Source organism: Dictyoglomus sp. SSW (assembly GCF_055181335.1).
In genome coordinates, this window is the sequence record NZ_CM143705.1 from 1,441,598 (window position 1) to 1,499,268 (window position 57,671).

The 57,671-nt window shown below is 32.4% G+C and carries 61 protein-coding genes, 6 tRNA genes and 1 other RNA gene (2 of these 68 running past the window's edge); 12 read left to right on the top strand and 56 right to left on the bottom strand.

Annotated features, from left to right (window positions below):
* From ACY3JM_RS07085 to rpsF, 33 genes are all read right to left on the bottom strand, one after another.
* Window positions 1-523 carry the 5' portion of an RsmE family RNA methyltransferase gene (locus ACY3JM_RS07085; RefSeq protein ID WP_463081903.1) on the bottom strand. The gene continues 218 nt to the left of window position 1, outside the view, so only the first 523 of its 741 coding nucleotides appear in the window; the start codon lies at window positions 521-523; the stop codon falls past the left edge of the window.
* A gap of 8 nt (window positions 524-531) precedes the next feature.
* Window positions 532-1,569 carry a heat-inducible transcriptional repressor HrcA gene (hrcA, locus tag ACY3JM_RS07090; RefSeq protein WP_463081902.1) on the bottom strand — a complete coding sequence of 346 codons (1,038 nt, stop codon included), beginning with the start codon at window positions 1,567-1,569 and terminating at the stop codon, window positions 532-534.
* Between the two features lie 97 nt (window positions 1,570-1,666).
* Entirely contained in the window at window positions 1,667-2,509 is an 843-nt protein-coding gene (locus ACY3JM_RS07095) for an SDH family Clp fold serine proteinase (RefSeq protein WP_463081901.1), read from the bottom strand.
* Window positions 2,510-2,524: 15 nt separating this feature from the next.
* Complete coding sequence (locus ACY3JM_RS07100; RefSeq protein WP_463081900.1) at window positions 2,525-3,202, bottom strand: rhomboid family intramembrane serine protease; 678 nt, start codon at window positions 3,200-3,202, stop codon at window positions 2,525-2,527.
* A 26-nt stretch (window positions 3,203-3,228) separates the two neighbouring features.
* On the bottom strand, window positions 3,229-3,606 hold the full coding sequence (locus ACY3JM_RS07105; protein WP_463081899.1) for a RidA family protein: 378 nt from the start codon (window positions 3,604-3,606) through the stop codon (window positions 3,229-3,231).
* A 3-nt stretch (window positions 3,607-3,609) separates the two neighbouring features.
* The gene (gene rdgB, locus ACY3JM_RS07110) at window positions 3,610-4,212 is read right to left on the bottom strand and encodes an RdgB/HAM1 family non-canonical purine NTP pyrophosphatase (RefSeq protein WP_463091377.1); all 603 of its coding nucleotides are present in this window, start codon (window positions 4,210-4,212) and stop codon (window positions 3,610-3,612) included.
* Complete coding sequence (gene rph / locus ACY3JM_RS07115; protein ID WP_463081897.1) at window positions 4,209-4,931, bottom strand: ribonuclease PH; 723 nt, start codon at window positions 4,929-4,931, stop codon at window positions 4,209-4,211. The genes rdgB and rph overlap by 4 nt, the downstream gene beginning before the upstream one ends.
* 2 nt (window positions 4,932-4,933) lie before the next feature.
* Window positions 4,934-5,854, bottom strand: a complete 921-nt coding sequence (locus ACY3JM_RS07120; RefSeq protein WP_463081896.1) for an alanine-tRNA synthetase second additional domain-containing protein — start codon at window positions 5,852-5,854, stop codon at window positions 4,934-4,936.
* Window positions 5,855-5,860: 6 nt separating this feature from the next.
* Window positions 5,861-6,388 (bottom strand): FumA C-terminus/TtdB family hydratase beta subunit, encoded by a 528-nt coding sequence (locus tag ACY3JM_RS07125; protein WP_463081895.1) that lies wholly within the window; start codon window positions 6,386-6,388, stop codon window positions 5,861-5,863.
* On the bottom strand, window positions 6,385-7,227 hold the full coding sequence (locus tag ACY3JM_RS07130; RefSeq protein WP_463081894.1) for a fumarate hydratase: 843 nt from the start codon (window positions 7,225-7,227) through the stop codon (window positions 6,385-6,387). The genes ACY3JM_RS07125 and ACY3JM_RS07130 overlap by 4 nt, the downstream gene beginning before the upstream one ends.
* Complete coding sequence (locus ACY3JM_RS07135; RefSeq protein WP_463081893.1) at window positions 7,220-7,534, bottom strand: DUF4387 domain-containing protein; 315 nt, start codon at window positions 7,532-7,534, stop codon at window positions 7,220-7,222. The genes ACY3JM_RS07130 and ACY3JM_RS07135 overlap by 8 nt, the downstream gene beginning before the upstream one ends.
* Window positions 7,535-7,539: 5 nt before the next feature.
* A complete protein-coding gene (locus ACY3JM_RS07140; RefSeq protein ID WP_463081892.1) occupies window positions 7,540-8,880 on the bottom strand; it encodes an acyclic terpene utilization AtuA family protein in 1,341 nt (446 codons plus the stop codon).
* Window positions 8,873-10,123 (bottom strand): methylaspartate ammonia-lyase, encoded by a 1,251-nt coding sequence (locus tag ACY3JM_RS07145; protein ID WP_463111198.1) that lies wholly within the window; start codon window positions 10,121-10,123, stop codon window positions 8,873-8,875. Before ACY3JM_RS07145 ends, ACY3JM_RS07140 begins: the two co-directional genes overlap by 8 nt.
* 4 nt (window positions 10,124-10,127) lie before the next feature.
* Complete coding sequence (locus tag ACY3JM_RS07150; RefSeq protein ID WP_463081890.1) at window positions 10,128-11,579, bottom strand: methylaspartate mutase subunit E; 1,452 nt, start codon at window positions 11,577-11,579, stop codon at window positions 10,128-10,130.
* 12 nt (window positions 11,580-11,591) lie between these two features.
* A complete protein-coding gene (gene glmL / locus ACY3JM_RS07155; RefSeq protein WP_463081889.1) occupies window positions 11,592-12,959 on the bottom strand; it encodes a methylaspartate mutase accessory protein GlmL in 1,368 nt (455 codons plus the stop codon).
* Between the two features lie 2 nt (window positions 12,960-12,961).
* Entirely contained in the window at window positions 12,962-13,378 is a 417-nt protein-coding gene (gene glmS / locus ACY3JM_RS07160; RefSeq protein WP_463081888.1) for a methylaspartate mutase subunit S, read from the bottom strand.
* Window positions 13,379-13,383: 5 nt separating this feature from the next.
* Window positions 13,384-14,481, bottom strand: coding sequence for a M20/M25/M40 family metallo-hydrolase (locus tag ACY3JM_RS07165; protein ID WP_463111199.1), 1,098 nt, complete (start codon window positions 14,479-14,481; stop codon window positions 13,384-13,386).
* Complete coding sequence (murI, locus tag ACY3JM_RS07170) at window positions 14,471-15,271, bottom strand: glutamate racemase (protein ID WP_463111200.1); 801 nt, start codon at window positions 15,269-15,271, stop codon at window positions 14,471-14,473. The genes ACY3JM_RS07165 and murI overlap by 11 nt, the downstream gene beginning before the upstream one ends.
* Window positions 15,264-16,946 carry an N-acetylmuramoyl-L-alanine amidase gene (locus ACY3JM_RS07175; protein ID WP_463111201.1) on the bottom strand — a complete coding sequence of 561 codons (1,683 nt, stop codon included), beginning with the start codon at window positions 16,944-16,946 and terminating at the stop codon, window positions 15,264-15,266. Before ACY3JM_RS07175 ends, murI begins: the two co-directional genes overlap by 8 nt.
* 42 nt (window positions 16,947-16,988) lie before the next feature.
* Window positions 16,989-17,340: a transfer-messenger RNA gene (gene ssrA / locus ACY3JM_RS07180) on the bottom strand.
* A 1-nt stretch (window position 17,341) separates the two neighbouring features.
* Entirely contained in the window at window positions 17,342-17,803 is a 462-nt protein-coding gene (gene smpB / locus ACY3JM_RS07185; protein WP_463081884.1) for an SsrA-binding protein SmpB, read from the bottom strand.
* 24 nt (window positions 17,804-17,827) lie between these two features.
* Window positions 17,828-18,817 carry a UDP-glucose 4-epimerase GalE gene (gene galE, locus ACY3JM_RS07190; protein WP_463081883.1) on the bottom strand — a complete coding sequence of 330 codons (990 nt, stop codon included), beginning with the start codon at window positions 18,815-18,817 and terminating at the stop codon, window positions 17,828-17,830.
* A 15-nt stretch (window positions 18,818-18,832) separates the two neighbouring features.
* Window positions 18,833-19,936, bottom strand: coding sequence for a DegT/DnrJ/EryC1/StrS family aminotransferase (locus tag ACY3JM_RS07195; protein WP_463081882.1), 1,104 nt, complete (start codon window positions 19,934-19,936; stop codon window positions 18,833-18,835).
* Window positions 19,936-21,327 (bottom strand): GumC family protein, encoded by a 1,392-nt coding sequence (locus ACY3JM_RS07200; protein ID WP_463081881.1) that lies wholly within the window; start codon window positions 21,325-21,327, stop codon window positions 19,936-19,938. The genes ACY3JM_RS07195 and ACY3JM_RS07200 overlap by 1 nt, the downstream gene beginning before the upstream one ends.
* Before the next feature lie 18 nt (window positions 21,328-21,345).
* The gene (argB, locus tag ACY3JM_RS07205) at window positions 21,346-22,119 is read right to left on the bottom strand and encodes an acetylglutamate kinase (RefSeq protein ID WP_463081880.1); all 774 of its coding nucleotides are present in this window, start codon (window positions 22,117-22,119) and stop codon (window positions 21,346-21,348) included.
* Window positions 22,112-22,699, bottom strand: coding sequence for a GTP-binding protein (locus tag ACY3JM_RS07210; RefSeq protein ID WP_463081879.1), 588 nt, complete (start codon window positions 22,697-22,699; stop codon window positions 22,112-22,114). The genes argB and ACY3JM_RS07210 overlap by 8 nt, the downstream gene beginning before the upstream one ends.
* Before the next feature lie 25 nt (window positions 22,700-22,724).
* On the bottom strand, window positions 22,725-23,207 hold the full coding sequence (locus ACY3JM_RS07215; RefSeq protein ID WP_148807469.1) for a roadblock/LC7 domain-containing protein: 483 nt from the start codon (window positions 23,205-23,207) through the stop codon (window positions 22,725-22,727).
* 75 nt (window positions 23,208-23,282) lie between these two features.
* Window positions 23,283-24,644 carry a replicative DNA helicase gene (gene dnaB, locus ACY3JM_RS07220; RefSeq protein ID WP_463081878.1) on the bottom strand — a complete coding sequence of 454 codons (1,362 nt, stop codon included), beginning with the start codon at window positions 24,642-24,644 and terminating at the stop codon, window positions 23,283-23,285.
* On the bottom strand, window positions 24,645-25,103 hold the full coding sequence (rplI, locus tag ACY3JM_RS07225) for a 50S ribosomal protein L9 (RefSeq protein WP_463081877.1): 459 nt from the start codon (window positions 25,101-25,103) through the stop codon (window positions 24,645-24,647).
* Window positions 25,104-25,107: 4 nt separating this feature from the next.
* Window positions 25,108-26,055 carry a DUF2232 domain-containing protein gene (locus tag ACY3JM_RS07230; protein WP_463081876.1) on the bottom strand — a complete coding sequence of 316 codons (948 nt, stop codon included), beginning with the start codon at window positions 26,053-26,055 and terminating at the stop codon, window positions 25,108-25,110.
* A gap of 49 nt (window positions 26,056-26,104) precedes the next feature.
* The gene (rpsR, locus tag ACY3JM_RS07235) at window positions 26,105-26,362 is read right to left on the bottom strand and encodes a 30S ribosomal protein S18 (protein WP_463081875.1); all 258 of its coding nucleotides are present in this window, start codon (window positions 26,360-26,362) and stop codon (window positions 26,105-26,107) included.
* Window positions 26,359-26,796, bottom strand: a complete 438-nt coding sequence (locus ACY3JM_RS07240) for a single-stranded DNA-binding protein (RefSeq protein ID WP_463091396.1) — start codon at window positions 26,794-26,796, stop codon at window positions 26,359-26,361. The genes rpsR and ACY3JM_RS07240 overlap by 4 nt, the downstream gene beginning before the upstream one ends.
* A gap of 6 nt (window positions 26,797-26,802) precedes the next feature.
* Window positions 26,803-27,096 (bottom strand): 30S ribosomal protein S6, encoded by a 294-nt coding sequence (gene rpsF, locus ACY3JM_RS07245; protein WP_463081873.1) that lies wholly within the window; start codon window positions 27,094-27,096, stop codon window positions 26,803-26,805.
* Window positions 27,097-27,255: 159 nt separating this feature from the next.
* Here rpsF and ilvE point away from each other — a divergent pair, with 159 nt between their 5' ends.
* Genes ilvE through ACY3JM_RS07280 form a run of 7 tightly spaced genes read left to right on the top strand, consistent with a single transcriptional unit; the run spans window position 27,256 to window position 34,872 of the window.
* A complete protein-coding gene (gene ilvE / locus ACY3JM_RS07250; RefSeq protein ID WP_463111202.1) occupies window positions 27,256-28,143 on the top strand; it encodes a branched-chain-amino-acid transaminase in 888 nt (295 codons plus the stop codon).
* Entirely contained in the window at window positions 28,133-29,410 is a 1,278-nt protein-coding gene (lysA, locus tag ACY3JM_RS07255; RefSeq protein WP_463111203.1) for a diaminopimelate decarboxylase, read from the top strand. Before ilvE ends, lysA begins: the two co-directional genes overlap by 11 nt.
* Window positions 29,407-30,681 carry a homoserine dehydrogenase gene (locus tag ACY3JM_RS07260; protein ID WP_463111204.1) on the top strand — a complete coding sequence of 425 codons (1,275 nt, stop codon included), beginning with the start codon at window positions 29,407-29,409 and terminating at the stop codon, window positions 30,679-30,681. The genes lysA and ACY3JM_RS07260 overlap by 4 nt, the downstream gene beginning before the upstream one ends.
* 2 nt (window positions 30,682-30,683) lie before the next feature.
* Window positions 30,684-31,724: a threonine synthase gene (thrC, locus tag ACY3JM_RS07265; protein ID WP_463081869.1), complete on the top strand. Its 1,041-nt coding sequence runs from the start codon at window positions 30,684-30,686 to the stop codon at window positions 31,722-31,724.
* Window positions 31,721-32,614: a homoserine kinase gene (thrB, locus tag ACY3JM_RS07270; protein ID WP_463111205.1), complete on the top strand. Its 894-nt coding sequence runs from the start codon at window positions 31,721-31,723 to the stop codon at window positions 32,612-32,614. The genes thrC and thrB overlap by 4 nt, the downstream gene beginning before the upstream one ends.
* A 17-nt stretch (window positions 32,615-32,631) precedes the next feature.
* The gene (locus tag ACY3JM_RS07275) at window positions 32,632-33,630 is read left to right on the top strand and encodes an aspartate-semialdehyde dehydrogenase (protein ID WP_463111206.1); all 999 of its coding nucleotides are present in this window, start codon (window positions 32,632-32,634) and stop codon (window positions 33,628-33,630) included.
* 18 nt (window positions 33,631-33,648) lie between these two features.
* Window positions 33,649-34,872, top strand: coding sequence for an aspartate kinase (locus ACY3JM_RS07280; RefSeq protein WP_463111207.1), 1,224 nt, complete (start codon window positions 33,649-33,651; stop codon window positions 34,870-34,872).
* A gap of 20 nt (window positions 34,873-34,892) precedes the next feature.
* Here the strand turns inward: ACY3JM_RS07280 and rplL are convergent, their stop codons facing one another.
* From rplL to ACY3JM_RS07345, 13 genes are all read right to left on the bottom strand, one after another.
* Complete coding sequence (gene rplL, locus ACY3JM_RS07285) at window positions 34,893-35,273, bottom strand: 50S ribosomal protein L7/L12 (protein ID WP_463083626.1); 381 nt, start codon at window positions 35,271-35,273, stop codon at window positions 34,893-34,895.
* 17 nt (window positions 35,274-35,290) lie between these two features.
* A complete protein-coding gene (gene rplJ / locus ACY3JM_RS07290) occupies window positions 35,291-35,827 on the bottom strand; it encodes a 50S ribosomal protein L10 (RefSeq protein WP_463111208.1) in 537 nt (178 codons plus the stop codon).
* Window positions 35,828-35,999: 172 nt separating this feature from the next.
* Complete coding sequence (gene rplA, locus ACY3JM_RS07295; protein ID WP_463111209.1) at window positions 36,000-36,728, bottom strand: 50S ribosomal protein L1; 729 nt, start codon at window positions 36,726-36,728, stop codon at window positions 36,000-36,002.
* 62 nt (window positions 36,729-36,790) lie between these two features.
* A complete protein-coding gene (gene rplK / locus ACY3JM_RS07300) occupies window positions 36,791-37,219 on the bottom strand; it encodes a 50S ribosomal protein L11 (RefSeq protein ID WP_463081863.1) in 429 nt (142 codons plus the stop codon).
* Between the two features lie 15 nt (window positions 37,220-37,234).
* Window positions 37,235-37,771, bottom strand: a complete 537-nt coding sequence (gene nusG / locus ACY3JM_RS07305) for a transcription termination/antitermination protein NusG (protein WP_463081862.1) — start codon at window positions 37,769-37,771, stop codon at window positions 37,235-37,237.
* 10 nt (window positions 37,772-37,781) lie between these two features.
* Window positions 37,782-37,994, bottom strand: a complete 213-nt coding sequence (gene secE, locus ACY3JM_RS07310; protein WP_463081861.1) for a preprotein translocase subunit SecE — start codon at window positions 37,992-37,994, stop codon at window positions 37,782-37,784.
* A 32-nt stretch (window positions 37,995-38,026) separates the two neighbouring features.
* Window positions 38,027-38,103, bottom strand: a tRNA-Trp gene (locus ACY3JM_RS07315).
* Window positions 38,102-38,251, bottom strand: coding sequence for a 50S ribosomal protein L33 (gene rpmG, locus ACY3JM_RS07320; RefSeq protein ID WP_463081860.1), 150 nt, complete (start codon window positions 38,249-38,251; stop codon window positions 38,102-38,104). Before rpmG ends, ACY3JM_RS07315 begins: the two co-directional genes overlap by 2 nt.
* Before the next feature lie 23 nt (window positions 38,252-38,274).
* Complete coding sequence (gene tuf / locus ACY3JM_RS07325; protein WP_463081859.1) at window positions 38,275-39,492, bottom strand: elongation factor Tu; 1,218 nt, start codon at window positions 39,490-39,492, stop codon at window positions 38,275-38,277.
* A 73-nt stretch (window positions 39,493-39,565) separates the two neighbouring features.
* Window positions 39,566-39,641 (bottom strand) — tRNA-Thr (locus ACY3JM_RS07330).
* Between the two features lie 18 nt (window positions 39,642-39,659).
* Window positions 39,660-39,736, bottom strand: a tRNA-Met gene (locus ACY3JM_RS07335).
* A gap of 8 nt (window positions 39,737-39,744) precedes the next feature.
* Window positions 39,745-39,830: transfer RNA gene (locus tag ACY3JM_RS07340), tRNA-Tyr, on the bottom strand.
* Window positions 39,831-39,846: 16 nt separating this feature from the next.
* A tRNA-Thr gene (locus ACY3JM_RS07345) sits at window positions 39,847-39,921 on the bottom strand.
* Window positions 39,922-40,086: 165 nt separating this feature from the next.
* Between ACY3JM_RS07345 and ACY3JM_RS07350 the strand changes: the two genes are divergently transcribed.
* Window positions 40,087-41,736 (top strand): S1 RNA-binding domain-containing protein, encoded by a 1,650-nt coding sequence (locus ACY3JM_RS07350; protein ID WP_463081858.1) that lies wholly within the window; start codon window positions 40,087-40,089, stop codon window positions 41,734-41,736.
* Between the two features lie 52 nt (window positions 41,737-41,788).
* Here the strand turns inward: ACY3JM_RS07350 and ACY3JM_RS07355 are convergent, their stop codons facing one another.
* Window positions 41,789-42,142 carry a hypothetical protein gene (locus ACY3JM_RS07355; RefSeq protein WP_463081857.1) on the bottom strand — a complete coding sequence of 118 codons (354 nt, stop codon included), beginning with the start codon at window positions 42,140-42,142 and terminating at the stop codon, window positions 41,789-41,791.
* A 93-nt stretch (window positions 42,143-42,235) separates the two neighbouring features.
* Between ACY3JM_RS07355 and ACY3JM_RS07360 the strand changes: the two genes are divergently transcribed.
* Together ACY3JM_RS07360 and serS are read left to right on the top strand one after the other, a co-directional pair.
* Window positions 42,236-42,934 (top strand): metal-dependent hydrolase, encoded by a 699-nt coding sequence (locus ACY3JM_RS07360; RefSeq protein ID WP_463081856.1) that lies wholly within the window; start codon window positions 42,236-42,238, stop codon window positions 42,932-42,934.
* A gap of 10 nt (window positions 42,935-42,944) precedes the next feature.
* Window positions 42,945-44,225, top strand: coding sequence for a serine--tRNA ligase (serS, locus tag ACY3JM_RS07365; protein ID WP_463111210.1), 1,281 nt, complete (start codon window positions 42,945-42,947; stop codon window positions 44,223-44,225).
* A 31-nt stretch (window positions 44,226-44,256) separates the two neighbouring features.
* Here serS and ACY3JM_RS07370 read toward each other — a convergent pair whose 3' ends face one another.
* Together ACY3JM_RS07370 and ACY3JM_RS07375 are read right to left on the bottom strand one after the other, a co-directional pair.
* Window positions 44,257-46,506 carry a vitamin B12-dependent ribonucleotide reductase gene (locus ACY3JM_RS07370; protein ID WP_463081854.1) on the bottom strand — a complete coding sequence of 750 codons (2,250 nt, stop codon included), beginning with the start codon at window positions 46,504-46,506 and terminating at the stop codon, window positions 44,257-44,259.
* Window positions 46,507-46,508: 2 nt separating this feature from the next.
* Window positions 46,509-49,124, bottom strand: coding sequence for a tetratricopeptide repeat protein (locus tag ACY3JM_RS07375; RefSeq protein ID WP_463081853.1), 2,616 nt, complete (start codon window positions 49,122-49,124; stop codon window positions 46,509-46,511).
* A gap of 133 nt (window positions 49,125-49,257) precedes the next feature.
* On the opposite strand from ACY3JM_RS07375, the gene ACY3JM_RS07380 reads away from it, so the two are divergent.
* Window positions 49,258-50,298 carry a 6-phosphofructokinase gene (locus tag ACY3JM_RS07380; RefSeq protein WP_463081852.1) on the top strand — a complete coding sequence of 347 codons (1,041 nt, stop codon included), beginning with the start codon at window positions 49,258-49,260 and terminating at the stop codon, window positions 50,296-50,298.
* Between the two features lie 13 nt (window positions 50,299-50,311).
* On the opposite strand, the gene ACY3JM_RS07385 is transcribed toward ACY3JM_RS07380, so the two are convergent.
* Entirely contained in the window at window positions 50,312-50,764 is a 453-nt protein-coding gene (locus ACY3JM_RS07385; RefSeq protein WP_463111211.1) for a DUF2062 domain-containing protein, read from the bottom strand.
* On the bottom strand, window positions 50,745-51,248 hold the full coding sequence (locus ACY3JM_RS07390; RefSeq protein ID WP_463081850.1) for an HIT family protein: 504 nt from the start codon (window positions 51,246-51,248) through the stop codon (window positions 50,745-50,747). The genes ACY3JM_RS07385 and ACY3JM_RS07390 overlap by 20 nt, the downstream gene beginning before the upstream one ends.
* A gap of 63 nt (window positions 51,249-51,311) precedes the next feature.
* On the opposite strand from ACY3JM_RS07390, the gene ACY3JM_RS07395 reads away from it, so the two are divergent.
* Window positions 51,312-51,401: transfer RNA gene (locus tag ACY3JM_RS07395), tRNA-Leu, on the top strand.
* Window positions 51,402-51,412: 11 nt separating this feature from the next.
* Here ACY3JM_RS07395 and pfkA read toward each other — a convergent pair.
* The 5 genes in view from pfkA to ACY3JM_RS07420 are tightly spaced (at most 59 nt apart) and all read right to left on the bottom strand, a layout consistent with a single transcriptional unit that may run on beyond the window.
* Window positions 51,413-52,366: a 6-phosphofructokinase gene (pfkA, locus tag ACY3JM_RS07400; protein ID WP_463081849.1), complete on the bottom strand. Its 954-nt coding sequence runs from the start codon at window positions 52,364-52,366 to the stop codon at window positions 51,413-51,415.
* Window positions 52,363-53,184, bottom strand: a complete 822-nt coding sequence (locus ACY3JM_RS07405) for an acetyl-CoA carboxylase carboxyltransferase subunit alpha (protein ID WP_463081848.1) — start codon at window positions 53,182-53,184, stop codon at window positions 52,363-52,365. Before ACY3JM_RS07405 ends, pfkA begins: the two co-directional genes overlap by 4 nt.
* Window positions 53,169-54,023, bottom strand: a complete 855-nt coding sequence (gene accD / locus ACY3JM_RS07410) for an acetyl-CoA carboxylase, carboxyltransferase subunit beta (protein WP_463081847.1) — start codon at window positions 54,021-54,023, stop codon at window positions 53,169-53,171. The genes ACY3JM_RS07405 and accD overlap by 16 nt, the downstream gene beginning before the upstream one ends.
* A gap of 59 nt (window positions 54,024-54,082) precedes the next feature.
* Entirely contained in the window at window positions 54,083-57,466 is a 3,384-nt protein-coding gene (locus ACY3JM_RS07415; protein ID WP_463111212.1) for a DNA polymerase III subunit alpha, read from the bottom strand.
* A gap of 37 nt (window positions 57,467-57,503) precedes the next feature.
* A protein-coding gene (locus ACY3JM_RS07420) for a hypothetical protein (protein ID WP_463081845.1) crosses the window boundary here: on the bottom strand, window positions 57,504-57,671 show its 3' portion. Its footprint extends 135 nt past the window's final position; the window shows 168 of its 303 coding nt (coding positions 136-303); the start codon falls outside the window, past its right edge; its stop codon occupies window positions 57,504-57,506.

The window sequence follows — 57,671 nt, forward strand, 5'->3', positions numbered from 1 at the left end:
TAGCCCCTTCCCATGCTACCAATATATCTGCCTTTTCTTCTTTAGCCAACCTAAGACATTCTTCCAAATTCAATACGTTAAAAAGATTTGGTACAAAATTCCTTCCACACTGTTTAACTGTTTCTCTTATTATTTTATTCCACCTAACATACTTTTTCTCAAATTCCTCTTTTGTTAAGTTTACAATACTTCTTTGGGTTTGTAAAGGAATAAAAGCAAAAACTCCTAACTCGGTACATTTTTCCAAAATTAGCTCCCACTTATCTTTCTTTGGTAAACTTTGACAAAGATAAATATTTACCTTGCTTTCTTTGTCTCCAATCTCAGAAACAATTTTGCAAGTTATTTCTTTGTCATTTACTTTTTCAACTAATGTTAGATACAATTTAGAATCATAATTTACCTGTAGTTGATCTCCCTTTTCTATTCTCAACACCTTAGAAATATGGTAAACATCATTTTTATCATCAATTATCAAATAGTCTGGAGGTTTCAGTTTTGAGGCAAAGAAAGTTGGAGACATAAATAATATTAATCTCCTAAAAGTTGGGTTAACCTTTCTGATAAAGTTTTACCTATAAGTTCTACAAAGGCTAAAGATCTTTCATATTTCATTCTCTTTGGACCTATCATACCAATAGACCCTATAGTATTTTCTCCTAAAGAATATACAGTTGTAATAATACTACAATCGATTAGTTCAGGAATACTAATCTCTCCTCCAATAAGTATTGTTAAACCCTTTCTAAGATAGGAAGTAAAAAGCAAAGAGGAGATAGTTTTTTCCTCCTCTAAGACATCTAATAAGGTTTTTACTTTATTTATATTCTGAAACTCTAAATACTGTAATATCTTTGAAACACCAGCTACAATTACGCCCTCTTCCCTTTCTGTATATAATAAGTCTTGTAAAATATCTAAAACTCCAGTTTTTATTTCTATCGGCATTTTAAAATCTAGTTTTTCCTTAGATAATGTCCAATAAATCTCCTGAAGCTCCTTATTTTCAAACCTTGTATTAAGTTTCACCCTCAAATCATTAAATTCCTCTTCAGACATAGAGTTAGACAATCTTACTATCTTTTCCTTAACAACACCTGTAGAAGTAGTAACAATTATAACAACAGCATCTTCTTTCAAGTCTATAAACTCAATCTTTTTCAAAGTAGTTTTATCAAGTTGGGGGAATAGAACCACACCAATAAATGCAGTTCTCTCAGAAATTAACTCAGCAACTCTTCTAAGAAGCCCTTCCCAATTAATTGAAGAAAAAATTATACTATTAGCTACCTCTATGTCCTCATTATATAATTCGTAATTATCTAAAAGAAAATCCACATAGAAACGATAACCTCTATCAGATGGAATCCTACCAGCCGAAGTATGAGGTTGTATTAGATAACCTTCTTCCTCTAAATCTGCCATCTCATTTCTAATAGTAGCAGGACTCCATCCCAGTAAATATTTTTTAGCTAATATTCTTGAACTTACCGGCTGAGCAGACTCTATATAATCCTTTACTGTAATTTTTAGTATGATCTTTTTTCTATCGTCTAACAACCTTAGCACTCTCCCTTTAAGACTGCTAATTTTTCCTTTAACATAATAGCACTAATTTTAATTTTATGTCAAGTTTTAAAAAAAGATTAAAGGGTTTAATTTGTTATTATTTTTCATTACCTTTATGCACTCCTTTATATGGTTGATAGGGAACTGGTATATACTGAACAGAAGGTCTTGTTCCTGGATTTTGAGGATAAAGGTTCATAAGGGCATATATCTCTTTCGGTAATCCTACCTTAACAGGTAAACCTAATTTTATGGCCTCCTCAACAGTTATAGGATAATCATGAGTCCATGTACCTGTAGCAAGGATCTCTGCAAGTTCTTTAGCTTTTTCTTCTGACATTTTGTCTTTTAACAGTTCATAAACCGATTCTTTTACTTGTTTAATAGCCTTTTCTGCCACATCTCCTAATATAAGAGTTTTATCCTCAACCTTATCTGCACCTTTTCTATTTATTGCATTTAATATGGAAGCTGCAGGATATTCACCAAGTTGTGGATCTACTGGACCAAGAACCGCATTTTCATCCATAATGATCTCGTCTGCTGACAAAGCTATAAATGTACCACCAGACATAGCATAATGGGGAACAAAAACTGTTACTTTCCCCTTATGATTTTTCAAAGCATGAGCTATTTGTTCTGCTGCAAGTACAAGTCCACCAGGAGTATGTAAAATAAGATCAATAGGCATATCTTCCGGTGTCAATCTTATTGCTCTTAAAACTTCTTCTGAATCCTCAATATTTATATACCTTGCTATGGGAATACCAAAAAGATTCATTGTTTCTTGTCTGTGAATCAGGGTTATAACTCTTGATCCTCTTTTTCTCTCTATAAGCTGTATTAACCTAAATCTTTCAGCCTCAATAACCCTTTGTCTTACTATGGGAGACAAACTACTTAATATAAAGACTATCCAAAATATATCCCAAAAACCCATAAAATCACCTCCTATTTAAAAATAATAGTAATACCAATATCTTTTTCTAAAATATTTAGAAATCATAAACCCAAAAACAAAGCCACCTATATGAGCCCACCATGCTATTCCACCGCTTAAGTCTAAAAATATCAATGAGAAAAAACCAGAAAATAATTGCAAAATAAACCATAAACCCAAATAAATAAAGGCAGGAACATAAATAAAATCAATAAAAAAACCCCAAAAAGCTATAGTTAAAATTCTTGCCCCTGGATAGAATCTGATATAAGCTCCTAAGACTCCCGCTATAGCACCACTTGCTCCAATAGCAGGTATATATGGATTTACACTAAATAGGACTTGGACTAAACCAGCAACAATTCCAGAAAAAAGATAAAAAAGTAAATATCTAAAATGTCCCATAGCATCTTCCACATTATCCCCAAATATATAAAGATATATCATGTTACCAATAATATGAGACCATCCCCCATGAAGAAACATGGATGTAAAAAGAGATAAAATCGCAGAGGATAACAAATTTGGATTATAGAAACGATAAGGCAAAATACCAAACTTAAAGAAGATATTTTCCCTAATATATGATGGTAATGTAATTTCCCATAAAAAAACGGCTATATTAATAAATATAAGTAAGGTATTAACAAAAGGATATTTTTTTGAAGGAATATCATCTCTTAGAGGGATCATTCTATTAACCTTCTTAATAATATATTTTATAGTATAGCTATTGCTTCTATCTCAATTTTTGCACCACGAGGTAATGCTGATACTTGTATAGTGGATCTTGCTGGAGGTTTTTCTGGAAAATAGTCTTTATAAACTTCATTCATTAGAGAAAACTCAGATAAGTCTATCATGAATACTGTAGTTTTCACCACATTTGCTAAACTTGCTCCTACAGCCTCTAAAATACCTTTTATATTCTCTAATACCCTTTTAGTTTGCTCCTTTATATCTCCATCCACCATATTTCCAGAAGAAGGATCAATAGGAATTTGTCCTGATATAAAGATTAAGTTTCCTACCTTTACAGCTTGAGAGTAGGGACCAATAGCAGAAGGAGCTTTTGAAGTTGATATAATCTCCTTCATAAATTAACCTCCTTTAATTAAAATTGGAAAAAACTCTTTTAATTTTTTAAATGCTATAGTTCTATGACTTATCTCATTCTTTTCCTGTTCTTTCAATTCTCCAAAAGTTTTCCCGAGGGGAGGATAATAAAAAATTGGATCATAACCAAATCCAGAATCTCCCCTTATTTCATAAGCTATATAACCTTCCACAACTCCTCCTGTCACTATTTTTATATCATTTTTATGATCATAGTATACTACTTTACAAATAAACCTTGCTGTCCTTTTTTCCCAAGGCACATCTCTTAATTTTTCAAGTATAATATTCATTCTTTCCTTATAACTTAAATCCTCTTCAAACCTTGAGGAGTAAACTCCCAATATACCCTTTAACATATTTATCTCTAATCCAGAATCTTCACCTATAGCTGGTAGATTTAATTTTTCAGAAATAAATTTTGCTTTTAGAAAAGCATTTTCTTCGTAAGTTTTTCCTATTTCTTCCGGTAAAGATATCTCTATAAATTCATCCAAGGTTTTTAAATAATCTTTATATTCTTTTAAAATCTCATAAATTTCTTTTATTTTTCCTTTATTTTTGGTAGCTAATACTATATACCTCATAATAAACCTAATGTCTTTTTTTGGATTTCTATTAGTTTTAGAATACCCTGTTTAGCCAAACTTAACATCTGTTCTAATTGTTCATGAGTAAAAGGTACCTTTTCAGCAGTCCCCTGGATCTCAACAAATCTTCCACTCTCTGTCATTACAACGTTGAGATCAACCTCTGCCCTCATATCCTCGTTTGATGAAAGATCCAACAAAATCTCACCATCTACAATTCCAACACTTATAGCAGCAACAAACTCCTTTATAGGTATCTCCTTTATAAGTCCTTCCCTTCTTAATTTTTCTAATGCATCGTATAAAGCAACAAAAGCTCCAGTAATTGCAGCTGTCCTTGTTCCCCCATCAGCCTGAATAACATCAGCATCAATCCAGAGAGTTCTTTCACCTAACTTAGAAAAATCTATAACAGCTCTCAAAGAACGTCCTATCAGTCTTTGTATCTCTTGAGATCTTCCGTTTATTGCCCCTTTTACTATATCTCTTACTTTTCTTTCTGGTGTAGATCCAGGAAGCATTCCGTATTCTGCAGTAAGCCATCCTTGGTTAGTTCCTTTCAAAAATGGTGGTACTTTATCCTCCATGGATACAGTACATATTACTCTAGTTTCGCCCATCTCAATAAGAACTGAACCAAGAGGATATTTTAAATATCTCCTTGTAATTTTAACTGGCCTAAGATCTGTGTTTGATCTTTTATCAATCCTGATCATTGTCACCTTCCTCTTTCTTTAAGTTTATTAACCATTTTATCATACTCCTCTTTATTCACAAAACCTACAAGCAAGTATTCTTGTCCTTCTGAAAAAATAAGTTCTGGATATAAATAAAATTCCTTTATCTCTTTAGTATTCTTAACATGAAGTCTTGGCCCTGTACAATGTATTACTTTGTCTCCTATTTTAATATGTTGTTTATCCCAATAAGAAACTTCTAAACTCATATCAATATATTCTTTAACTTTTTCTTCTATTCCTTTGATATCTATATTAGGTTTTTCTTTTAACTTAATAACAAATCCATGTTTGATATCACTATGCCCTTCAATATATCGATATAAGCCATATTCTTCTAACACCATACCTGTTAAGTCCTCAGCAGTATGAGCTTGTAATCTATATGTCAAAGAAGGAAATACTATATTTACTATTTCCTGAGGTAAAGGACCAAATACATTAGGTCTCGTTACTATAACTTCCTCTCCAATCCCTATCAAAAGATCTGCGTTTCTTTTTAAATAAGGATAAATAAGTTCAAAATGCTCACAAACAACTTTTTTTTCATTTTCCAAGGCTTTTAGAATAGATTCTGCCAATATATATATGGGATAGAAAGCTAATTCAAACCTAACATCCACATGATAAATAAAATCATAAAACATACTTCTTTGAAAATCTTCTATTATAGGCGCTGGACGTCTATATATACCTTCATCATCATTAGTTAAACTTAACCCTGGAAACAATCCTCTTATAAGTAAGGATTTTCCTGAACCAGAATCTCCAATTACTCCAATAAGTTTATCATCAGAAAGTAAAAAATTCTGAGAAATTACAGATCCAAGAAGCATAAGTCTTGCTTCTCCACGAGGGGCATAATAAATAGCTTCCTTTAGAAGCACTTTTGTATGAATCATTTTTTATTATTTCCAAAAAGAATTACCCTCAGAATCTATGGCAACCATAGCAGGAAAATCTTCTACCTCAAGATAATAGATAGCTTCTGGTCCTAATTCATGAAAAGCAAAAACTTCCATTTTCTTTATCTTATCTCCCAAATAGGCTCCTGCACCCCCTACTGTTACAAGATAAACTCCCTTATACTTTTTAAAATACATTTCTGTTTCTTTATCTCTTTTCCCTTTTCCTATAAAACCGACTATTCCTTGAGAAAGTAGCCATGGCACAAAAGGATCCATTCTTTTACTTGTTGTAGGGCCAGCTGATCCTGAAGCTTTTCCAGGAGGTGCGGGTGATGGCCCCATATGATAAATAAGACTATTTTTTAGTTCTAAAGGTATATCTTTCCTTTCTTTTATTAGATCAACAAGAAGTTTACATGCTTGGTCTCGAGCAGAATATATAGGACCATCTAATAATAACCATTCACCTACTTTTAAAGATTTAAGTTCATTTATCTCATTTGGAAGATTAATCTTTTTAAATTTCATATTTCAAACCACCCATGTCTTATAGCAGAACATTGCATATTTATGGCCAAAGTAAAACCAGCAATGTGAACAGGAAATACCTCAATATGTACTCCTAATGCAGTAGTCTTACCCCCTAAACCTCCTGGACCTATATTTAACTCATTAATCTCCTTTAACAATTTTTCCTCCATTTTGGCCCAATACGGATCATTATTCTTTTCTTTCAGAGGTCTTAAAGTAGCTTTTTTGGACAATAAAGCAGCCTTTTCTAAAGTTCCTCCTATACCTATTCCAACAAGTAATGGAGGACATGCATTTGGACCATGGTTTTTTACATGATTGACTATCTCACTAATAAGCTCATCCTCAGTTATTGTTGGTATAAGGCTTTTAACAATGCTGGCATTTTCACTCCCAAAACCTTTTATCAATATATAAAACCTTAATTTATCCCCAGTTTTTATTTCGTAATGCACTATTGCAGGTGTATTATCTTGTGTATTTATCCTTTTAAGAGGGTCTTTAACTACAGAAGGCCTAAGATAATTTTTTTTATAAACCTCTGATACAGCCCTATTTATGAGATCGTTAAGATTTCCTTTTATACATACCTTATCTCCTATTTCTACAAAGGCAATCACCATCCCACAATCCTGACATATAGGAATTCTTTTTTCTTTTGCTATCTTTGCATTCTTAATAAGTATATCAAGAACAATTCTTGCATTCTCATTATTTTCAATATTATATGCCTCTAAAAGTGCATCTTCCACATCCTTAGGTAATTCAAAGTTAGCTTTTGTTATGACATGGACTAATTTATTATAAATTATGTCTCCCTCTATAACTCTAAACATCTATTTTCACCTCAAGTAAAGGAGCATGTTGCTGAGCCCCATAAACATCTGAATCTCCGGGACTTCCTGATGGAACTTTTCTTTTAATATTTGCTTTAACTGCACATACAGGATCAAAGTAAATAACCGAAATTACATCTGATCCTTTGAGCCCATACAAGTTTGCCCAAAAATTTTTTGAAAAATAGTCCATATTTTTAAGTTTTTCATATACTTCCTTTTCCTTAAAGATTATATCGATAGTTAAAATAAAAGGACCACTATTTTTTGTTCTTATAACTTTTGCTAATTCCACCATACTCCTCATAATAACTATACCTCTACCACTTTAATAGGAAATTCATATTCGTCAAGTTTTATAAGATGATATAATTTAAACTCAAAAACTTCCCCCCATATAACCTCAGAAGGAGAGAAAGGAAAGGCAAGATTACCTGCTGTTGCTATTCTTCCTTTATAACCATAATGAAGCAACGTAGATCTTATATATCCTAATATCATCTTTGTTATATTAATATCCTTACTTATGACCTCTATAACAAGACCTAATTCATGAGATACACCATTAAATCTTTCCCATTCACCCATTACTCCATTCTTTCCATATACATGAAAATAAATTTGGTAATCATCCGTCATATCTCTAAAGTTTTCTCTTACTAATTCTCTCTGAATCTCCAATATTTCATCTATTTGTGAAATCATGATAGGATCCCTAATACCTGCTATACATACACCTCTTATTCCAACAAACTTTGTCCCTTCTACTTTTAACCACTTTTCTTTTCCTTCTATAAATCTTGAACCCTTTACAATAACTGTTTTCTCATCCTTTTGAGTAAAAGTGGTAGTTGTCAAATCAATAATTCCATCTGGTCCATGTAAGAAATAAGGATCACTTTTTTCATATAATGTATGAGCAGCAACAGATGTAACTGTACACTTTCTATTCTCATTTATGGGAAATACTTCAAAATGATCATCAAAGAGAACACCTATAAGTCCATCTCTTCCACTTCCTGGTTCTGCTGCAATAGCCCCACATTCTAATATTTTACCTAAATGAAGAGATAATCCCTTAGAATAACCATAATGTATAGGTAAAGCAGAAAAAGGTGCAGGGTCATAACTTCGTCCACAAATTATTATATTCACACTTTTTTTATAACCTTCTATAAAAGGATCAATACCAACTTGTGCTACAATATTCGTAATACTTTCCAAATCCTCTACCCCAACTTCTGAGGAACCATCCAAGGTTTTAATATTTCCGTTAGTTATGGATTCCTTTATTTTATCCTTAGGAATATCCGTATATATTATAGCTATTTTCATGTGCCAATTATTTTCTTCCAGTATCTCCTTTACTATTTCAAAGGTCCAATCTACAGATGATTTACTGCCACATCCCCCAGCACTTCCTATAAATAATGGAATATCCAATTTATGAACCATATTAATTAGGTATTTTAAATCTCTTTTTGTAGCACCACGATCTACAAATGAGATACCCCTTCCAAGATAATATGGGCCAGGATCAGTAGACCCAGCATCAACAGCAACTAAATCTGGCTTTATTTCTAAAGCATTATAATAACTTTGTTCTGGAAAACCATATCCAAGAATTGCTGTGGGTGAATAGATTTTAAACACTTTTTACTAAGCCCTTCCTTCTTAGAATTTGAAGTGTTCTATTCATTTCATTATTTACTATCATTAAACCCTCATCTACTCCCATGCCAGGTTTTGCTAATATCTGATCTGCTTGAACTGCAAGACCTATATGCACAGAAACTTGAGCAGACCTATCTGTCTCATTACAACTTCCTCCTATATAAGTACCAATGTTATGTCCTTTACAATATAAAGCTGCCTCAATAGAATTATGAATACTACCTAAAACAGGAGTTTTTATTTGTATCATATCAACCGCCTCTGCTTTTATGAAATCTCTAATATCTTCAAGACTATTACACCATTCATCAGCAACTATTTCTACTCCCAAACCTCTTCCTTTTAGCTCTTTTCTCAATTTGCTTAAAAACTCAATTTGTTTCTCCCTATTTTCTAAATCAACAGGACCTTCTATTCTGAGTTTATGTGGAAATGAAATTTTTTCAAGCCTCGCTAAATATTCTACTATTTCATCAATATTATAATTAAATGCTATACCTATAGTTCCATATACATCTATGTGAAAAATTGGTAAATATCCTTCCTCTCCTAATATTCTTACCCTTTCTTTGAGCCAGCCTAAATATTCTATTAGTTTTTCTCCTCTCCACCCTAATTTTGTCTCTACATTATTTATTAAACCATGTGGAAGAACATCTACTCTCTTCAGTATCATTTTGTCCACACTAATATAACGATCGTCTCCTGATTGAGCAAAAATTGGAATTCTCTTTATATCAAAATTTAAATTATACTCCTCTCTTATTATCTCAGTCATAGTCTTCCTATAATGTTTTGAAAACACATCAAGAATTGCTTGAGAAATTCCGTACCTTACTGCGGTATGTAACTTATGATCATTTATTTTGAAATTGTCAATCTTAACACATAAATCCTTAAAACTTTTCCATTCATCCTTTAACAGAAAAGGAAAAACATGTTGTTCCAAAATTTGTAACCATTCACTAGTTTTAAAGAGAGGATCTCTTCCTCCTGCACCAGAATATTGAATAGCAGTACAATCCCCATAAGCTATCTGATCATCCTCCAAAATGAAGATAATAGATATACTTTCTCCTTTCTGCCTTATAGCCTCATAACCTTCAGTTAATGGTACTCCTCTATAGGCGAAACCATCTTCACGAGCCCCTGCCTTAATAGCTCTTTGGTCATCAAAATAGAAACCAGAAAGTCCTATCGAATATAGTACATCTTTAATCATTTATTTACCTCGGTCTTCCTATTAATCTTCCCTTACTGATTGCATAGATATCATCAAGTACCATTTGAAAACTTACATCTCTTTTCTCAAAACGAGCTCTCTCTTCCAATCTTTCCTTATGAAAAGTTTTTACCTCTTCGTCAAAAGGTAGATTTCCAAAATCAAAAAATCTAACAGCACCTTCATTATCCCGTACTGGCATTACTCTTCCATAAGTATATTTACTTGGTGCAAAAGGTACATCCAAAATTCCTGAAGAGAAAGCCTTAACAGCTCCCACAGCTATATCCCCTTTCCCTATTTCATAAACCCTATTGAGGATAGATCTTACTTCTCTTTCAATAATATATTCCTCTTGGCTTAACTTCTCTTCATCTATAAAATTTTGGTTTTCTAACATATTTAAAACCTGACGAGTATTCTTAAGGGCTGAAGCATTTGCTTCTTTTGTGGGAATACCAATAGCTTCTTGGGGTGTTTTTACAATTATCTTTGTTACCTTCGATATAGCCCCAGCTATAGTCCCGAAACTTATAACTGCGTAAGCTTTAGCTTCATCTTCTGGAAAACCTCCCATCCAGTGATGTAGAACAGTAGTTATATGAACATCATAATAACCAAAACTCGCAAGATATTCCCTTGTTAGTTTCTCTAAAATTTTTATTGAAGCTACATCTTGAATAATATTACCACATTGTCCATATCCTACACTAAAACTTTTCACTCCTTGTTCTGCTGCAAGAATGGCTTCTATTATTCCAATACTTATTGAGATAGACGGTGGAACTAAAGTACCAGTGAGAGGGCCAAAAGATTCTCTATTTATTAATATTCCTTCTTGTGCATATATTCCTACTAGATAATCTATATATTGCCAATATAAAATTGAATTTTCCAATGGAACATCCTTAGCATAAGGAATATTGTAAGTAATTCCTCCCCCTTCAAAAGATGTAAAACCTGCAGCCAAAGTAATCTCAGCAAGAAGTCTTGCATCTGGAGTACCATGTCTTACTTCAACAGGCACTTTTACACTTTCTATGATTTCTCTACAAGCTTTTACTCCATAATTAACAGCTGGAAAACCATTAAGAAGATATCTTCCTTCTTTTAAACTTTCTTCTATTCCCAATTGTGCTTCTTTATATCTATTCTGTCGAGTATAACTATCAATAGTTGTAGGTAAGATATCTGCTCCTCCCTCATCTTGTAAATATTGAAGAAGAACAATATGATCTTTTAAAATTGGAATACCTGCTCTTGGTTGTAATAAGGTTTTATTATTCTGAGATGCTTCTCTCAATACATAATCGGTCTGCTTTTCTTTAGGTAAAGATGTTAAATATAAAAAGGCTTCTTTTAAATCAACTTCTCTACCTGTAGGCCATGAATTCAAGACATCTTCTCTCATATTAAGAAAATATTTATGATCCCATTTCTTATTTTTTATAAACATAATCTCATCCCTCTATACTTTGTTTATATATTTTTCTACAAGACTCATAGATTTATCCTTATAGATCTCCGAGATTACTCCTATAGCAAACATTATATATTCCTTATCTACATAAAAGGTAGGATTTTTAGGCTTCAATATAAAAGGTTCATCATTAGAATATATTACACCCTTTAAACTTTCCACTCTATAAGGATTATATATTAAAGGCCCACCTGTACATACCACTTTATCCAATTCCCTTAAATCTTTCCCATATTGGAAAAGCAATGTTCCCATAGGGGTATACACCATTTCTATATGCCCTACATGTCTCTCTGTAGCAATCTTTACAGCAAAATAAGCAAGAATAGCGTCTAAATGTAAATCTTCATCATTTTTTGGAATATAACTCGTATTTATGTTTAAAAATTTTACTTTTTCCTCTATAACTTTAACCTTATCATGTGAAAAACTTTTTATAATATCTTTTTTTGCAGACTCAAATAAAGATAGTGCAGATACTCTAACCCCCAAATCTCCTTCCACAGATCTTTTTACATATGGCTCTTTTAATCCCTTTAAGATTACATTATTCTGGGTAGGTTCTCCCTTTGCTACAGAACAAACATCGGTAGTTGCTCCTCCCACATCAATTAATAAACATTCACCATATATCTCTGAGAAACTTTCCAAACCCTTTAATACAGCAAGTGGTGTAGGCATTACTATACCGTCTATTATTTCTTGCACTTTATCTAATCCCTTTGCATGTATAATGTTTCTTAAAAAGACCTCTCTGATAATATTTTGGACCTTTTCTATATTTATAACTCCATATTCAGGCATTACATTCTCTGTTATGTATATTTCTTTACTATTAGATAAAAAAATATTTTTTATTTCATCTTGTAAATCTTTATTTCCAGCATAGATAAAAGGAATATTTAAGGGAAGCCTTGATAATTTTTTAGCATTTATTATTGGATAGTATCTATTTCCCCCATCTGTTCCCCCAGCCAAAATTATAATATCTGGCTTTAAATAAAGAATCTCGTCCAAATCCGAACTTGTAAGTTCATAGGAATAGATCTTAATTACCTTTCCCCCTGCTCCTAAACTTGCTTTCTTAGCTGCCTCAGTAGTTAAATCTGGAACTAAACCTATAGCAATTATTTTTAAACCTCCAGCAGCACTGCTTGTAGCTTTTTTAATATTAAAATCCCTTATATTTAGTCCAGTTTGTCTTTCTATTTCAGAAATTACATTTTGAAGACCTATCGTTACATCTTCATTTACAGTAGATGGATATTTTGCTCTCCCTATAATTTCACTTTTATCTAAATCAAAAGCTACACCTTTAGTAAATGTACTTCCTATATCAAATATGATTGCCTTCATAATTATTTATCTAATCCTAAATCTTTTTTTAAATCTCTAATAACTTCATCTGGCATTGTTTTTGGTGGATATACTCTATTAAATCCTAATTCTTTAAATTTCTTTTCCACTTCTTCCCAATTTTTTTGGCCTATTCCCAAATTTCCACCTATATACAACAATACATTATCAAGACCTGCCTCTTGTAGTTTTTCCCTGAATCCTCTACAATCAAGCTCAGCATGTCCATATAAAGATGAAACTAAAATAGCTCTTGCATCAGATTCAATCGCTGCTTTTATGAAATCTTCTTGAGAAGAAAGAACTCCAATATTAACCACATCAAAACCTGCAGATCTTAAAGCATAATCCAAAATTCTTAAACCAACCGCATGTACATCCGCCCCTATTACTCCGAGAACCACCGTCCTCTCACCCACTAAAATCACCCCTTAATAAGATTAAATATTAATAGAGATGTATTATAAAGATTATCTAATTTAATTTTCTCCTCCTTAGAATGAGCATTCTCCATACCTATCCCCACATTTATAGCCTTTATACCATAAGAATTTAGAATATTAGCATCACTTCCTCCCATAGTATAAGTAAATACTGGATTCTTTCCCATTTTATTTAATATGCTCTCTATATACTTTACTAATGTTTCATTAGGATCAATAGAAAAACCTTTGTAAAGACTTTCTTTCTTTAAATCAAAACTTCCCCCTCTATCCTTTAATGCCGAAAGTTCTTTTTCCATATTTTGCCATTGTGTACTAAGTTTACTCTTATCTATACTTCTAAACTCACCCTCCAGATAAACTTCCTCTGGAACTATATTTGTAGCTCTTCCACCTTTTATAATACCAACATTAGAGGTTACATCTTTTTCTATTCTTCCCCATTTAAGTTTCAATAAAAACTCAGAAGCAAGAAGAATAGCATTTATTCCTTTCTCAGGAGAGGTACCTGCATGGGAGGCTTTACCAAATATCTTTAAATAAAACCTATCATGATATGGGGCACTAAGTATTAACGTACCAACATCACCTTCTCCATCTAAGACATATCCCTCTTTTGCGTGTAAAAGTGAAAGATCCACGTTTTTAGCCCCTAAAAGTCCGATCTCTTCACTAACAGTAAAAAGAAATTCTACTTTTCTATTTTTAATATTATTTTCTTTTATTGCAGTTATAGCCTCTATTATAGCTGCTATTGCAGCTTTATCATCAGCCCCCAAAATAGTGTTTTTGTCACTAACTATGTAATCACCTTCAATCTTTGGATTTATATTTTCACCGGGATCTACTGTATCCATATGAGCGGATATTAAAAAAGGTTCTCCTTCACCATTCATAATTGCTATTAAATTCCCTGAACTCCCACCTATTTTTTCACCTGCAAAGTCCTCATAAACTTCCAAACCTAATGCTTTTAACCTACTCTTTAAAAATTGAGAAAACTCTTTTTCCTTAAGAGAAGGGGAAGGTATTTTGATTATTTGAAAAAAAGTATTAATGAGTCTTTCTTTACTTAGCAATCATTTCACTCCTTTCAATTTCAACCTGCTCTACTTTCCATCCTACGTTAAGCAATTTATTTAATATTCTTTCAAATCCCACAGAATCACCTGTGGTATATACTTTTACAATAGGATTGGCCAAATCCTCTTTTGACAAAATTCTTAATATCTCTTGGGATGGATCTATAATTGGAATTTGGGGATATAGTCTTTCTATAACAGGTTTGATAAAAGGTAAATGAGTACATCCTAAAACTAATCCATCAATATCTTTATCAATTAAAGGATCTATACATTTTTTAAGCTCGTTTATTATTATTTCACCATCTATTATCCCATTTTCAATAGTTTCCAAAAGAGGGCCTTCACTACAAGATTTTACATATACTTCTATATCTTGGGATACAAACTTATTTATTAAAGTAGGATAAATTTTACTTTCTTTTGTTCTACGGGTTGCAAGAACGCCCATTTTTTTCCAATTTGTATTTTTTATTCCGTCAATAGCACTTAATATAATACTATATATCTTTATATTATAATCTTTAAACTTATCGAGTAAATAATCATAAGCAACAGCTGATGCAGTATTACATGCAATTATAATTTCTCCAATATCCAATCTTGTAAAAAACTCCACGATTTCTGATACTCTTTCCTGAATAAATTCTACCTTCTTAATACCATAGGGGAAATATTTTGTATCTCCTAAAAAATAAACTTCATCGTAAATTTTTCTTTCAACAACTTCTTTAAGAACAGAGAGACCACCGACACCAGAATCTAAGATACCAATCTTCTTACTCATTTTTTACTTCTCCCTTTCTATATAATTCTATAGCTTCAATAATCTTTTCTATAAGTCTATCCTGATATTCATCTCTTAACAATAATTTTCTATCCTCATCGTTGGTTAGAAAACCCATTTCTATAATTACAGATGGTATAGGAACTCTGGAAAGTACATAGAACCTTCCTTTTATACTTCTTCTAACAAGAAACCCACTACTGTTGAAAATATTGAAAAGCATATTAACTAATCTCTCTGATAAATCAGTAGCATAACAAATCTCAATACCTCTAACATCATTGGAAAAAGCTGCATTTGAATGAATACTAATAAACAAAGCAGATGTGATAAGATTATTATTCAAGTTTATAGAAGAATTAACAATTTTTACACGATCATCCAAGGAAATATTAGAATCATCACTACGTGTTAGAATAACATTGTAACCTTTCTGTCTGAGGGTTTCGGCAAGTTTAAGTGAGACTTTCAAATTAATATCTTTTTCTTTAATATCTCCATATATAGCACCAGGATCAGTACCTCCATGTCCTGGATCAATAAAAATAGTAAAATCATTATTTTCTAATTTATTTTCCTCTGAACTTAGCGCTTCCTTTCTAAAAGATATTTTTAGTGCATTTTCCCCTATTTCTTCCGCAGTTTGAATTGAATCTGTATATGTCTCAAAAACTAATCTCATAATCTTTTTACCTTCATCTCTTAAACCAAATCTTAAAATCTTAACAGGATATACATTTATGGTTAACTCTTGAGAAGTCAAAGAAAAAGTCGAACCTATGAAATCATAATAAATTCTTGGAGGATCATATAAAATCTTTTTTTCCTGAAAGGTATAAGTTCCAAGAAAAGTAAGAAAAAAATCTACACTATCCTTTTCCTCTTTCCATTTTAAATCTGTTAATACCGATTGAACATTAGTATTTTGTTTTTGGGTTTTCTCTTCTGTTATATCATTTCCCAAAAATCTGACATAAATATTACCATCATTTAGTTTAATATCATAATTAGGGATTTTATCTTTAAATTCTATTACAACTCTAACAATATAAGGAGCTACATTAAATTGGGAAAAACGAATATTTTTAATATTAGCATCTTTAGGTATAATTTCTCCTTTGTTGTTTATATAAACTGTATTTAAAAGGTCAATCACAAGGCGAGAAGGATTTTGCAATACTAAAGTTTTTACTTCAACAGGGGATTCTGCTTTAAAAGCTATAGATAGTAAATTTTTAGAATATTTTATTTCTAAAACTTCATGAACAATAAAAATAGTATTCTCTTTTAGATAGATTCTATACCCCAATAATCTAAAAAAAGATGACAAAGGAAAATATATAACATCTTCTCTTATAATAGGATATAAAAGGGTAGTTTCTTTCTTATTTATTATGCACTTTTTATCTCCAATGTTTGCGGAAAAAACCTCTTTTTTTTCTCGATAAAGAACTACCTTATTATTTTCTTGGGAAAAATCATATTTAAAGGTTGATGCAAACAAGGGTAAAGGCATATATATTTCTGAATCTTTTATTTTCAAAACAGTAAGAATTTTAGTTTTCTCGCCCAAAAAATTTATTTCAAGAGAAGAGGGTTCTTCTCCCAAAATTATTGCTGAAAGATGAATACTAAAAAACAAAAAAAATAAAATATATATGCTTACTTTCTTCAACTTTGTTAACTCCTCAATTCATTATGGTTACTTTAATAATTTTGGTGGAGGCGGCGGGAGTCGAACCCGCGTCCAGAGAGCAAGAACCAAAAGCCTCTACAAGCTTAGCGGGAGTTTTAAGATTTTCGGCCCTTACAGACTCCCTCCCGCAGGATTCTGTAAGCGCCTATCCCCTATTATCTTACCCTCCCTTACGGGAATCAGGAGGGGCAGCTGGCTAACTATGACACTCTTCTAACCCTGCCAGCCCGGGTTAGAAGAGCGTAGCTGCTAAATTAAGCAGCTAATGCTAAATTTGTGTTGGCACTTCTTTTTTGCCGTTGTTTTACGAGGCAACGGCACCTCGGCTTGCAGCTTTTGATCCTTGTACTCCCTGTCGAAACCAATCGCCCCCACTAATACTTCATCTTATATAATCTTTCTAGTTCTCTTCTTTCAGCTTTTTCTGCCAAATCTTTTCTTTTATCGTACAACTTTTTACCTTTTGCTAATCCTAACTCTACTTTTGCCCAACCACGTTCATTAAAGTATATAGATAAAGGAATTAATGTCAAGCCCTTTTCTTTAACTTTACCTACAAGATAAGCAATCTCATCCTTATTCAGCAATAACTTTCTTGGTCGCTTAGGATCATGGTTATATATATTACCATGCTCGTAAGGGCTTATGTGAAGATTATAAATCCAAACCTCACCGTTTTTAACATCAGCATAACTATCTTGCATACTTACTTTACCACTTCTTAGAGACTTTACTTCAGTACCTGTCAAGGAAATACCAGCCTCAAAAGTCTCTAAGATAAAATAATCATGCTTCGCTTTTCTATTTACTGCTACAATCTTTTTTTCCTTTGCCATTTTCTATATAAATTATATCAAATTTTACTCCGAATATCCAAAGGGGTGATTTTTCATCCAATTCCATGCAGATAAAATCATGGTTTCTAAATCTGGAAAATCAGGTTGCCATTGTAATTCTTTTTTAATCTTATCAGAGCTTGCTATAAGCACTGCCGGATCCCCAGGTCTTCTTGGTGCCTCTTTTATTGGAATTTTTTCACCTACAACTTTTTCAGCAGTTTTTATAACTTCCCTGACAGAATATCCTTTTGAATTACCAAGATTAAAAACCTCAGAATTCCTTTCATTTAATAAAGCTTCTAAAGCCAAAATGTGTGCCTTCGAAAGATCGGATACATGTATATAATCCCTAATGCATGTACCATCAGGGGTCGGATAATCTGTACCATATATTTCTACATATTCTCTTTGCTTTAAGGCTGTTTTTAAGACTATAGGTATTAAATGTGTTTCAGGTCTATGATCCTCTCCTAATTCTCCCTCCATATCTGCACCAGCAGCATTAAAATATCGAAGAGAAATATACTTAATCCCAAAAAGCTTATCATACCAATTTAATATTTCTTCAAACATCAATTTCGAAGATCCATAAACATTAGTAGGATTTTTAGGGTGTTCTTCTGGAATTGGAATAATTTTAGGTTCGCCATATACAGCTGCAGTCGAAGAAAAAATAAAATATTTAACTCCAAAATCTTTCATCGATTCTAAAATGTTCAATCCACCTAATATATTATTTTCGTAATATTTAGCAGGATTTTGCATAGACTCTCCTACAGTACTCAAAGCTGCAAAATGCATAACTGCATCAATTTTATACTTATTAAAAACTTCTTTTACCTTTTCTTTATTTTTTAAATCTATATTCTCAAAATATTTAGACAATATGGCTTTTTTATGCCCTTTCTCTAAATTATCCAAAACCAAAACTTCATATCCCTTTTTAAGAAGATCTTTAACTACATGACTTCCTATATATCCTGCGCCACCAGTTACTAGTATATATCCCATTATGATAGTCCTCCTTCAATTTATGAAAAATTCTCTGATTGATTCAATAATATAATCTACTTCCTCATTGGTAAGCTCTGGCCACATCGGTAATGCAATAACTTCTTTACTTGCTTTTTCAGCCTCAGGAAAATCTCCCTCTCTATAACCTAAATCCTTATAACATTCTTGTAGATGAAGAGGTAAAGGATAATATATAGCAGTACCAATACCTTTATTAGCGAGATACTCCTGTAATTCATCTCTATTTTTAGTTCTTATCACGTATTGATGGAATACATGTTTCACATATGGCTTTACTTCAGGTACTTTAATATCTAAATCTTTTAGACCCTCCGAATAGATCTTCGCAATTTCTATTCTTCTCTCAATCCAATGATCTAAATACTTCAATTTTATCCTAAGAATAGCAGCCTGTATTTCATCTAATCTACTATTATGACCTATTAATTCATGATAATATTTTTTCCTACTTCCATGTACTCTAAGTAGCTTTATCTTTTCATACAATTTTTCATCATTAGTTGTAATTAAACCACCATCACCATAAGCACCTAAATTTTTCGTAGGGAAAAAACTAAAACATCCAGTATTCCCAATACTTCCAGCTCGCTTACCTTTATACTCCGCTCCTATAGCTTGACAAGCATCCTCTATAACATAAAGATTATATTTCTCAGCAAGATATTCAATATCATCCATCTCTGCCATCTGTCCAAAAAGATGTACAGGAATAATAGCTTTTGTCTTTGGGGTTATTGCATCTTCTATCTTATTAGGATCTATATTAAAAGTTTTAGAATCTATATCTACAAAAACTGGTTTTGCTTTTAATAGAGAAATTATCTCTGAAGTAGCAAAAAAAGTAAAAGGAGTTGTTATAACTTCATCTCCTTCTCCAATACCCAAGGCTTCTAAAGACAATAAAAGGGCATCAGTACCTGAAGCAACTCCTACTGCGTATTTTGTACCACAATAATCTGCAAGTCCTTTCTCAAGAAGTTCCACATTCTCACCTAATATAAATTGCCCCTTTGCCATTACTTCTTCTAAAACAGGCAATAACTCAGAAGATAGTTTTTTATATTGTCTCTTCAAATCAAAAGCTGGAATATTCATTATTTACCTCCCAATTTACTCCATTCTCTTTTAAATCCTTCCCAAAAATTGAGGAAAAAAGCAAGAAAGATACCTAAAAATACGCTACTTATTCCTGCTATAAGCACATTAAGAACGGTAGAAGGTTTTGATTTTTTTATGGGTGGCTTTGCAGGATCAAGAACTGATATGTTAACCATCTCCTTAGTCTCGTCTATTTTTGCTTGTTCATATTGGGACAAAAGCATGGTATAAATGGTTTCTTGTACCTTTACATCCCTTAATAATTTTGTTAATCGCAAACCTAATTCTGGTAGATTAGAAAGTTTTCTTTGATATTCTTCTAAAATTCTACTCAGCGCTTTTTCTTTTGCTTCATTACTTAAAATATTAATCTGAAGGCTAAACAGATCATAAAGGGAAGTATCATTTATGGCTTTATATATTCTCTCTAATTCATCTCTCAAAAGTTTCTTTGTTTGCTCTATTGCATATTTCATTGAAACTACCTTGGGGTGATTTTCCCCATAATCAATAGTAAGCATAGCTAATTCTGATTCTTGAGAAATAAGTTTATTTCTTAGATCAGAAAGAATAGTTGATGTGGCTGTAAGAGAAGTAATAGCAAGTAAATCTTTTTTTTGTAATTTTTGCTGTTTTATAAGCTCATTTTTAAGATTTTCAAGACTTTCCTTTGCTACATTTAAAGATACCAAAGTTATCTGTCTTTCACCTTCCAGCTTTGCCAAATTATCAATAACAGTCTTTGCCTCCTCATTCACATCAAAAATAAGATTTTTTTCTTGAAATTCTCTTAAGCGATTTTCAGCCATCTCAAGCTCTTTCTTAACCCTCTCTATTTGCTTCTCTAAAAATTCTCTTGTTCTCTTCGCTGAATATATATTAAGAGATGCATTTATCTTCTCTAAGGCTTCTATATAAGTATTTGCTATGTCCGATGCGAGTTTTGGATCCTTGGCTTCTGCAGTTATGGTTATAGTATTTTCTTTATCATTAGTTGTGATTTTAACGCTTTTCATCAATTTTTCTAAAGCATCTTCTTTAGTTTTCTCTTTAAAATAATTTTCTAAATTTAATTTATCAAAAACATATTCTGCGGCTGTTCTACTTTTTAAAATGGCCACCAAATTAGCTGAAGGTGTTGTAGGAAAACCAATACCAAGAGAAAATGGAAGACTTTGAGCCAAAGCTGCTAAGGAAGAACTACTAGTATTTTGAGTAGGAAGGAGTATAACAGCTTTAGATTCATAAATTTTAGGAGAAAGTAAACTATAAAGAAGAGCTATAATAGTTGATATTAAAAATAAAGATATTACGAGCTTTTTTCTTTGCCAAACAACAAAAAAAAGCTCTACTAAGCTTATTTCGTCATCATATCTTGTTTCATTCATTACCCTTCCCCCTTATTCTCAAACATAGAATAAAGTTCCCTCTTCATAATTCCAAACTTTTGAGAAATCATCTCCTCCCCATATTTGTACCTTTTCTACTCCATTTTTAACAGCAAATAAAGAAGATTCAATCTTAGGAATCATTCCTCCAGTTACCTTTCCATTTTTTATCAGTTCTAAAGCCTTATCTACATTAAGAGATTTTATAACTATTTCTTTACCATCTTCTTTGATCATAACTCCTGGAACATCAGTACAGAAAATAAGCCTATTAACTCTAAGAAAAACTCCTAAGGATAATGCTGCAGTGTCAGCATTTATATTGTAAGAATTTCCCTCGTTATCCACCCCTATAGATGATATTACAATCACATATCTCTTTTCTAACAAAGCATTAATAGGTTCCAATTCCACATTAATAACCTCTCCTACAAAACCAAGATCAATATCATCAATATATAATTTTTTACAATAAAAAATAGACTTACCATTGATCCCAACAGCCTTTATATTTTCTTTTTTCATTTGGGATAAAACCTTTCCTTGTATATCTCCAGATAGGACCATCTCTACAATTTTTAGTGTTTCCTCATCTGTAACTCTTCTTCCTTTTATAAATTTGGGCTCCAATCCAAATTTCTCCATCCAAAAATTAATTTCTTTTCCTCCACCGTGAACCAAAACAAAATTTTCTCCCTTTTCATGCAAATTTTTTATCTCTTTTAAAAAAAGGTGTAGCTTATTTAAAAGATTTCCACCTATTTTTATTAAGTTAATATTTTTCTTATCCACGGGTTAACTTTAACAAAACCTCCTGAGATATAGCTTTCAATGTTTCCATTACTCCCTTTCCTTCTATTGCAACCGCCTCAAAATATTTATATTTACCTTCAGGATTTAGCTTCTCATTTAACTCTTCAACGCTTACTATATCAGGCAAATCTCTTTTGTTATATTGGAAAATAAATGGTAAATTATTAAACTCATAACCAACAGCTGCCAACTCCCTTTTTAATGCTTCAAAAATTCTAACATTCTCTTCCAATCTGCTTCTCTGAGAATCCACTACAAAAACTAACCCGTCCACTCCCCTTAAAATTAGTTTTCTACTTGCCTCATATAAAGCTTGACCTGGGGTTGTATACAATTGGAATCTCAATTTAAAACCTTGAACTGTTCCTAAATCTAAAGGAAGAAAGTCAAAAAATAGAGTTCTTTCTGTTTCTGTAGCTAAAGAAACTAATTCTCCTCTCCTATCAGGAGAAACCATTTTGTATATTTGTTGTAAATTTACAGTCTTACCACTTAAACCGGGACCACAATAAACAATCTTACAAGTAATCTCTTTTGCAGCATAATTTAAAACAGCCATAAACTTTCACCTTTTCTAAAAATTTTTACTTTTTAAAGAAATCTTCTATATCATTAAAATTGAATTCAGCTTTTGGAATATCTTTCTGTTTTTCCTTAATTTTCTTGATTATTTTAGCTAAATTTTCGCAAGCTTTTTGTGCAAAAAGTCTTACCATTCCTAATGTAGTAGAATCATCAAAAATAACTAAGAGCAATACTTGTTTTTCAATATGGGATATATGCAGATGGTTTCTTTTACCTTGATGGAATATTAAAGAAAACTCTTCTTCTCCAAGAAGTTTTGCCAGTTCTTGAGTCGCAGAGAAAGCTCCTGCAGCCAAGGCAGATATAGTTACAAAATCAAACTGAGAAGCAGTTCCTCTACCACCAATAACAGTACCACTTTTATCTATCAATAGAGCAGCCTTAGCTTTTGATTCCGATAAAAATTGTCCCAAATAACGCTCAATCTCCTCCTGGTCCTCCAATGATATAACTAAAGATAATATCTGTTCCCTTTCATCCATTTAGAACCCTCCTTAGATATTACTTAATTAAAACTTTTACAAAAATTATAATCCTTTAAAAGCCTATAGTCAAACTTAGAATTCTTCTCTTAGGCTTAGCGATTTAAAGGAAGTAGAATTTTTGAGAAACAGCAATTTCACAGTTCCTGTGGGTCCATTTCTTTGTTTAGCTATTATGATTTCCACCTCTTCTGGCATATCTGATTCTACTTCTGACTCTTGAGCCTTATAATATCCTTCTCTATATATAAAAATTACTACATCAGCATCTTGCTCTAAGCCTCCAGACCCTCTTAAATCTGAAAGTTGTGGTCTTCTTTCTGCTCTTGTTTCCACAGCCCTTGATAACTGAGATATAGCTATTACTGGAACCTCTAATTCACGGGCTAAGGATTTTAATCCTCTTGAGATTTCTGATATTTGTTGATGCTCGCTCTTATCTCTATCGAGCAACCTTATAAGCTGTAAATAATCCACAATTATAAGAGAAAGTCCTCTTTCTGCTTTTAATCTTCTTGCTCTTGCTCTCATCTCTATAACATTCAAATCAGGAGTATCATCAACAAAAATAGGTGCTTCAGCAAGTTTACCAAAAGCTCTTGCTAATTTTGGCCACTCATGTTCTTTAATCTGACCAGTTCGCAACCTGTGAATATCTATTTGGGCTTCTGACCCTAAAAGTCTTAAAGCCAATTGAAAACTTGACATTTCTAAACTAAAAATAGCAACGGGTAAATGCTCTTCTAAGGCTACATGTTGGGCAATATTTAAACAAAAGGATGTTTTTCCCATACCAGGCCTTGCAGCCACAATAATAAGATCAGAAGGTTGTAAACCCCCAGTTTTTCTATCCAAATCCCAAAATCCAGTAGGAATACCCGTATACGGTTTTCCAGTTTGGTGTAATCTCTCTATTTCTTTAAAACTTTTTGCAAGTATATCTCTAAGAGGTACTAAAGTTCTAAATCTATGGTGTTGAGCTATATCAAATATTAACTGTTCAGCTTTATCTACCAGAAGTTCTGGTGCTTCATTTTCTCTATAGCCTAAGGATACTATTTCCGTACCCGCATATATAAGCTTTCTAAGTAAAGCCTTCTCAGCAACAATATTAGCGTAATATTCTACATTTGCTGCTGTGGGCACTACATCCAACAAAGAAGCAACATATACACTTCCCCCAACTCTTTCTAACAAATTTCTGCTTCTCAACTCCTCTGTTACAGATACTAAATCTACTGGAAGGCCCTTTTCAAAAAGCTCCACAATCACTCGAAAAATAATACTATGATGTTCATAATAAAAACTATCCGATTGAAGAATTTCAATAACTTTCGCAATAGCATCTCTGGAAAGGAGCATAGCTCCTAAAACAGCCTGCTCTGCTTCTTCATTATGAGGTGGAACTTTTCCTAATATATCTTCCCTATTTCTCATCTATTTCTCAGCTTCCACGATAATTTTTGCTTTAGCAACAACTTGAGGATGAAGTTTTATAGTCACTTCATATTCTCCTAAAGATTTTATCGGTTCATCTAACTCCACTTGTTTCTTATCTATACCAAGTTTTAATTTTTCGTTTATAATATCTGCCACATCTTTACTAGTTATCGAGCCAAAAAGTTTACCTGTTTCTCCTACCTTAGCTTTTACAACATATGTATTCTTCTCTAATAATTCTTTTTCCTTTCTAAACTTTTCTATCAGTTTTTCTTCCTTTTTCTTTTTAGAAATTTCCTGTAATTTTAAATTTTCTAATAATCCCTCATTGACTTCTCGAGCTAATCCTTTTGGAAGCAAATAATTTCTTGCATAACCGTCACTTACATTAATAACATCTCCCTTTTTACCAAGATTATCTACATCTTTTAAAAGCATTACTTTAATCTTTTTCATATTTCTACTCCCTTTTCATTAAGATTTTATCTCTTAAAGGGTAAAAAATGTCTATAAGCCCTCCAATAAATATTATACTCCCGAAAATAGGATTTAAAATTATGAAAATCAATAATAACCATCTAAGCCATTTAACCATAATATAATTTTTTAGAAATATCCAAAGAATAATATATCCATTCACAAGTACCAAGGCTTGAATCAATAAAGAAATATTTATACCTAAATATTGAATCCACGGTAAAGTTTTTAAAAAACTATAAGTTATTCCAGTGATAATATAAATAAGAAAAAGAATAAATAATAACTTTTTAGAAACCCTTAAAGATTCTATATTTGGTAACTTGGGAATATCTACCTGAAATCTTCTTAAAACCCTCTCAGCTATGAGATAATTTATAATTACTTGGGTAAAGGCAGATATAATTAGAAGGGTTGGGATAAAAAGATTTATATTTTTTACCAAACTTCCTTGTAAATTGATAATTTCTTGAGATTCCTTATCTTTAAAATATTTAGATAAAAGTTCTGATGATTTCTGCCAACTTTCCTTATAAACATCTAACCCCAGAGCTTTCTCAAAGGGGATCTTAAAAAATATCATAGAAATCATGATATTTAATACTTGAAAAAATAGAATTATAACAAAACCGATAAACAACAACTTATATATATTCCATTTTGCTTTTATGCCGTATCCAATAAAAATGCCCAAAAAACCAGAAGGCAAAAATAAAGCAAAAGTACTAAATGGATTCATCATTAAACTTGCAAGTATAAAAGAGATAAGAAGAGAAAGAAAGCTTATCTTAATATTATGCCGATAAGATAGAAAGATAAATGGCAAAGAACAAAAGAAAATTAGAGGAAAGAACCAATAAGAAAGCCAAAATAAAATAATACTTATAGCTGTTATTAAACTTCCTTCAGCAACACTGCGAGTATTGAACATACCTCAAAAAGAGGAGGGAGAGTTTATACTCTCCCTCTTAATAATCATTTTACTTAACCACATAAGGTAAAAGTGCCATATATCTTGCTCTTTTTATCGCAGTACTTAATTGTCTTTGATGTCTTGCACAATTGCCACTTACTCTTCTTGGAATAATTTTGCCCTTTTCCGTCATAAATCTGCGTAATCTTTCCACATTCTTATAATCTATATAATCTATTTTTTCACTACAAAAAACACAAAACTTTTTTCTTCCTGAAGAATATGCAAATCTTTGAGTTTTAGCAGAAACCTTATCATTACTCATTCTTCTTCCTCCTCGCTTTCCTCCAGTAATTCATTTAAAATCTCTTCTTCACTTTCAATTTCAATACTTGTAACATCTTCAATAGGTTCCTCTACAGAGTTTGGTTCATTATTTTCCTCTTTCTTTCCCAAAAAATGAACATTTATAGCCTCTACTTCTACTACTTTTCTTTTCTGACCATCAGGAGTTTGATAAATCCTTGTCCTTAATCTTCCTTCAACCGCCACAAGTCTTCCCTTTTTTAAATAATCACCACATATTTCTGCAAGCCTTCTCCATGCCACTATGTCTATGAAATCTGCTGTTCTTTCACCCTTACTATTTTTAGGTCTATTAACAGCTATTCTAAAAGTAGTAACGGGCACCCCACTTGGAGTGTATCTCATCTCTGGATCTTTTACTAAATGTCCAATCAATAATACTTTATTAAGCATAATTCATTATTCTTCCTTCTCTAATAGAGTAATCATATACCTTAAAATCTTCTCCCTCAACTTCAACCTTCTTTCAAATTCAGATAACTGATTTTGTGGGAATAAAAAAGTCATAATCACGTAATATCCATCATTAAACTTCTTAACAGGATAAGCCAATGTTTTCTTACCCCAGTTATCAACCGTTTGAACCTCTCCATCTAAATTTTCTATATCCTTTTTAAGATCCTCCGTAAGTTGATTCAATTCTTCTTCTGAAAGCTCAGGACTGATTAAATACATTACCTCATACTTACGCATCTCTAACCTCCTTTGGACTTTTTGGCCCCATGTTTTAATCATGGAGCAGGATTTAGCTCAAAAATTATACTATTATTTTAACAAAAAGCCAAGATATTTCAATTGAAAATTTTTCATCATAACTGTATAATTTTACTTTAAAAAAAGGAGGAGTTGAAAATGGGGTTAGTGTATATAAATGGAGAATTTATCCAAACAGAAAATGCAAAAATCTCAGTCTTCGATCGAGGCTTACTATATGGGGATGGTGTTTTTGAAGGTATAAGAGCCTATAATGGTAGTGTATTCAAGTTAAAAGAGCATTTAGAAAGATTATATGCATCAGCAAAAGCCATTTGGTTAAATATACCTCTTTCTTTTGAAGAAATGGAAGAAGCTATAATAGAAACTGTAAGAGTTAATAACTTAAAAGATTCATACATAAGACTTATTGTAACTCGTGGTGAGTATGGATTAGGGATTGATCCTTGGGAATGTAAAAAGGGTACCGTAATTATAATTGCAGATAAAATAAAGGTTTTTCCTGAAGAATTTTATGAAACTGGTCTTACTGCAGTAACAGTAGCCACTCGTAGATCACCAACCGATGTTTTAGATCCCAGAATTAAATCTCTAAATTATATGAGCAATATTTTAGCAAGAATCGAGGCACGTATTGCCGGAGCTGCGGAAGGTATCATGCTTAATCATCAAGGATATGTAACAGAGGCCACTGTCGATAATATCTTTTTTGTTAAAAAAGGAATTTTATTTACACCTTCTGTAACCCTGGGAGCTTTACCTGGGATTACAAGAGCAACAGTCATAGATTTGGCTAAGAAAGAACTTGGTCTAGAAGTGGTAGAAGGTTTCTTTACAAGATATGATCTATATAATGCTGACGAAGTTTTTCTTACTGGTACTGCTGTAGAGATAATTTCTGTTATTAAAATAGATGAAAGAATCATTGGAAATGGAAAACCTGGAGAAATAACTCAAAAAATAAGAAAAATATTCCATGAATATGCCCAATCTGGCATAGCGGGGAGTCAAGTATATGCAAAATAAAATATATCCTGAAACTTTTCATTTCCAAGATGAATGGAAAATAGATGGTATCAGTATTAAAAATTTAGCAGAAAAATATGGTACTCCATTATATGTAATTGATAAAAAAACATTAATAACTCAAGCCCAGAAATATATTAACTCATGGAAAAAGTACTATAAAAACAAATTTAAAGTACTTTTTGCTATTAAGGCTCTACCAATATTAGAAGTAATACGGATTTTCTATAAAGAAGGCTTAGGATTCCTTGTATCAACAGGTGGAGAACTCTTTATAGCAAGATCAGCAGGTGTAGATTCTCATAAAATTTATTTTCATGGTAATGCAAAAAGCATCCATGAATTAGAATATGCTATAAAGGAAAATATAGGAGCCATAATAATTGACAACTTTGATGAATACGAAAAAATAAAATTTCTAACAGATAAACATTCAACTTCTATAAAGGTACTTATTAGGTTAATACCAAATATTGAAGTAAGTACACATAAATCTATTAGAACAGGTCAAATAGACACTAAATTTGGTCTTCCTATTAACCAAGTTTATGAATTGATAGAAAGAATTAGGAAAGAAAAATACATAGATTTTAAAGGATTACATGCTCATATTGGTTCTCAAATTTTTGATATAAGTGCCTATGTAAAATTAGCTGAAGTATTAAGCGAAATATATAATAATTTAAAATCAGCTAATACTAACATAGAAGAAATGAGTATAGGTGGGGGATTAGGTATTGCATATACAAAAGACGATAACCCTCCAGAAATAGAAGATTTAGCTTACCAAGTATCCCAAAAATTTGAAGAAACTATTGGACATCATTTCACACTAATATGCGAACCAGGTAGATCTTTGGTAGGAAGAGCAGGAATTACAATTTACAAAATAGAAAGTAGAAAGGAGATTCCAGGTATAAGAAAATACGTATCAGTAGATGGTGGAATGTCAGATAATATTAGACCTTCTTTATATGGAGCTAAATATTCAGCCTTATTAATAACATCTAATGAAAGTACAAATACCATATATACAATAGCAGGAAAACATTGCGAATCTGGAGACATTCTTATAAGGGATTTTGAAGATAAATGGCCAAATTACGGAGATTATTTAATAACATTTTCTACAGGAGCCTATAACTTTTCAATGTTTACTTGGTATAATGCTACGGTTAGACCCGGTGTAGTACTGATAGAGAATGGAAAAGATAGATTAATAGTTAAAAGAGATACTTATGAAGATCTTTTGAGGGGTCAAATATGAAAATTGGACTTTTAGGTGGGGGACAAGTAGGACAAGCACTCTTTAAAGTACTATATTCAGAAAAAGAAACCATTCTAAATATTCTTAGAGAACCTTTAGAAATTAAAAAAGTTCTTGTAAAGGATTTAAATAAAAAAAGAGAAATTCCAAAAGATTTATTAACAACAAACCCTGAAGAAATCATATTAGATCAAGAAATCCAAATCATAGTTGAATTAATGGGAGGAATAGAACCTGCTTATTCCTATATAAAGAAAGCACTAGAAGAAAAGAAAGTTGTGGTTACAGCCAATAAGGAGGTTATTGCTTTATATGGAGAAGAACTATATAAGATAGCAAGGAAAAAAGGCGTAGATATATTATTTGAGGCAAGTGTAGGCGGAGGTATACCCATAATAAAAACGATAAAAGAAGCCATGGTTGTCGATAAAGTAAAAGAAATCTGGGCTATATTAAATGGTACTACCAATTATATACTCACCAAAATGGAAGAAGAAATAAAAGATTTTGATGAAAGCTTAAAGAAAGCTCAAGAATTAGGATATGCAGAACCAGATCCAACAAAGGACATCTCAGGTTTAGATACAGCCTATAAATTGTCCATCCTATCCTCTTTTGCTTATCACACAACCATTACACCTCAATGCATATACAGGGAAGGAATAGAAAACATAACATTAAGAGATTTGTTATACGCAAAAGACTTAGGTTATAAAATAAAATTGCTTGCCATAAGCAAAGAAAATAACGGAGAAATTGAAACAAGAGTACACCCAACTATGATTCCAATAAATTCTCCCCTTGCATCAATAAGAGGGGTATATAATGCAATCCTTTTAAAAACAGAAAAAAGAGGAGATATTTTATTATATGGTGAAGGTGCTGGTCCCTATCCTACTTCTATGGCATTACTATCCGATATATTAGAATCTGCTTATACTTTACTATATTCGTTACCCCGATATTATTCTTTTGCTTATCTTTATCCTTCCAAAATAAAAAATTGGGAAAATTTCTTTACCAGATACTATATAAGAATTTGGGTAAAAGATCAGCCAGGGGTTCTTGCACAAATTGCTAAGATATTGGGAGAAAATAGTATAAGCATATCCTCTGTTATTCAGAAAGAAACGTCAGAAAAAGAAGAAAAAGCAGAAATAGTTATTCTTACACATAAAACAAATGAAAATAGTATGCAAAAAGCTATAAGTGAGATTAAAAAACTCCCCATCTTAGAAAATTGGGGAAGTCTAATAAGAATTGAGGGATAAAAATGAAAGGAGTACTTTTTAAATACAAAGAATTTCTACCCTTAACAGATAAGACACCTATTATATCTTTACATGAAGGAGACACACCTCTCATTTATGCTTACAATCTCTCAAAAATTTATAACATTGATATTTGGCTTAAATATGAAGGTATGAATCCAACAGGTTCTTTTAAAGATAGAGGAATGGTAGTCGCTATAGCAAAAGCACTTGAAGAAGGAAGCAAAGCAGTAATATGTGCCTCTACAGGAAATACCGCTGCTTCAGCTGCTGCTTATTCTGCATTAGCAAATTTAAAATCTTTTGTTATTCTCCCAGAAAAAGCTATTGCTTTAGGAAAATTAGCGCAAGCACTAATGTATGGCGCAAAGGTTATAAGTATAAAAGGGAATTTTGATGACGCCTTAAATTTAGTAAAAATAGCAGGACAAAAATTCCCCATAACCATTGTCAACTCAATAAATCCATATAGATTAGAAGGACAAAAAACTGCTGCCTTTGAAATATGTGATACCTTAAAAAGAGCACCTGAAAATTTAGCTATTCCTGTAGGAAATGCAGGAAATATATCCGCATACTGGATGGGCTTTAAAGAATATTTTAAAATAGGAAAAAGTAATACTTTACCCAAAATGTTAGGTTTTCAAGCAGAAGGTGCTGCTCCTTTAGTAAAAGGACATCCTATTGAAAATCCACAAACTATAGCAACAGCAATAAAAATAGGAAATCCCGCAAGTTGGGATAAAGCAATAAATGCAGTAAAAGAATCTTCAGGCTTAATAGATACTGTTAGCGATGAGGAGATCTTAGAAGCTCAAAAAGAGTTAGCAAGCAAAGAAGGGGTTTTTGTAGAGCCGGCTTCTGCAGCATCGTGGGCTGGTGTAAAGAAACTTATAAGAAATGGAAAATTTAAAGGTAATGAAGTAGTTTGTGTACTTACAGGACATGGCTTAAAAGATCCAGATATTGCCATTAAACAATCGAAAATAGAATATGTTATAGAACCTGATATAAAAGAATTAGAAAGGATTTTAGAAAAGTGATCTATCATATAAAGGTTCCTGCCACATCTGCTAATATTGGACCAGGCTTTGACTCTATCGGTATAGCTTGGAATTTATATCTTCACATTTATATAAAAAAAGATGAGTCACACAAAGATGATATAAGGATTATAAATAAAAATAAAATAAATAATGATCTTTTTATTAAAGCATTCAATGAAACAATAAATTATATAAATAAGAAACCATCAAATTATATTATAGAACTATGGTCAGAAATTCCCATAGGAAAGGGCTTAGGAAGTAGCGCATCAGCTATAGTAGGCGGAATATATACAGCAGAGATAATAACCAATACCTATCTTAATCTACACGAGAAACTGAACATTGCTTTAAAATTTGAAAACCATTTGGATAATATATCTGCAGCTATAAATGGTGGTATAAATATATGTTTAAAAAATGAAAAAGAGATTTATATATCCAAATTACCAATAAACTATGATTTTTGGGGATTACTTTATATACCAGACTATTACTTATCAACTCAAGAAGCAAGAAGTATTTTACCCCATTATTATAAAAGAGAAGATGTAGTTTTCAATCTTCAAAAATTCGGAATACTAATATCTGGATTATTTCAAAAAGATGAAAAATTAGTAAAAATGGGCTTAGATGATAAGATTCATCAACCCTATAGATTTGAATTAATAAAAGAATACCCTTTGTTATCAAAAGAAGTAGAAAAACATGGCAAAAAAATTGTTTTAAGTGGTTCTGGTCCATCTCTTCTTGTCCTTCTATTCAACGAACAAGAAGCTCTTGAAATTTTAGAAAAATTAGAAAATAATTTAAAGGAAGCCCTAAAAGGTGAATTTAAATTATTAAAAATAGAACACAATGGTATTACTTTAGAAAAACTTAATTGAAAAAAGGAGGTTAAGAAATGCCCTATAAAATTGCAATTGTAGGAGCCACAGGTTTAGTGGGGCAAGAAATGCTAAAAATCTTATGGGAAAGAAGAATTCCAATAAGTGAAATTTATGCCTTTGCATCAGCAAAATCTGAAGGGACTTATGTAGATTTTGGAAATGAAAAAATAAAAGTAGAAAAAGCCACTGTAGAAAATATTTCAAAAGCAGACTTTGCCCTCTTCTCAATAGGAGAAGAAATAAGCTTAGAACTTGCTCCAGAAATTGCTAAAAAAGGTACAATAATTATAGACAATAGTAATGCGTTTAGAATGAATCCTGATGTACCTTTAGTTATCCCAGAGATTAATCCTGAAGATTTAAAAAATCACAAAAATATAATAGCTAATCCAAACTGTTCCACTATTCAAATGTTAGTAGCTTTAAATCCTTTACATAAAAAATGGAAGCTTAGAAAAATATTTGTGGCTACATACCAATCAGTTTCTGGAAAAGGAAAAGAAGCTATTAATGAACTTATGGAAAGTACAAAGGCTTTCTTAGAGGAAAAGGAATTTATTCCTTCTGCCTTTCCTTATCCTATTAGTTTTAATTTAATACCTCACATTGATACTTTTGAACATGAAAATTATTCAAGAGAAGAGATGAAAATGGTTAGAGAGACTCATAAAATTCTTCACGATTCATCAATAAAAGTCTCTCCAACTTGTGTAAGAGTACCTGTTATAAGAGGTCATTCAGAAGTAATTTATGTAGAATTTGAGAATGATTTTACTTTAGAAGAAGTATATAAAACTCTTGAAGAAGCACCTGGAGTTAAAGTTATTGATAAACCTCAAGAAAAACTTTATCCTATGCCACTACTTTGCGATGGGAAAAACGAAGTATTTGTAGGAAGAATAAGGAAAGACCTCTTTGATCCAAGAGCTATCAACATGTGGGTAGTATCTGATAATATAAGGAAAGGTGCAGCTCTTAATGCGGTACAGATATTAGAAAAATTGATTTTCTAAATTAGGGAGGAATGAAAAGTGAGTTTAGTTGTTCAAAAATATGGTGGTACTTCAGTAGGATCAATAGAAAAAATCAAAAACGTAGCTAAAAGAATAGCTAAATATTATAAAGAGGGCCACAAATTAGTGGTAGTCGTCTCTGCTATGGGTGATACAACAGACGATTTAATAGAAATGGCGGAAAAAATAAATCCTAATCCTGAGCCGAGAGAAATGGATTTTTTACTCTCATCTGGAGAAAGAATATCTGCAGCTTTGACAGCCATGGCCTTACAAAATTTAGGAATACCAGCAATAGCACTTTCTGGAAAACAGGCAGGAATTATAACTGATAATATTCACACAAAAGCTAATATACTTAAGATAGAACCAAAAAGAATTCTTGAAGAATTAGAAAAAGGAAGAGTTGTTATAGTAGCAGGTTTTCAAGGATATGAACTTCAAAAAGGAGATGTAACCACATTAGGAAGAGGAGGCTCCGATGCAACTGCGGTTGCTCTTGCAGCAGTTTTAAAAGCAGATATATGCGAAATATATACTGACGTTGATGGAATTTTTACTGCAGATCCAAGAATAGTTCCTAATGCTAAAAAATTAGACTTTATATCCTACGAAGAAATGTTAGAAATGGCAGGACAAGGAGCGCAAGTTATGCAGCTTAGGTCTGTAGATTTAGCAGCAACTTACAAAGTACCTGTTATAGTAAGATCAAGTTTCAATGAAAATTCTGGTACTTTAATTGGGGAGGGAAAAGAAGTGGAAACAAAACAAAAAGTAAAAGGAATAGCCCATAATAAAAATATAGCTAAAGTAACCATAGTGGGTGTACCTGATAAACCAGGTATAGCTCATAAAATATTTGCCCCATTGGGAGAAAGAGCTATAAATGTTGATGACATAGTACAGAACGTTAGTAAAGATGGTATCACAGATTTATCTTTTACTGTACCTGAAAAAGAGTTACAAAAGACTATCGAAGCAATACAAGAAGTGGTAAAAGAAATAGGTGCAAAAGAAATAAATTACGATAATAATGTAGGAAAAGTATCAATAGTAGGATGGGGAATTCAAAGTACTCCAGGAATTGCAGCAAAAATGTTTGGTATTCTTGCATCTGCTGGAATAAATATAGAGATGATAACAACTTCAGAAATTAAAATTACATGTATTATAAGAAGAGATTTGGTTGAAAAAGCTGTTAGAGCATTACATGATGGATTCAATTTAGGGGGAGAAGAATAATATCTTCTCCCCCTTTAATACTACTTAATTTCTACTACTGCTCCTTCTGCCTCTAATTTAGCTTTAATTTCTTCAGCCTCTTGTTTTGAAACACCTTCTTTTACTGGTTTAGGAGTAGAATCTACGAGATCTTTTGCCTCCTTCAAACCAAGACCAGTAATTTCTCTTACTACCTTTAAAACCTTTATCTTGTTTGCTCCTGCATCCTTTAGTATGACATCAAAAGTTGTTTTCTCTTCTACAGGAGCAGCTGCAGCTCCAGCTCCTGCTACTGGTGCTCCAACAGCAGCAACAGGCATAGCTGCGCTAACACCAAACTCTTCCTCCAATGCCTTTACTAATTCCACCAACTCCAAAACCTTCATCTCTTTAATAGCTTGAATGATTTCTTCTTTATTCATCATTCCTAACCTCCCTTTTATTGATTTATAGAAATCTTTTCTTTTTCTTTAGAGATAGCATCTAATGTCCATACCAATTTGTTTATAGGCCATTTTAGACTCCATACTAAGGAACTTAAAGGTGAAGCTATACTTCCTATTACTTGTGATAAGATAACTTCTTTTGGTGGGAGGTTTGCCATCTCTTTTATTTCATCTGCTGTATATATGTCTCTGTCTACCACTCCACCTTTAAGCTTTAAGGCTTCATGATCTTTTGAATAATCTGCTAAAGCTTTTATAACAGCAAAAGGATCATCATAACAATAAGTTATTGCTGTAGGTCCTACAAAAAACTTGTCAAATTCTTTGTCAGGATATAACCTTTTGATGGCCAATAAAGCTAATGTATTTTTTACTACCCTATATTCTGCTTGTAATCCTCTAATTTTGCTACGTAGCTCGAAAAGATCAGCCACTGTTAGACCTTTAAAATCTGTAAATATTAATGCATTAGCTTTTTCCATTTTTTTATACATCTCTTCGACTTTTTGAACTTTCTCTGGCTTTGGCAAATTTTTCACCTCCTTTTCCTTTTTTATTAAACATAAGGGAAAGCCTTCTGGCTTTCCCTTATGGAATATACATATATTTCGAAAAACCAGTAAGGCCTACGTAGGATTTTAATATTTTTTACCTACGGTCTTCGGCCCAAGTTATAGAACTTTATTTAATATCTGTATAAGTTTATGCTGCCTCCTCTTGTCTTATAATATCTGCAAGATTTTTAGTATCAATAGGAACACTCGGCCCCATTGAAGGAGATATATGCACACTCTTAAAATATTGACCTTTAGCAGAAGGGGGTTTTAATCTTAATATAGTGCTTAAGACTGTCATTAAATTTTTATACAAAGCCTCCTCAGAAAATGAAGCCTTTCCAATAGGAACGTGAATTATTCCATATCTATCTGTTCTAAACTCTATTCTTCCTGCTTTATATTCCTTTACTGCCTTTGCTATGTCATTAGTTACTGTACCAGTTTTTGGGTTTGGCATAAGTCCTCTTGGACCTAATATCTTTCCTAGTCGAGATGGAATCTTTAATGTACCCATAATATCAGGAGTAGCAATAGCAACATCAAAATCTAACCAACCATTCTCAATTTGTTTAACTAACTCTTCTCCTCCTACATAATCAGCTCCAGCTTCTTTTGCCTCTTGAGCTTTTTCTCCCTCAGCAAAAACCAATACCTTTTTCTCTTTACCAGTGCCATACGGTAGTACAACTGTACCTCTAACTTGTTGATCAGCATGACGAGGATCAACACCTAATCTTACAGCCAAGTTAATAGTTTCATCAAATTTTGCAGTAGCAAGTTTTCTTACTAAACTTACAGCTTCTTTGGGTGAATATAATCTACCCTTTTCAATTAATGATGCTAATTGTAAATATCTTTTTCCTCTTTTTGCCATTTTATATCCTCCTTATCTCTTTGTGGTTTTAACGAGGTATATCCTCTCCCACCTAAACCCATCTATCCTTCTATTATTTCAATCCCCATACTTCTAGCTGTACCCTCAATCATTCTCATTGCAGCTTCTATATCATGTGCATTTAAATCCTTCATCTTTAACTCTGCAATTTCTCTTATTTTACTTTTTTTAACTTTTCCAACTTTTACTTTATTAGGCTCTCCTGATCCCTTTTCCACACCAGCAGCCTTTTTTAGGAGATCAGATGCAGGAGGCGTTTTAGTAATGAAAGTAAAAGTTCTATCCTCATAAATAGTAATTTCAACCGGTATAATCATTCCCTCTTGACCAGCTGTTGCTGCATTATAGGCCTTACAGAATTCCATTATATTTACCCCATATTGCCCTAAAGCAGGACCTACTGGAGGAGCAGGCGTTGCTTTTCCTGCGGGTAACTGTAGCTTAACTTTTCCAACAATTTTTTTAGGCAAGACTATTCCCTCCTTTTAATCAGTTTTCTCTACTTGAGTATGATCAATTTCTGTTGGAGTTTCTCTCCCAAAAATAGATAAAAGAACTCTAACTGTTCCTTTATCAGGATAAACCTCATCCACAAATCCCTCATATCCCATAAATGGTCCTGATTTAATGTATACCCTATCTCCTTTTTTAACCTTAAGTTCTGGCCTTATTTCTTTCTGCTCCAAAAATCTCTTAATCCAATGTTCTTCTTCTGGATTAAGCGCACTCGGCTTTCCTGGAGTTCCAACAAAACCAGTAACCCCAGTAGTATTTCTAATAAGCCTTTTTACATCTTCATCTTCCACCATTCTAATAAAAAGATATCCCGGAAAAACTTTTTTTACCTGAATTCTCTTTTTTCCACCTTTTACTGTCATTACTTTTTCCTCAGGAACAACAATTTCAAATACCTTATCTTCTAAATGTAATAGCTTTATTTGTCTTTCTAATATTGCTTTTACCTTATGTTCATGTCCAGCCAATGTATGTACTACATACCATTTAGGCCCTGTCACTGACATTACCTCCATTTTAGCCTGTAAAACTTTCTAAAATAAGTCTACTTAAAAGAGTAAAGACAAAATCATAGAATGATATAATTATAATTAACAATATTAATGTTATCCCTAAGGCTAAAGATAATTGAAAGACCTTATTCTTATCAGGCCACACAACCTTCTTTAATTCTAATCTTTCCTCAGCCCAAAAATTTTTTATTTTATCCAATATACTTGCCTTTACCATATATAGTACACACTCCTAAATATAAAAATTTTTGGCAGGCCCGGCAGGGCTCGAACCTGCAACCCCCGGATTTGGAGTCCGGTGCTCTCCCTATTAGAGCTACGGGCCTACCTTACTTCTCTATGAACAGTATGCCTTCTACATCTTGGGCAATACTTTTTTAACTCTAATCTATCTGGATCGTTTTTCTTATTTTTCTCTGTAGTGTAATTTCTTTCTTTACATTCTGTACAAGCCAATGTTATGATTACTCTCATTTTATTATAACACCTCTCAGTTATTATTCAATAATTTTAGTTACGACACCTGCACCAACAGTCTTTCCACCTTCTCTGATTGCAAATCTTAAACCTTCCTCTAATGCTACAGGCTTTATTAACTTTATCTCCATCTCTATATTGTCCCCTGGCATCACCATCTGTACTCCCTCTGGTAATCTTATCTCACCTGTTACATCTGTAGTTCTGAAATAAAATTGTGGCTTATATCCACTGAAAAATGGCGTGTGCCTTCCCCCTTCTTCCTTCTTTAATACGTATACTTGCGCCTTGAAATGCGTATGTGGCTTTATACTCCCTGGCGCCGCTACTACTTGTCCCCTCTCTACTTCATCTTTGTCTATCCCTCTTAATAATATCCCTATGTTGTCTCCAGCTATCGCTTCATCTAATTGCTTCCTGAACATCTCTACCCCTGTTACTACACTCTTCTTTATCTCATCTGTTAACCCTACTATCTCTACTTCATCCCCTACCTTCACTCTTCCTCTCTCTACTCTCCCCGTAACTACTGTCCCTCTACCAGTTATGCTAAATATGTCCTCTATTGGCATTAAAAATGGCTTGTCTACATCTCTCTCAGGTAATGGTATGTAACTGTCTACCGCATCCATTAATTCCCATATCGCATCTACCCACTTGTCCTCCCCTCTCTTCGTGTTCGGATTCTGACCCATTACCTCTACGGCTTTTAATGCTGACCCCCTTATTACTGGTACTTCATCCCCTGGATATCCATACTTCGTTAATAAGTCCCTTACTTCCATCTCAACTAAGTCCACAATCTCTGGATCATCTACCATGTCTATCTTGTTTAAAAATACTACTATGTATGGCACGTTTACTTGCCTCGCTAATAGTATGTGCTCCCTCGTCTGCGGCATTGGCCCATCCGCCGCTGATACTACTAAGATCGCTCCATCCATCTGTGCAGCCCCTGTTATCATGTTCTTTATATAGTCAGCATGCCCCGGCGCATCTATGTGCGCATAATGCCTGTTTGGTGTCTCATATTCCGCATGATATAAGTTTATCGTCACTCCTCTCGCCCTCTCCTCAGGCGCTTTATCTATGTCTTCATACTTCAATGGCTTCGCTAACCCTTCCGCCGCTAATACCATCGTTATGGCCGACGTTAATGTCGTCTTACCATGGTCTACGTGACCTATCGTACCTATGTTTACATGTGGCTTCGTCCTTACAAATTTCTCCTTCGCCATCCTTTATCTCCTCCTAAAATTTGGTTTTGATTATAAAAATTAGAAAATAAAACACCTAAGATTATATTTAAAATGGAGCCCACGACCGGGATCGAACCGGTGACCTTACCCTTACCAAGGGTACGCTCTGCCGACTGAGCTACGTGGGCCCATTAAATATAAAAAATTGGTTGCGGGGGAGGGATTTGAACCCTCGACCTCCGGGTTATGAGCCCGGTGAGCTACCTGGCTGCTCTACCCCGCGATATTAAATGGTGGGGAGGGAGGGATTTGAACCCCCGAAGGCGTCCGCCAGCAGATTTACAGTCTGCCCCCTTTGGCCACTTGGGTACCTCCCCATATTCACACATCTTATGGAGCCGAGGAAGGGATTCGAACCCCCGACCCGCTGATTACAAATCAGCTGCTCTGCCGCTGAGCTACCTCGGCTTAATTTTTTCTTTCATAAACTTATCTCAACTGGACACTGAAAAGTATATACATAAATCAAATCTAAGTCAAGGGGCAGGCTTATTTTTTATAACAGTAATTGATGATATAATTAAAAAGGTTTTTGGTAATTTATTAAGCTATATTAAAGGAGGGATTCTATATATGGAAGAATTATCAGAAATAAAATTAGAAGATTCAGATTTATCATTAACTACAGACACTCTCGTTTACGGTGCTGTTCTAAGTGAGGATAAAGATGGGATATGGTTAGATATTGGAAAAAAATATGATGCATTTTTACCATACACTGAATTATCTAAGGAAATAAAATCCAAGATTGAGAAAAAACAGAAGGTAGATAAAATACCCGTCATTATTCAGCATATTAATTTTAAAGATGGTGTTATTTTAGTATCAAACAAAAAAGCCATAGAAAATAAAATATGGGAAGAGTTAATGTGGGCATATGAAAACGAAAAACCTATAAAGGGTAAAGTAATTGACTATCAGGATAGAAAATTTATCATTGAGATTGAAAATGAAATCATTGGAATAATACCACATAGAGAGATAGATATGCCCCCATTAAAACCTCCAAAATTTTATCTAAACAAAAAAGTGGAAGGGAAAATAGTAAAAATTAACCCGGAAAGAAAACAATTAATTATATCCGTTAGAGAATTATTAGAGAAGGAACAAGAAGAAAAAAAATTAGATCTATGGGAAAAAATTAAAAACTCTGATATAGTGAGAGGCAAGATCATAAAAGTAGAAGATGATAAAATAACAGTAGATCTCGGTTTTGGTATAATCGGAACTGTCAATTATGATGAATTATCGTGGTTCCTCATTAAAAATGTTAGGAGATTTTTTGAGGTTGGAGATATTGTTAAAGCTAAGATTTTAAAGTTAAATGATGAATCAAAAACTGCAGAACTCAGTATTAAACAAACACAACCCAATCCATGGAGTGTATTTAAAGAAAAATACCCCATAGGAAGTATTATAGAAGGAGAAATAATTAAAATCACAAATGGAATTCTCGTTAAAACAGATAATTTATTTGGTTATGTACCTCAAAATGAGATCACATGGGGAAGAGTTAATGAAGAAAGAGAAAAATTTAAAGTCGGAGACAAAATAAAAGTAAAGGTATTATCGGTTGATGATGAAAGGCAAAGAATCATATTGAGTGTAAAGCAAACCGAACCCAATCCCTGGGAAGTGATTGATGAGATCTTAAAAGTAGGAGATATAACAAAAGGTAAAATCACTAATATTACAGACTTTGGGATCTTCTTAGAAATAAAACCAGGCTTAGAAGGCTTAATTCCTAAAAAATATCTCTCTTGGGAAAGAATAGATAACCTTTCAATTTTCTTTAAAATAGGAGACATAATAGAGGTTAAAGTTATAAATATTGATAAGGAAAATAGAAAACTCACTTTAAGTAGAAGAGATTTATTAAAAGATCCTTGGGAAGACATAGATAAAAGATATAGAGAAGGAGATAACATAAAAGGAAAGATAATAGAAAAAACAAAAGATGGAATAATTGTAGAAATAGAACCAGGTATAGAAGGATTCCTACCTCAAAATCAAGTATACCTTGATAAAGAAGATAATGAAAACGTTACAGATTATATAGAAGCTAAAATCATAAGAATTAATACTCAAAACAGAAAAATTATTCTTTCAAGAAAAGCATTATTAAAAGAGAGATTAGAAAAAGAAATTAAAGAACAACTAAAAGAATTTTCTCCTCCGCCTATAACATTAGGTGAAATCTTAAAGCTCAAAAATATTCAATAGCATAAATACTACCTACCCCCTCTTTTGTTATTTTGAAGGAGGGGGTATTTTTTTATTTAGACATAATAATTTCTAAAATCCTTGTGATTTTTTTATCTAATAGAGCAATTTTTTGATCTAAATCTTGAAAGTTTAAGGTTGTAGATTGTTTTTCTGCTACTTTTTTAACCTCTTCTAATAAAGATGTTTCTTGTGTTCTTAAAACTCTCAACATCTCTGAAATTTCTCTTATCTCTCTCCTCAAAGCTTCTTCCTTATTGGACAGTTCTTCTATTTTTTTATTTATCTCATATATCTCTGTAATTTTACCTTGAGATGAACTTAAAAGTCTATATAAGAACACAAGAAAAACAATAATTATTCCAAAAATAACAAAATCTAAAATTCTACTAATATTAATCATCATTCTCCTTATTCCCCCTCACAGACATTTTTAAATAGACTTTGAATTTTCTGTTATACTTATAAAATATATCATACAAGGAGGAAATAGTAAATAATGATATATAAGACACATTTAGCTTTAAATTACTTAGTTCTACAGACCATTCTTAAACTATCAGATGGGATGCCAGAAAAGATACTAACTCCTTGGGGTATTGGCACCATCATAGGAACAACTATTGGTACTTTTGTACCAGATGTTGATGCACCTCACTCAGAAGTCTCAAAAAGACTTCTTCCAACAAAAACACTGCTCAACTTACTAATTCCTATTTTATCTGTTTTTTTCAGTTTAGCTTTATCTTTACTGATATGTTCTAAAACTGGACTAAACTATATATATGATAAAATAATCTTATTTTTTGTTATTTTTACAATTGTATCCATAATTCTATCTTTAGTTTTTAAGTTATTACTAAAGCCCTTATTTGTACATAGAGGCTTACTTCATAGTATATGGGGTTTATTAATTATAAATCTTTTTCTGTCTGCAATGTATATTAATAACCTTAAAAATCTTCCATTAAGTTTTATAAACATGTATAATGGATTCTATATAGGAATTAATATTGGCTATTTAGGCCATTTAATAGGCGATATGATGACATTTCATGGGATTAATCCCGTATTTCCAATAAAATGGAAAATAAGTCTGAAAATATTTCGTACAAATAGCTTAGAAGAAAAGATCTTCATGATTATCTTAATAATAGTAAACATAATCTTTTTTCTTGCAAATATTTTTAAAGTTTAGGAGGTAAACCATGATTGATATCAAAACATTAAGAGAAAATCCTGATCTAATGAAAGAAAATATCCTATTAAGAAACTTAGATCCAGAAAAATATAATGTGGACTATATTTTAGAATTAGATTCTAAAAGAAGAGAACTCCAAAAAGAATTAGATAACCTAAGATCACTAAGAAATAAAATATCTCAAGAAATAGGCAAAAAACAAGATCAAGAAAGGGAAAAGTTAATCAAAGAAGCTAAAGAATTAAAGGAAAAAATTGAAAAAATCGAAGAAGAGTTCAAAAATATTGAAAAAGAACTTTATCAACGTCTCTGGCAACTTCCTAATTTTCTTTCGCCAAAAGCCCCAAGGGGAAAAGATGAAAATGATAATGTAGAAATTAAAAGATGGGGAGAAATTAAAAAATTCAACTTTACTCCCAAGGACCATCTGGACTTAGGAATGATGAATGATTTATTGGATTTTGAAAGAGGTAGTAAAGTTACAGGATCAAACTTCTACTATTTAAAAAATGAAGCTGTAATATTAGAATTTGCTCTGATGCAGATGGTTATAGATACTTTAGTTCCAGAAGGTTTCAAAATATTTATTACTCCAGACTTAGCCAAAATGGAGATCATTGATGGCATAGGTTTTCAACCAAGAGGACCTGAAGCCCAAATTTATAGAGTAGAAAATTTTGATTTAGGCCTTATTGCTACTGCAGAAATAACTTTAGGTGGTTACCACAAAGATGAAATTTTAGATGAGTTAGACCTTCCACTAAAATATTTAGGCTTTTCTCACTGTTTTAGGACAGAGGCTGGAGCATATGGAAGATATAATAGAGGTCTTTATAGAGTCCACCAATTTAGTAAAGCAGAAATATTTATTATATGTAGGCCTGAAGATTCAGAAGACATGCATGAATACATATTAGGATTAGAGGAAAAAATCTTCCAAAAACTAGAAATACCATATAGAGTTTTAGATATTTGCTCTGGTGACTTGGGAGCACCTGCTGCAAGAAAATTTGATATTGAGGCATGGATGCCAGGGAGAGGAGATTTTGGAGAGGTTACAAGCTGTTCAAATTGCACAGACTACCAAGCAAGAAGACTAAATATAAGATTTAGAAGAGTAACAGGAGAAGTAGCATATGTACATATGCTAAATGGTACAGCTATTGCAATTTCAAGAGCATTAATTGCTATCCTTGAAAATTATCAACAAGAAGACGGAAGCATTTTAATTCCGAAAGCTCTACAACCTTATACCTTAGGTATTAGAGAGATTAAACCCAAAGCATAAAATAAGCCCCCATTTTAAGGGGGCTTATTTTTTAATAACACTTTGAGTAACCACAAACTCTACACGTTAAGCAACCTTCTGCTATCTGTAGAGGTGCACCACATTCTGGACATGGAATTCCTGAATAGGAACTTTCCTTATCTGAAGATTTAGGCATAATTACAAAATTATTGTGAGAGGAAAAATTTACACCACCTTCTTTTAGCACTAAATATTTTTCCAATGCTTTTGCAATAGCATCAGAACAAGAGAAGATAAAATCACCCTCTTCTGATCTTGTGGGATTAGGACATCTTATTCCCTTTAACTGTTTAATAATAGAATTTATATCTACACCACTCCTTAAGGTCAAAGAAATTAGTCTTGAGATTGCTTCAGTTTGAGATGCTGCACATCCTCCTGCTTTACCTAAGGTTGAGAACACTTCACATATGCCAAATTCATCTTCATTCACTGTTACATATAGATTACCACAACCAGTCTTTATTTTTATTGTTGCACCATGAGTTATATTTGGACGTGGTCGTGGTTTTACTTTATGTTCAGTTTTATCCTCCTTTGCCTCTTTCGTTTCTACACTCAAAACTTGTTCTGTTCTTGATTTATCTCTATATACAGTTATTCCTTTCAAACCTAACTCATGGGCCATTAGATAAATTTTTCTTATATCATCTTTGGTAGCTGATTGTTTTAAATTTACAGTCTTTGATACCGCATTATCTACATATTTTTGAAATGCAGCTTGCATTAGAACATGATCTTCATAATCTATATCTAATGCTGTAACAAACAATTTTCTTATCTTCTCTGGTATCTCTTCCATATCTTTAATAGTGCCTTTTTCTAATATCTTTTCTATTATTTCATCTGAATATATCCCTTCCTTTATTAACGCTTCCTTAAACAAAGGATAAACCTCATTCCATTCCCCTAAGCTCACCTTTCTTTTATATGCCAAAGCAAAAATAGGCTCAATACCAGAAGAAGCATTAGCTATTATACTAATACTTCCAGTAGGAGCAATAGTAGTTAAAGTAGCATTTCTTAACCTTAAACCCATATCCTTATAAATACTCTTTTCCCAATTTGGGAAAACCCCTCTTTTTTCTGCAAGATTTAGAGAAGCATTTCTTGCTTCATCAAGGATAAACCTCATAATTTCTTCCGCTATATCTCTTGCTTTCTGAGTATTATAAGGAATTTCAAGAAGAATCAAAAGATCATAAAAACCCATAACACCAAGGCCAATTTTTCTATTAGTTTTTGTAATCTCTTCTATTTGCTTTAAAGGATATGTATTAGCATCAATTACATTATCTAAAAAATGAACTGCCTTGTGTACTGTTTCTCTTAATTTATCCCAATCAATCTCATTCTTATCACCATTACTCTTAATCATTTTACCAAGATTTATAGATCCCAAATTACAAGATTCAAAAGGAAGTAAAGGTTGCTCACCACAAGGGTTTGTAGCCTCAATTTCTCCAACACCAGGCGTCGGATTTTTTCTGTTAATTTCATCAATGAATATTACCCCAGGTTCCCCATTTTTCCAAGCCTGTTCCACAATAAGATCAAATATTTCTCTTGCTTTTACTTTTTTAACAACTTCTTTGTTTCTCGGATTTATCAATTCAAAATCATCATCCCTCAAAACAGCTTCCATAAATTTATCTGTAATAGCAACAGATATATTAAAGTTGGGTAGCACTCCTTCTTTATCTTTACAGGTAATAAATTCAAAAATATCAGGATGATCAACTCGAAGAATTCCCATATTTGCGCCTCTTCTTACACCACCCTGCTTTATGGTATCTGTTGCTGCATCATAAACCTTCATAAAACTTACTGGTCCAGAAGCAACACCTCCAGTTGTCCTAACAATATCCCCCTTAGGACGAAGGCGAGAAAATGAAAATCCAGTACCTCCTCCAGACTGATGTATTAAAGCCGCATACTTCAATCCATCAAATATGCTCACTAATGAATCCTCAATTGGTATAACAAAACATGCTGATAGTTGTCCTAATGGTCTACCAGCATTCATAAGTGTAGGCGAATTAGGAAGAAACTCTAAAGAAACCATCATATCATAAAATTTTTCTTTTGTTTCTTCCCAATTAGCATTAGAGTCATAAATAAGATCTATTTTAGCAATACTTTCAGAAACTCTCTCAAACATCTCTTCCGGAGTCTCAATAACATTTCCGTTTTCATCCTTTTTAAGATATCTCTTTTGTAGTATATTTAAAGCTTGTTCAGTTAATTCTACTTTCTTCATTTTTAATTACTCCCTTTTCCTTTAAGTTTTACCACTTCATCTAATAGACTCTTTAAAGATTCATCGTTGGGCTTGTATTTAAGTCCATCCTTTATAATTTTTTCAGCCATATCTATCTTTCCTTTTTGTATTAAAACATAAGCAAGATTAGAATAAGCTTGAATATAGTCAATTTTAGCATTTATTGCTTTTGAAAACCAATACTCAGCATTATCATAATCTCCCAACATATAATAACAAGCCCCAATATTATTCATAGCTTCAAAAGAGTTAGGATTTGCCTCTAATGCTTTCTTAAAAAACTCTATGGCTTTCTGATAATTTTTATTATTATAATAGTCAAGACCCCTTTGTACTAAAACATTATCGTTTAATTTTATTTGGGGTAAAGATTTTTTGATTCCCCAAGCTTCATAAACTTTCTTTAAAAGGGCTAAAACTTTATCGTCATAGGGATCATAAGATAGTGCTTTCAATAATAACTCCTCAGCCTTTTTATAATTTTTCAATTGATAATAAATTAATCCTAAATTGACATACAAATCCTTACTGTCCGGCTTTTTGCTAAGGAGATTTTCATAAATATTCTTTGCTTCTTCATATTTTCTTTTCGTATAGTAGTATTGTGCCATATAATTCAACGCTTCTTCATGATTAGGATCTATCTCTAATATCCTTTTTGCAATTTCCAACACTTTATTCTGATCTTTCAAATCAAAAGAATATAATCTCATCAAATTCTCCATAGGCGGTATTGAATATTTATCATAAGATAGAGCTTTATATAAACTTTCTTCAGCTTTATATAGTAAACTTTTATCCTTTTCTCCTAAATAATGATAAGACTGTGCATAAAATGCTCCTACAAGGTTATATGTTAAAGATCTGTAATATGCATTTTTAAGCATACCCTCTATATGATATAAACCTCTGTTAAAAGCATAATTTTTATCATTTTCATTAGTAGTAGCTCCCATTATATTTAAATAGGCTTTTACTGCTGCTTCTCTAAATGCTGATTCTTGAGGACGAAGTCTAATTGCTTCCTCAAATAAAGCTGATGCCTTTCCTGCATCTCCTGATACAGAGTAATCCAAACCGAATCTATAAAACACCTCTGCCCTGAAAAATCTTGCTGATATATAAATGCTAAACAAACTAATAAAAGTAAACATAATAAATAGAATACTTTTTAACATATGAGGCAAATTCCTCACATCTATCTTCCATACTTTATCAGAATCATAAAATTTATAGGATAGAAGTATAAAAGCAGTAAGAGACCAAAAATAAAGATATGTAGCTGATAATCCAAAAAGAACCAAACTTTGGATGATAAAACCAATCCATCCTGAAATAACCCCTAAATATAATATCCTCTCTGAATTAGGAATTTTATCAATCATGTAAATACCGTTTCTGAAAGTATTTATTAATATCATACAAAAAGATAGAAGGCCAAAAATGCCAAGAGGAAATAGAATATCAAGAAACTCATTATGTTCCCTATCTGGATATCCTTTACCTCGATCATATCTTGCAAGATCTAAGGACTTATATGGAGTAAAATTGAAAGAGAAAGTTTCATGACCAAGTCCTATCAGTAACCTTGGTGATTTTAAAATTTTATCCGTAAAAAGATTAATACTATCTCTCCACGTCAATACACGAGGATTTGATTGTGTAACTCCTAATCCTACACCAATACTTTGGAATCTTTCCTTTAACGAGAAAACTCCTAAATTTTGTCTTTTTATATAGTATTCTTGTTCTGTAAAATAGAAGATTCCTACTGTAAATATCATTCCTACGATTAGCAATATTGTGATTATAGAATTTTTCTTTATAAAATTTCTATTTCTTAAAAACATATATCCATAATAGAATACCAGAGATATAATGAAGGCTATCCAGGAACCACGTGTATAACTACCTAATAAAACTAAAAAAGAAGAAAGAAAAATTAGAAGATATAATATTTTTGAATAGTATTTTTCCGAGGTGTAAATCTTGGACAAAATAATAGGAATAACCATTACTAAAAAATGGCCTAAAAAATCAGCATGCCCTAAGGTAGAAATAATTCGTGATTCAGTTCTAACCCTCTCAAACCAAGGCATCAATCTGTATATCTGTAAAATTCCAACAAAAGTTACAATAACTGTGGAGAAAATTATTGCCCAGAAAAAATAGTTTTGTTCTTTTTGAGAATCAACCACATCATAGATAAGGAAAAAAATAACAAAATAAAAGAAATAGCTAAGAAACCCCATCTGTCTCATATAGGAACCAAAAAAGCTTAGATAGAAATTAGTTGAAAAAATTGTAGATAAAATCCAAGAAATTAAGAATAAAAAAATCCATATAGAAACACTCTTAGGAGGTAGTATAAATTCTCTTTTTCCTAAAATTAACCACAGACCGATAAGTAATAAAGCTAAACCCCCTAATATTCTTATCAATGTTACCTTAGGTAGCTCCGAAACATCATGTATCCGCAAAAAATATGGTTGAGTAATAGGTACTAGGAAAATTAATAATAACAAAGATGCAAAAATAAAGAGTCTAAGATAATGGTCAGTATATTTCTCTTCAATCTTATTAACTTTTTTCTTCATCCTAACTCTCCCTCAAAAATATTAATTTTAACGATGGTAATAAAGTCTAACAAGGTTTAAAAACCTTGTCAATTTTTCTACTTAATAATAAAATCATAATAAGCATTAATATTTAACAAAAGGAGGATGAAAAATGAGTAAGAAACGTATAGGTGTGCTTACCGGTGGTGGAGATTGTCCAGGCCTTAACCCAGCTATACGTGGAGTAGTTATGAGAGCTTTAGATTATGGAGATGAAGTTATAGGACTAAAATATGGTTGGGCTGGTCTTATTAAAGCAGATGCTGTACCCTTAAAATTAGAAGATGTGGAAGACATATTAGAAATTGGTGGAACCATATTAGGTAGTTCAAGAACAAACCCATTTAAGAAGGAAGAGGATGTACAAAAATGCATCGAAAGTTTTAAGAAACTAAATTTAGATGCCCTAATAGCTATTGGTGGAGAAGATACCCTGGGAGTAGCATCAAAATTTAGCAAACTTGGACTTCCCATGATTGGAATCCCAAAAACCATAGATAAAGACTTAGAAGAAACAGATTATACACTTGGTTTTGATACAGCAGTAGAGGTAGTAGTAGATGCTATTAAAAGATTAAGAGATACTGCAAAATCTCATGCAAGAGTAATAGTAGTCGAAATAATGGGTAGACATGCTGGATGGCTTGCTCTTTATGGAGGATTAGCAGGTGGAGCAGATTATATTTTAATTCCCGAAGTAGAACCAAATCTTGAAGAATTATATAATCATATAAGAAAACTATATGCTAGGGGTCATACATATGCAGTAGTAGCCATCGCTGAAGGTGTACAGTTACCTGGTTTCACATACCAAAAGGGACAAGAAGGAATGGTCGACGCTTTTGGACATATAAGATTGGGCGGAGTAGGTAATGTCTTAGCAGAGGAAATTCAGAAAAATATTGGAATCGAAACAAGAGCTGTAATACTTAGCCATCTTCAAAGAGGAGGAAGTCCTTCTATTAGAGATAGAATCTTAGGATTATTACTTGGTAAAACAGCAGTTGATTTAGTACATGAAGGTAAATCTGGTTACTTTATTGCAGTAAAAGGAAGCGAATTAGTACCAGTAGATATTACACTAATTGAAGGAAAAACCAAGAATGTTGATCCAGCATTTTACGAAAGTGTAAAAACATTCTTTAATAAATAAAAACGAAGACTTTTTAGGAAGAGGGGGGTTTTACCTTCCTCTTCCTTTTTCTATATGTGATTATAATATCTTTCACAACAAAATAAGATAAAATTGAAAATAAAATTGATATAATAAGATTTCCCAAAAGATATCTTAGAATAAAAATTTTTGCACCTGTTCTTTCTAATCCACGCCATCTAACTTTTCCTGTTGTTATAAAATCTCCTAACATATAACTCAATGTCCAAAAAAAGGGAGATGTAAAGTAGTTCATTATGAATGTTCCTAAAATGCCCGCAAGATAATTAAGTTTAAATATGTAACAAATAAAAATCATTATAATCCCACCTAATCCAAAAGTAGGAAAAATTCCAATAAACACTCCTATACTGAAGCTTAAAGATATTTTCTCTGGTGTATCTTGAATTCTTACAAGCTTTAAATAAATATATCTCAGAAATCTCTTAATACTTCTTTTTTTCATTATAGATTTTTTCAATTACAGGCTTTAATTTTTTATATGTAGATGCTAAATCCTCTGGTATTACTTTAGTATCACCTATAACTACCATAAAATTTGAATCACCATTCCATCTTGGGACAACATGTAAATGTAAGTGCTCTGATATACCTGCACCAGCTACCTCTCCTATATTCATACCAATATTAAAACCATGAGGTTTCATGATATTATTTAATGCCTCGACAGATACCTGCAGTAGAAACATCATTTCTTGTAATGTTTCTTTATCAATAGATAAAATATCATTTGTATGCTTATAAGGTACTATCATTAAATGTCCATTATTATAAGGATATAAATTCAGGATTATGAAATTATATTCGCCTCTTAATAATATGTAGTTCTCTTCATCTTTACTTTCCATAGGCTTTGTACAAAATATACAGTCCTTTGATTTTTCAGCTGTAACATATTTTATCCTCCATGGACAAAAAAGTCTTTTCATCTTCTCTCTCCTTCCTTTACACTTGACAAAATATAGCTTTAAAAGTTAATATTTATAAAAAGTGCCGAAGTGGCGGAATTGGCAGACGCGCCAGACTCAAAATCTGGTGGGTGGATAACACCCGTGCCGGTTCGACTCCGGCCTTCGGCACCAAAATTTTAATCTTACCATATCTTCTCCATCTCCCAATACAATTCAGAAGGTACTCTTTTCTTATTATTTATTACATCCTCTAAAGAGACAGAAACAGTAGTATTATTTTGCCATCCTATCATTACTCCCGAAAACCCATTCATTAGAACTTTCACAGCTTCCACACCCATAAAAGTTGCTATAGTCCTATCGAATACTGATGGGGATCCTCCTCTTTGTATGTGTCCAAGTACAACAATACGAGTAGGTATACCTACCCTATCCTCAATTTGTTTTCCAATAAAATAAGCACTTCCAACTCCCTCCGCAACCACTATAATATTATGTCTTTTATTCCTTTTTTGCCTTTCTTTTAATTTTTCTGTAATATAAGGAAAATCTATAGGTACCTCGGGAATAAGCACAATATCCGCACCACTAACTAATCCAGCAACAAAAGCTATATATCCACACTCCCTACCCATAACTTCTATAACAAAAGTCCTCTCATGAGCAGCAGCTGTATCCCTTATTTTATTTATAGCATCAATAACATTATTACACGCAGTGTCAAAACCTATTGAAAAGTCAGTTCCCCATATATCATTATCTATACTTCCTGGGATTCCTACTACTTTTATACCTCTCTTATATAGCTCAAAAGCTCCTTTAAGAGAACCCTCTCCACCAATTACAATTAAACCATCTATGTTTTGATTTTTTATGTTCTCTATAGCTTTCAAAATACCCTCTTCCTTTTCAAAATCCTTTGATCGAGCAGTATGTAAAATTGTTCCACCGCGTTGAACAATTTCACTCACATCATCTCTTCCAAGCCTTCTAAAATCCCCTTCAATTAAACCCTGATATCCCCTTTCAATCCCTATAATTTCTAAATTTTTAGATAATCCATATCTGACAATAGCCCTAATTGCAGAATTCATTCCAGGCGCATCACCACCACTAGTAAGTACCCCTACCTTCATTTTTCTTTTTCCTCCTCTTGAAATCTTCCATAATTTCTTAACTTCAACCATCTTTCTTCTAATAAGATTTTTATTTCCTTCTCTCTCAACCTCTTCAATACCCTCCTTAAAGCTAATCTCAAATTATTAATTGTCCCTTCAAAATCCTGATGAGCACCCCCATTAGGCTCTGGAATTACCTCATCAACAAGACCTAACTTATAAAGATCTTCAGCAGTAATCTTAAGAGCCTCAGCAGCCTCGGGAGCTTTAGAAGAATCCCTAAACAAAATTGACGCACAACCCTCTGGAGATATCACCGAGTAATAGGCATTTTCAAGTATCATTATATAATCTCCAACCCCTATTCCTAAAGCACCACCACTTCCACCTTCACTTAAAACTACTACTATTATTGGGGTTTTTAATACAGACATTTCTTTTAAATTTTGAGCTATTGCCCAAGCTTGTCCTCTTTCTTCAGCACCTATACCTGGATATGCTCCTGCCGTATCAATAAAGGATATTACTGGTAAAGAAAATTTCTCTGCTATCTTCATAACTCTTAAAGCTTTTCTGTAACCTTCAGGATGGGGCATACCAAAATTCCTTTTCATCTTTTCTTGAACAGACTTCCCCTTCTCTTGACCTATAATTACCACACTTTCATCATTAAAAGTCCCTAACCCTGCGATGATTGCAGAATCATCACCATATAACCTATCTCCATGTAATTCAATAAAATTGTCAAACAATGCATCTAAAAAATCAGAAAAGGTAGGACGATTTGGGTGTCTTGCAAGAAGTATTCTCTCCCAAGGCGTCAATCTTCTTTCCATGATTTCCTCCAAAGATGAGTCAATATTATAAATAAAGTATTTTTAAGCTTCTTCCTTTCTACTACTAAATCTACCATACCATGCTCTAATAAAAACTCTGACCTTTGAAATCCCTCAGGAAGCTTCTGTTTTATTGTTTGTTCAATAACTCGAGGCCCTGTAAAACCAATTAGTGCACCTGGTTCAGCAACTATTACATCTCCTAAGGAACCAAAACTTGCCAAGACACCTGCAGTTGATGGATGGGTTAACACATTGATATATGGTATTTTAGCCTCACTTAGTCTTGCAATTGCAGCACTTGTTTTTGCCATTTGAAATAAAGAAAAAAGTCCTTCTTGCATTCTTGCTCCTCCTGAAGATATTACACTAACCACAGGTATTCTATCTCTTAATGCTCTTTCAATTGTTCTCACCACTTTTTCTCCTACAACTGATCCCATACTGCCCCCAATGAATCTAAAATCCATCACTATTATATGAACAGGAATCCCATTAATCTCCCCTTTACCAACAATAATGGCATCTTTTAAACCGGTAGCTTCTTGTGCCTCTTTTATTCTTTGGGTATAGGGTTTTGTATCTATAAAACCGAGTACATCAATAGGTGAAATATGAGCATCAAATTCCTCAAAAGTGCCATCGTCAATTAAAAGATCTATGCGTTCGTATGCTGTTAATTGATCATGATATCCACATTTTATACATACTTTTAGATTTTCATTCCAATCCTTGGAATAGATGATTTGAGAACATTGAGGACATTTAATCCATAAACCATCGGGAATATCTCTAAATTTATCTTTGTTTTCATTTCTTCTTAAAAAATCCCTAAACATTTCCCCTCCTTAAAATTTTAATTTTTGATTATTTTACCATACAAAGTTATTTTAGCTAATTACAGATCTTTTATATGTTTAAGTCCAAAAGTAACACCAAACTTAAATAGTTGAATTAGATCTTTTTTGATATCCTCATTCCATTTAATCCAAAATTCAGGTGATATTAAAATTTTTTCATTATCAACCTTTATTATCACAGGCGTTAATCCTTTTCTATTTTTTAATATCTCCCTAATTTTATAAATCAACTCATACGTTCTATTTGCGTTTAAATTAATTAAAAGAACATTTCCATCCAATTCATCTACCTGTTCTACCATAATTTTTACTATTTCCTCATTTTCATCTTTATCTACTTCTAACTTACCTCCTACCACAACTCTCTTACCTTCTTGTAAAACATCCTTAAAATTATTATAAACAGAAGAAAAAACAATTATATCAGCTTCACCTGTGTAGTCTTCTAATGTTGCAAAAAGCATTTTTTGGTTCTTTCTATCTAAAATTTCCCTCACATTCTTAAGAATCCCAGGCACGATAATCCAGCTTCCAGATTCCACATCTACCAACTCATCAATAGTATTTTCAAAGAGTTTTTGTGATATTTCTCTCAATTCTTCTTGAGGATCATAGGAAACATAAAGACCGAGCATCTCTTTTTCCATCTCCATTAATTCTTCCACAGTAAATTCTTCAGTATTCATAATCATTGGATCTCTAATTAATTCCATAGTATCTATTAAGGATGCTTGTGTTACTGGCACCTTTTTAGTCGATTGTACTGAATCTAAAAGCTTATCAATATTTTCAAGTAAAGATCTTCTACTTAATTCAAAACTATCAAAAGCACCACTTTTTATCAAGCTTTCTAAAGTTCTTTTATTAATCACTCGAGAATTCAATCTTTTAACAAAATCTAAAACAGATTTAAATTTACCATTTTCTCTCTCATTTACAATTGCTACAGCAACTCCCTCACCCACATTTTTCACAGCAGAAAGTCCAAATCTTATTCCTTCATTTGTAACTGTAAAATGAACCATACTTTCATTTACATCTGGGGGTAGAATTTTAATACCCATTCTTTTGGCTTCTGCTATATATTTACTTAACTTTGAAGTATTATTTCTCACACTTGTTAATAATGATGACATAAATTCCTTTGGATAATAAACTTTAAGAAAAGCAGTTTGATAAGACACATAGGCATAAGCTGCACTATGAGACTTATTAAAACCATATTCTGCAAATTTTGCCATATCCTCAAATATATCCTTAGCTACCTCTTCTGGAATACCTCTCTCTTTTGCACCTTTAACAAATATCTCTCTTTGCTCTTCCATAACTTCTGGCTTCTTTTTACCCATAGCCCTTCTTAAAACATCAGCTTGTCCTAATGAAAATCCTGCCAATCTATGAGCAATTTCCATAACCTGTTCTTGATATATAATCACGCCATAGGTTTCTGAAAGAATAGGTTCTAAAGAAGGATGCATATATTCTACTTTTTCTTCTCCTCTCTTTCTCTTTATATAACTTTCTAATCTTCCTAAAGGACCAGGCCTATATAAAGCTAATACTGCTATTAAGTCTTCAAATTTTTCTGGCTTTATTTCTCTTAAAAGATTTCTCATTCCTCTACTCTCTAATTGAAAGACCCCTATCGTCTCACCTTTCTGTAACAATTCATAAACCTTAGGATCATCCAGTGGTAAATTATCTATATCTATATCAACTCCATAATTTTCTTTTATCTTTTTCAAAGTATCATAAATTACAGTAAGAGTTCTTAAACCAAGAAAATCCATCTTTAATAGTCCAAGTTCTTCTAAATTTGTCATTGGAAACTGAGTTACAATTTCACTGCTATTCATTACTTGGAGAGGCACATACTCTATTAGTGGATCCTTAGAAATAACTAAACCAGCAGCATGTATTGAAGCATGCCTTGCGTGTCCTTCGATCCTTTTTGCAATATCAATAATCTTTTTAGCTTGAGCATTATTTTCTACAAGATTTTGTAATTCTTGTGAACTTTGTAAAGCTTCCTCTATACTACTGTTAGGAGGTATTAATTTTGCAATTCTATCTACTTCGTTATAAGGGACATTTAAAACTCTACCCACATCTCTTACAGATGCACGAGCTGCCATAGTACCAAAAGTAATAATTTGAGCCACATGTTCTTTACCATATTTATTTCTTACATAATCAATAACTTCTTCTCTTCTTTCAAAACAAAAATCAATATCAATATCAGGCATTGTTATTCTCTCAGGATTTAAAAATCTTTCAAATATCAATCCCCATCTTGTAGGCTCAATATTTGTAATCCCTAAAACATAGGAAACCAAAGATCCTGCAGCAGAACCTCTTCCAGGACCTACTGGAATCCCTTTACTCTTTGCATACCTTACAAAGTCCTGTACAATTAAGAAATATCCAGAAAATCCCATTTGTTTTATTACTGAGATTTCGTATTCTAATCTTTCTCTAATGTGATTTGGAATATTATCTCCAAATCTTTTTCTTGCCCCTTCCCAACAAAGTCTTTCAAAGTAAGAATCTAATGTTTCACCTTCAGGTACTTCAAATACTGGTAAAATAACCTTGTTTAAAGGTAGTTCTAAATTACATTTTTCTGCAATTTTTACTGTGTTTTCTAAAGCTTCAGGTATACTTTCAAAAATTTTAGACATCTCTTCTTCTGATTTAAAATAAAATTCATTTGTTTTAAATCTTAACCTATCTTTGTCGTTTAATTTAGATCCTGTTTGAATACATAAGAGGATATCATGAATCTCGGCATCTTCTTTATTTAAATAATGTACATCATTAGTAGCTACAAGAGGGACGCTAAATTCTTTAGACAATTCAATTAATTTTTCATTAACATATTTTTGTTCTTCTAAACCATTATCTTGAAGTTCCAAATAAAAATCTTCTCCAAATATATCTAAATACTCTTTTATAGATTCTTTTGCTTTATCTATTCTATTGTTTAGGATGTAGGTAGGTACTTCTCCAGCAAGACAACTTGTAAGAGCTATTAATCCTCTTGAATATTCTCTTAAAAGTTCTTTATCAACCCTTGGTTTATAATAGAAGCCCTCTATAAAAGACAAGCTAACTAATTTGGTTAAATTTTTATAACCCTCAAAATCTTTTGCAAGAAGAATTAAATGAAAAAGATCTCCTCTTTGGCCTTTTTTCTCAAAGCGTGAATCTGGAGTTACATATACTTCACAACCAATTATAGGTTTAATTCCCTTCTCTTTCGTTATTTTATAAAAATCAATAACACCATACATTACACCATGGTCTGTTAAAGCTACAGCAGGCATGTTAAAATTAACAGCTTTTTCTACCAATTCATCAAGCTTACAGGCACCATCAAGCAAACTATACTCTGAATGTACATGGAGATGTACAAATCCCATACATATCGCCAAGTTTCAAAAAAATATTACTTTTGTATTATAACTGAGAAGGATCTAAACCCAAGAGAACAAAAAAACTCTCTAATGCTCTTTTTTTCCCTCTTAATTCTGGATCACTTTCATCATTTATTAAATTTTTATATTCTTCAATAGCAAACTTTATTGTCTCTTCTAATCCCTTTTCCTCTATACTTTTATAAAGCTC

What these genes read in the sequence shown, in the direction of transcription:
- serS (WP_463111210.1), top strand. Translation starts at nt 42,945, where the DNA reads ATGATTGATATCAAAACATTAAGAGAAAATCCTGATCTAATGAAAGAA.
- accD (WP_463081847.1), bottom strand. Translation starts at nt 54,023, where the DNA reads ATGTTTAGGGATTTTTTAAGAAGAAATGAAAACAAAGATAAATTTAGA.
- ACY3JM_RS07200 (WP_463081881.1), bottom strand. Translation starts at nt 21,327, where the DNA reads ATGAATGAAACAAGATATGATGACGAAATAAGCTTAGTAGAGCTTTTT.
- rplL (WP_463083626.1), bottom strand. Translation starts at nt 35,273, where the DNA reads ATGAATAAAGAAGAAATCATTCAAGCTATTAAAGAGATGAAGGTTTTG.
- rph (WP_463081897.1), bottom strand. Translation starts at nt 4,931, where the DNA reads ATGATCAGGATTGATAAAAGATCAAACACAGATCTTAGGCCAGTTAAA.
- ilvE (WP_463111202.1), top strand. Translation starts at nt 27,256, where the DNA reads ATGGGGTTAGTGTATATAAATGGAGAATTTATCCAAACAGAAAATGCA.
- ACY3JM_RS07210 (WP_463081879.1), bottom strand. Translation starts at nt 22,699, where the DNA reads ATGGCTGTTTTAAATTATGCTGCAAAAGAGATTACTTGTAAGATTGTT.
- thrC (WP_463081869.1), top strand. Translation starts at nt 30,684, where the DNA reads ATGAAAGGAGTACTTTTTAAATACAAAGAATTTCTACCCTTAACAGAT.
- dnaB (WP_463081878.1), bottom strand. Translation starts at nt 24,644, where the DNA reads ATGAGAAATAGGGAAGATATATTAGGAAAAGTTCCACCTCATAATGAA.
- ACY3JM_RS07145 (WP_463111198.1), bottom strand. Translation starts at nt 10,123, where the DNA reads ATGATTAAAGATGTACTATATTCGATAGGACTTTCTGGTTTCTATTTT.
- ACY3JM_RS07095 (WP_463081901.1), bottom strand. Translation starts at nt 2,509, where the DNA reads ATGGGTTTTTGGGATATATTTTGGATAGTCTTTATATTAAGTAGTTTG.
- rplI (WP_463081877.1), bottom strand. Translation starts at nt 25,103, where the DNA reads ATGAAAAAGATTAAAGTAATGCTTTTAAAAGATGTAGATAATCTTGGT.
- ACY3JM_RS07240 (WP_463091396.1), bottom strand. Translation starts at nt 26,796, where the DNA reads ATGCTTAATAAAGTATTATTGATTGGACATTTAGTAAAAGATCCAGAG.
- ACY3JM_RS07355 (WP_463081857.1), bottom strand. Translation starts at nt 42,142, where the DNA reads ATGATGATTAATATTAGTAGAATTTTAGATTTTGTTATTTTTGGAATA.
- pfkA (WP_463081849.1), bottom strand. Translation starts at nt 52,366, where the DNA reads ATGAAGGTAGGGGTACTTACTAGTGGTGGTGATGCGCCTGGAATGAAT.
- rpsR (WP_463081875.1), bottom strand. Translation starts at nt 26,362, where the DNA reads ATGAGTAATGATAAGGTTTCTGCTAAAACTCAAAGATTTGCATATTCT.
- ACY3JM_RS07260 (WP_463111204.1), top strand. Translation starts at nt 29,407, where the DNA reads ATGAAAATTGGACTTTTAGGTGGGGGACAAGTAGGACAAGCACTCTTT.
- ACY3JM_RS07275 (WP_463111206.1), top strand. Translation starts at nt 32,632, where the DNA reads ATGCCCTATAAAATTGCAATTGTAGGAGCCACAGGTTTAGTGGGGCAA.
- smpB (WP_463081884.1), bottom strand. Translation starts at nt 17,803, where the DNA reads ATGGCAAAGGAAAAAAAGATTGTAGCAGTAAATAGAAAAGCGAAGCAT.
- ACY3JM_RS07230 (WP_463081876.1), bottom strand. Translation starts at nt 26,055, where the DNA reads ATGTTCAATACTCGCAGTGTTGCTGAAGGAAGTTTAATAACAGCTATA.
- ACY3JM_RS07105 (WP_463081899.1), bottom strand. Translation starts at nt 3,606, where the DNA reads ATGAAGGAGATTATATCAACTTCAAAAGCTCCTTCTGCTATTGGTCCC.
- rplA (WP_463111209.1), bottom strand. Translation starts at nt 36,728, where the DNA reads ATGGCAAAAAGAGGAAAAAGATATTTACAATTAGCATCATTAATTGAA.
- ACY3JM_RS07125 (WP_463081895.1), bottom strand. Translation starts at nt 6,388, where the DNA reads ATGAAATTTAAAAAGATTAATCTTCCAAATGAGATAAATGAACTTAAA.
- glmL (WP_463081889.1), bottom strand. Translation starts at nt 12,959, where the DNA reads ATGAAGGCAATCATATTTGATATAGGAAGTACATTTACTAAAGGTGTA.
- ACY3JM_RS07360 (WP_463081856.1), top strand. Translation starts at nt 42,236, where the DNA reads ATGATATATAAGACACATTTAGCTTTAAATTACTTAGTTCTACAGACC.
- ACY3JM_RS07390 (WP_463081850.1), bottom strand. Translation starts at nt 51,248, where the DNA reads ATGAAAAGACTTTTTTGTCCATGGAGGATAAAATATGTTACAGCTGAA.
- ACY3JM_RS07135 (WP_463081893.1), bottom strand. Translation starts at nt 7,534, where the DNA reads ATGAGGAGTATGGTGGAATTAGCAAAAGTTATAAGAACAAAAAATAGT.
- ACY3JM_RS07130 (WP_463081894.1), bottom strand. Translation starts at nt 7,227, where the DNA reads ATGTTTAGAGTTATAGAGGGAGACATAATTTATAATAAATTAGTCCAT.
- ACY3JM_RS07375 (WP_463081853.1), bottom strand. Translation starts at nt 49,124, where the DNA reads ATGAAGAAAAAAGTTAATAAGATTGAAGAGAAATATACTGACCATTAT.
- ACY3JM_RS07120 (WP_463081896.1), bottom strand. Translation starts at nt 5,854, where the DNA reads ATGATTCATACAAAAGTGCTTCTAAAGGAAGCTATTTATTATGCCCCT.
- ACY3JM_RS07415 (WP_463111212.1), bottom strand. Translation starts at nt 57,466, where the DNA reads ATGGGATTTGTACATCTCCATGTACATTCAGAGTATAGTTTGCTTGAT.
- ACY3JM_RS07385 (WP_463111211.1), bottom strand. Translation starts at nt 50,764, where the DNA reads ATGAAAAAAAGAAGTATTAAGAGATTTCTGAGATATATTTATTTAAAG.
- secE (WP_463081861.1), bottom strand. Translation starts at nt 37,994, where the DNA reads ATGGTAAAGGCAAGTATATTGGATAAAATAAAAAATTTTTGGGCTGAG.
- nusG (WP_463081862.1), bottom strand. Translation starts at nt 37,771, where the DNA reads ATGTCAGTGACAGGGCCTAAATGGTATGTAGTACATACATTGGCTGGA.
- lysA (WP_463111203.1), top strand. Translation starts at nt 28,133, where the DNA reads ATGCAAAATAAAATATATCCTGAAACTTTTCATTTCCAAGATGAATGG.
- murI (WP_463111200.1), bottom strand. Translation starts at nt 15,271, where the DNA reads ATGAGTAAGAAGATTGGTATCTTAGATTCTGGTGTCGGTGGTCTCTCT.
- ACY3JM_RS07150 (WP_463081890.1), bottom strand. Translation starts at nt 11,579, where the DNA reads ATGTTTATAAAAAATAAGAAATGGGATCATAAATATTTTCTTAATATG.
- ACY3JM_RS07215 (WP_148807469.1), bottom strand. Translation starts at nt 23,207, where the DNA reads ATGGATGAAAGGGAACAGATATTATCTTTAGTTATATCATTGGAGGAC.
- tuf (WP_463081859.1), bottom strand. Translation starts at nt 39,492, where the DNA reads ATGGCGAAGGAGAAATTTGTAAGGACGAAGCCACATGTAAACATAGGT.
- ACY3JM_RS07100 (WP_463081900.1), bottom strand. Translation starts at nt 3,202, where the DNA reads ATGATCCCTCTAAGAGATGATATTCCTTCAAAAAAATATCCTTTTGTT.
- rdgB (WP_463091377.1), bottom strand. Translation starts at nt 4,212, where the DNA reads ATGAGGTATATAGTATTAGCTACCAAAAATAAAGGAAAAATAAAAGAA.
- ACY3JM_RS07380 (WP_463081852.1), top strand. Translation starts at nt 49,258, where the DNA reads ATGAGTAAGAAACGTATAGGTGTGCTTACCGGTGGTGGAGATTGTCCA.
- rpsF (WP_463081873.1), bottom strand. Translation starts at nt 27,096, where the DNA reads ATGCGTAAGTATGAGGTAATGTATTTAATCAGTCCTGAGCTTTCAGAA.
- ACY3JM_RS07195 (WP_463081882.1), bottom strand. Translation starts at nt 19,936, where the DNA reads ATGAATATTCCAGCTTTTGATTTGAAGAGACAATATAAAAAACTATCT.
- ACY3JM_RS07405 (WP_463081848.1), bottom strand. Translation starts at nt 53,184, where the DNA reads ATGGAAAGAAGATTGACGCCTTGGGAGAGAATACTTCTTGCAAGACAC.
- ACY3JM_RS07370 (WP_463081854.1), bottom strand. Translation starts at nt 46,506, where the DNA reads ATGAAGAAAGTAGAATTAACTGAACAAGCTTTAAATATACTACAAAAG.
- rpmG (WP_463081860.1), bottom strand. Translation starts at nt 38,251, where the DNA reads ATGAGAGTAATCATAACATTGGCTTGTACAGAATGTAAAGAAAGAAAT.
- ACY3JM_RS07350 (WP_463081858.1), top strand. Translation starts at nt 40,087, where the DNA reads ATGGAAGAATTATCAGAAATAAAATTAGAAGATTCAGATTTATCATTA.
- galE (WP_463081883.1), bottom strand. Translation starts at nt 18,817, where the DNA reads ATGGGATATATACTAGTAACTGGTGGCGCAGGATATATAGGAAGTCAT.